Below are 51,987 nucleotides of genomic sequence, written 5' to 3'. Positions count from 1 at the left end.
CTGAAACAGCTTGATCCCGATACGCACAACGGAGCCATGTTCTTAGGATTAAATGGCGTTGTGGTGAAAAGCCACGGCAACGCAAAGGTAGAAGCGTTTGTGCATGCAATTGAGCTTGCGGATCGCGAAGCACGCTCTAATCTACCTGAAAAAATTAACAAAGCACTAGAGTTCATCGCGTTCGACTAACTTGCGGTGATATAAGGAGGTTTTATGTCGTTGGTATTTATGTTCCCCGGTCAAGGATCGCAAAGTGTGGGCATGATGGCTGATTTGTTAGCATCATCAGAGAAGGCAAATCAGGTGTTTGCTGAAGCTTCTGACGCGATTGGTATCGATTTAAGAAAATTGGCGCTAGAAGGTCCTGAAGAGAGAATTAATCAAACAGAGATTACGCAGCCATTGATTCTCACCGCTAGTATCGCAGTATGGGAAGAGTGGTGTGCTCAAACAACGATTCGACCGGACTTTATGTGTGGCCATAGCCTCGGTGAGTACACCGCGCTTGTTGCCTCTGGCGCTATTTCATTGTCTGATGCCGTTAAACTTGTTCATTTGCGTGGCCAGCTTATGCAGCAGGCAGTTCCTCTGGGCCAAGGTGCGATGGCAGCTTTGCTTGGTTTGGATGATGAGACTGTTATTAAAGTATGTGAAGAGGCATCTAGTGTAGGTGTTGTATCAGCAGCTAATTTTAACTCGCCGGGTCAGGTAGTGATCGCGGGTGCGAATGATGCGCTTGAAAAAGCGATTGAGTTGGCTAGAGAAGCAGGTGCGCGCCGCGCAGCAATGCTGACTGTGAGCGTGCCTTGTCATTGCGCTTTACTTGAGCCTGCGGGTGAAAAACTTGCAGAAGCCATCAATGCAATTTCGCTTGGCGAGCCGCAGGTTCCGATTGTTCAAAATTATACTGCGACCGTAGCAGACTCTATTGAAGACTTGAAAGCGAATCTATTGCCTCACTTGTCTAAAGCTGTGCAGTGGACTAAATCAGTATGTTACTTGGCTGATCAGGGTGCAACTCAGTTTGTTGAATGTGGGCCAGGCAAAGTCCTTGCAGGTTTGACGCGTCGCGTCGACAAGTCACTAGAAAATTTCGCAATTTCAGATGGGCAGGGCATCACCTCAACGATTGCATCGCTCAGTGAGGAAGCGTAAATGAGTTTAAAGAAATTAAATGAGCGAAAGGTAGCTTTAGTGACTGGTGCCAGTCGCGGCATTGGTCAGGCGATCGCCAAGGCTTTAGCTTCTGATGAGAATATAACTGTTATTGGAACGGCTACCTCTGAAGCGGGAGCGTCTTCTATCTCTCATTACTTTGCCAAGTGGGGCTTGGATGGCGATGGGGTTGTCATGGATGTGAGCGACCCTGACTCGGTGAGTGATGGCATTGCAATGGTAACTTCAGCTTATGGAGCTCCCTCTATCCTGGTAAACAATGCCGGCATTACCAAAGACGGCCTCATGCTTCGTATGAAAGAAGATGACTGGCAGTCAGTGATTCAAACAAATTTGAGCTCTGTGTACCGCACATCGAAAGCAGTATTGAAGGGAATGACGAAGGCTCGCTGGGGGCGCATCATTAACGTGAGCTCTGTTGTTGCACAAATGGGTAACCCGGGGCAAGCAAATTACTGTGCTTCTAAAGCTGGAATTGAAGGGTTTACACGTTCGCTCGCGTCTGAAATCGGTAGTCGTGGAATCACGGTAAATTCAGTTGCTCCAGGTTATATTCAGACCGACATGACCGACGATTTGAGTGAAGAAAACAAGGACTTAATGTTGTCGAAAATTCCTATGAATCGTCTTGGTAGTCCTGCTGAAGTTGCTTCAGCAGTAGCTTTTTTAGCTTCACCGAATGCATCGTATATCACAGGCCAAACCTTGCATGTGAATGGCGGAATGTATATGTCTTAAAGGCCTGATTGGAACTTGTTTCAGGGCATTGATTCAACTAGACTAGCACGCAACATTACCTGACACGTACAACTAGGGCGTAAGCAGGGAGCGTGCAGACCAGCATCAATCAAAACATAAAGCTGGTTAGCACTCCGATATAATGAAGAGAGGAAACTATGAGCACTGTAGAAGAGCGTGTAAAAAAGATTGTTTGTGAACAACTAGGTGTTAAAGAGTCTGAAGTACAAAATACTTCGTCTTTTGTTGATGACCTTGGTGCAGACTCTCTTGATACCGTAGAGTTAGTAATGGCGCTTGAAGAAGAGTTCGAAACTGAAATTCCTGATGAGGAAGCAGAAAAGCTTTCTACAGTTCAAGAAGCAATCGACTACATTATTGCTAATCAATAAGACTCGATTTGCTCTAGCAAACCGTCCATGGCGATAATGCTTTGGGCGGTTTTTTGGTTATTAAGTAAGTGTTTTTGTTATAGCTGCTGTTGGTCTTAATACTGAGCTATAAAATCATAGGATGGAGATACCCATGTCAAAACGTCGCGTTGCTGTCACAGGTTTAGGTGCGTTAACCCCGCTCGGGAATACGGTTGCCGAAACTTGGGACAAACTAATAGCGGGAGAAAGTGGCATCGGTTTGATTGAGCGCTTTGACACGACAGATTTACCTGTAAAAATCGGTGGTGAAATCAAAGATTTCGATTTGTCAGAATACATTGATCGAAAAGAAGCGCGACGTATGGACGCGTTTATGCACTATGGCATGGTTGCTTGTATGCAGGCTGTGCAGGATGCAGAGCTCGAGTCCTTATCTGAAGAACAACTAAAACGGACAGGCGTTGCGGTAGGGTCTGGCATTGGCGGTATCGAAACGATCGAATGTACACGAGATACCTTCCATAAGTCTGGCTCTCGACGCGTATCACCATTCTTTGTGCCTAGTGCAATCATCAATATGATCTCTGGCAACGTCGCCATTAAGTATGGTTTTAAAGGTCCTAACATTGCGGTTGTGACGGCTTGTACGACAGGTACGCACAATATTGGTTACGCTGCGCGAACCATCGCTTATGGCGATGCAGACGTGATGTTAGCAGGCGGAGCGGAGATGGCTACAACGCCAGTTGCAATCTCGGGCTTCGCTAATGCAAAAGCGCTTTCATCGCGTAACGACGAACCAACAAAAGCATCACGACCTTGGGATAAAGGACGAGATGGCTTTGTGTTATCAGATGGTGCGGCTTGTGTTGTGCTTGAAGAATATGAACACGCGAAAGCACGTGGTGCGAAGATTTATGCTGAAGTGATTGGCTTCGGTATGAGCGATGACGCATTTCATATGACAGCGCCTTCTGAAGATGGCGAAGGTGCATTGACCTCAATGCAAAATGCCTTGAATGATGCAGGCATACCAGCCAGTGAACTTGATTACATCAATGCGCATGGTACTTCGACTCCCCTGGGTGATTTAGCGGAAGCGCAGGCAATTCAGAAATTAGTCGGCGATACCAATGAGAAGCTCTTAGTAAGCTCTACAAAGTCATCGACTGGCCATCTACTCGGTGCAGCTGGTGCGATTGAAGCGATCTTCAGTGTGCTTGCGATTCGTGACAATATTGCACCACCAACTATTAACGTTGAAGATAAAGAAGAAGCTGTCACGTTAGATATTGTGCCTAATCAAGCCCGTGAAGCAGAAATTAATACTGTGTTGAGTAACTCATTTGGTTTTGGTGGCACGAACGGCACCTTGATCTTTAAAGCTGTATAAGCGTTTATCTTTAGAAAACAACAATAAATTCAGAGGTTCTCAATGGGGGCGCTCCTGTATTCCTCGCTTGAGGAAGAATCTACATCTCCGCTTAGTTTGAGTAACCGGGGTCTCGCGTATGGCGATGGTATCTTCGAAACCATTCGTGTTGTTCAAGCTAAAGTGCCCTTACTAGATTACCATCGCGCCCGATTTCTCCGTGGTGTTGAGGTACTCTCTCTTGGTTCTAGTCTGGAGCTACTAGAAACTTTTGATGATCAGCTAGAGAACGCCGTTCGTCAGCTACAATTGCACGGTCATGAGAACGGTCTGGTTAAACTCATCGCTACACGCAAAGAAGGTGGGCGTGGCTATGCGCCTATAGAGCCGAGTTCCGTTGATCTATTTATCCAAGTATTTGAATTACCTCACTACCAAGAATCTTATTATTCATCGGGGATTGAGCTTGCCTTGTGTTCGCATCGCTTGAGTGAGCAACCTATGTTGGCAGGTATCAAGCATCTGAATCGACTCGATCAGGTCATGGGGGCTCGCGAGTTAAACGGCGCGCCGGAAGGTGTCATGCTTGATCAAAAGAATCACGTTATTGAAGGCACCAAATCAAACTTAATCGCTTTGATTGATGGAACGTTTTACACGCCAGAACTGAGTGTTTGTGGAATTCGCGGTACCTTATTAAGTGCTTTGCTAGCAGGCGAGCTTGAGGAGTTCGATGGCTCGTTCGCGATACAGGAGCGACAAATGACATTGGATGATCTGCATCAGGCAGATGCCTTACTCATGATCAACAGTGTATTTGGTGTATGGCCTGTTAGTCAGTTTCAGCAATCAAAGTATGCGCCTTCTACACAAGTAAATAAGATGATGTCAGCAGTAAAACAGCGCTTTGGTTTTGATTATGAAGTGGCTTAAATTTTTTCTCGGCTCAGTTGTTCTGTTCGCATTTCTTGGTGCTCTAGCTGTCCTTTCTTATCTGCGTTATCTCGAAAAGCCCTTACTAATCACAGAGCCTTTTGTATACGAACTTAAAAAAGGAAGCTCGTCCAACCGAGTGATTAATGATTTCCATAAATTGGGAATTATTGAATATGAAGAAGTGGCCAAGATATACGTTCGCCATAAAAATCTTAGTCCGAAACTCAAAGCCGGCGAGTTTGAAATTCAACGCAATATGACGCTGGTTGAGCTGTTTGCCTTGCTTACATCAAATCAGCATGTCAGCTATAAAGTCGCTTTAATTGAAGGATCTACATTCAAAGAAGCGCGTGCAGAGCTTGAATCAGATTCTCGCTTGCAACATGTGCTGGTAGGTTTGAGTGACAAAGAGGTACTGCAAAAACTCACAGGAAATAAATCAAGCGATCTTCCGCAAAAAGGCGATTTTGTTTTCACGCATCCCGAAGGGGCGATTTATCCGGATACTTACTTTTTCCACAAAGGTGAAAGCGATCTTTCCATTTTAAAGCGCGCGCATCAGCGCTTACTCAAAGTGCTAGACGAAGAATGGTCGAAGCGACAATCTAAACTGCCATTAGCAACGCCATATGAAGCTTTGATTCTCGCTTCAATAGTTGAAAAAGAAACCGGTAAGCCTAGCGAGCGTGAAGAAATTGCTGGTGTGTTCGTACGTCGGTTGAATAAAAAAATGAGACTGCAAACAGACCCTACGGTGATCTATGGTCTGGGGGATCGTTACAAGGGCAATATTACCCGCAAACATCTAAAAGAGCTGACACCTTACAATACTTATCGGATTAATGATTTGCCTCCGACGCCTATTGCCTTAGCTGGTCGCGAAGCGATTCACGCTGCGTTAAATCCAAAGGCTGGAAAGACTTTGTATTTTGTTGCCAAGGGGGACGGTTCGCACGTGTTTTCCGAAACGCTTGCACAGCATAATAAAGCGGTACGAGAATACCAATTACGTCGACGAAGCGATTATAAGTCGATTTACAATTAGCTATGAGTAATAGGGGCAGTCATAAGCAGATTGGTCCCGACGAGAGAAAACGAGAATGCGTGGAAAGTTTATTACCGTCGAAGGCGGTGAGGGTGTTGGCAAATCCAGCAATATTGAATTTATAGCGAATACATTGCGAGAAAAGGGTATCGATTGCATTGTTACCAGAGAACCAGGTGGAACGCCGCTAGCAGAAGAAATTCGTGAAGTCCTGATTGCACGCCGTGACGAGAAAGTTTGCCCAGATACCGAATTATTGTTGATGTTTGCTGCGCGTGCGCAACATCTTAACGAGAAGATCCTTCCTGCATTAGACGCGGGTACATGGGTTGTGTGTGATCGCTTCACCGATGCAACCTATGCCTACCAAAGTGGTGGGCGTGAATTACCGAGTGAAAAAGTCGCCAACCTCGAAAACTTTGTGCAAGGTGATCTGCGTCCAGATGTCACGCTATTGCTTGATGCGCCGATTGAAGTTGGTATGGCACGGGCAAGCAAACGTGCCGCGCTAGATCGTTTTGAAGAGGAAGAAATCGACTTCTTTAATCGTGTGCGTAATAACTATCTTGAACGTGCGAGCGAAGATCCTGAACGATTCGTTATTCTTGATGCAAGCCAAACACTTGAAGAAGTACAATCTGATTTGGCACTTAAATTGAGTGAGTTGATGGAATGAATTTTGGCAGTGATAACCAAAGTGGAGCCTCAGAGCAGGTATTAAATGCCATTATTGCTGCAAATGCTGGTTCCAGCTCAAGCTATGGCACAGATGAGTGGACACACAAAGCCGAGCTGCTATTAGCCGAGATCTTTGAAACCGATCTTAAAGCCTACTTTGTTACCTCTGGAACGGCCGCCAACTGCCTTGCGCTATCCTGCCTCGTTCAGCCGTGGGATCAAATTGTCTGTCATGATCACGCACATATCTTGAATGATGAACTCACCGCCCCTGAAATGTATACCGGTGGCGCGCGTTTAACAGGTCTTGATATTGATCGTCCAAAACTAAGTCAGCAGGCATTGTTTGAGTACTTAACAACGTTTGAAGGGCATGAGCCTCATACTCCACAACCTCGCGCATTAAGTATCACGCAACTCAGCGAGAGCGGATGTGCCTACAGTTTGGAAGAAATTCAAGCGCTCACATCACTCGCTAAAAAGCATGATATGAATGTACACATGGATGGCGCTCGTTTTGCCAACGCGCTTATCTCATTGAACTGCTCGCCTGCTGACATGACTTGGAAAGCCGGCGTCGATGTTTTGTGTTTGGGAGCAAGTAAAAACGGCGCGTTAGCGGCCGAAGCGGTTATCTTCTTCAATAAAGAACTTGCTAAAGACTTTGAATATCGACGGAAGCGAGCAGGGCACTTGCTTTCTAAAGGACGATTATTGGGGGCACAGTTTTGCGGCTGGCTTGAACAAAATCATTGGCTCGATTTAGCGATACAGAGCAATGCGCAAGCGCACAAACTTGCTCAATCTATCCAGAGCAGTTGCTACTCTGAACTTGCTTGGCCAGAGCAGAAAGCAAACTTCGGGAACGAAGTTTTTGCGTTTATCGACAACGCTAAAATCAAGGAATTGCGAAACGCTGGCGCTGTGTTTTATGAATGGCCTAAGCGGTTTTTGCCAACTAAAGATCGTTCTGATGCAACGCTTGTGCGTCTTGTTGTCTCGTTTAATACCTCTGATAGTGAGCTCACTCAATTTGAGAATGTTCTTCATTCCTCTAAATAGAGAAAAAACCACAGCGGGTTCATAAGGTTTGAACCGGCGCTAGGTCTCTGACGTATCACTAACCTCACTATTACTATGTAAAGGGGTTGAAGCTTTGAGTCAGACACAACAAAATCAAACACCATCAAAGTCGCAAAATAATCAAAGCGTTAACGAAGCGAAGCGTTTGCCTTGCAGAGGTTGCACACCTTCTTGCTCAAATTATTCTAAATGCGATGGTAGACCATGGCGCATGGAACCAAGCGTTTAAATCTTGATAACTCGTCTTTCTTGAGAGAGCAGTCATTGTGTCAGGAAGCATCTTGAGCGAGTTGGCGTTACAATATGCTTTTGCATACAACGTTGCTTGCTTGAGAGCTAATTTTGAACTCACTCGAAGTCCTGTCTGAATGGGATAGTCTTCCCTCCAAATCTTTTACTAGAGAAAGCCATGTCGATGAGTTGGCGATTAGCTGTGACTGCTCAGGCTTGTTTAATCTTCTGTTGTCTCATCTTTCTATTACGCTTCCGTATCGACTTTCACGGCCCAAAGCAGTGCATTACTTTAATCTTCTGCAAGAGATTGGTTCAAACAAAATAAGTACGCTAAAGTCTGGACATTTGCTCGCATGGCGAAAAGATGTGTTGCCAAGTTCTGGAGATACTGGCCATGTGTTGATGCTGGAGAGCGAGCCAGTCCTATTGAGAGATAAGGTTTATTCAGTAAGTGTGTATGACGCGACTAAACGTTGTGATGGCGTATCGAAGCGAAGCATTGAACTGCACACGAATGAGCAAGGCGTGTTAATCGGAGCGAAGCTTCATCAAGATGAAAGCAAGGTAAAACGTATGCCTATCTATCACGCCAAGATCGAAGGCAGTCGTTACTGTTTTGGTTGCGCTTTGCCGCATAAGATGTGTATGTGTGGACACGTCGAAGCTAGCAAAGATCAAACCTCTGTCGTTATTTTTAGGCACCCAGAAGAGCGTAAAAAAACGATCTCTACGGTATCGTTAATCAAGCAGCGTTTTCCAAGCGTTTTAGTGAAAGATTCTGAGGTGTTTCCGGAGCCTCGTGCTAAAGAGCGTGAACAACAGGTGCTAATATTTCCTGGGGGCGACATTGTCGAGGCAGGCTTTGCTCAGTTAAATATGCAGGCAGAGGCTAAGAGTCTTGAACGTCAGTATATTCTCATTGATGCAACATGGCGTAAGGCGAAAAAGATACTACACCTCAATCCTTGGTTAGCAGAATTGCCAAGGGCCAGTTTGTCACTTGATAAATTGTCGAATTATTTGGTGAGAAAAGTACCATCGGAAGACGCGCTTTCAACGGTCGAGACATTTGCATCAGCGGTCGGGGATAGTGCCTTAACGACTTTGTTTGATCTGTTCATGCAAAAACAGATACAGATGATAGGTGCGGATTGTTATCGTCAGAATTACGCAGGTCATATCAATTACAGTGACGATTAAGCTGCATTGAATAACTTAGGCCTTTGTATGCCGGATATTCAGCAAACAGGCTTGAGCCGTGGATGATCTCCGTTATTATCTCGAGCTTGTGAATATTAATAATTAAAAGTTTTGGGCAGAAGAACATGGTGTTTGGCTTAGTTAGCCTGTGTCTTATTAGCGTGCTGGCCACATGGTTGGTCGATCAACTTAGTATTCCCATTCCGGGTGCGATTATTGGTTTGTTGATTGTGTTTGCTATATGTGTATTTCGTGGCAAGCCCGGCAAGTACCTAGAACGCTCTAGCCAAACCCTTACCCTGTATATCCCGCTGCTTATTCTGCCGTCTTGTATTGGCATCATGGATCACTGGCATTTAATCCAAAAAGAATGGCTGGCTATTCTGGTTGCCATCTGCGTCAGTGTACTGTTTACCTTGATTACAATGCCATGGCTATTCGCAAAGCTCGTTTCGAAAGATGAAAGAGAGCAGTCACTGTGATGGACTTTCTCTCAAATCTTGATGCTACTTCCTTACTAACAGATCTGGGGCTGATCTTGGCGACGCTGGCCACTTATTGGCTAGTGCGCAAAGCCTACGTGAAGTCGGGCTTACATCCGCTTTTACAACCCGTGTTAGCGGGTTCTGCTGTGATGATTTTGCTCTTAGTAGTGTTACAGATTTCCTATAAAGACTACTTTGCTTCGGTACAGATTATTCATTGGTTTTTAGCGCCCTCGATTGTGGCCTTGGCAGTGCCCTTGTTTTACGAAGCCAAGCATATGCGAAAGATTCTCGCCAAAATCAGCTTACTGGTGTTTGTGGGAGGGGTCGCCACTGTTGCCCTAGCTGTGGCAATTTTACTGCTCTTTTCAGCAAGCGATGAATCTGTTCTGGCAATGCTGACAAAATCCGTGACCACTGCTGTTGCGGTTTTAGTTTCAGAAGAAACAGGCGCGATTGCTTCCCTCGCTGCTGGGTTTGTGATGATTACTGGTGTCTTCGGCGCAGTCGTTGCACCCTATATATTTCAGAAGTTCTCTATCAAACGAGATGAAGAAAAAGGCCTCGCACTTGGTTTAAGTGCGCATGCGATTGGTACTGTCAAAGCCTTTGAAATTAGTCCGAAGTGTGGCGCGTATTCGATTCTCGCAATGATCGTCAATGCCATCTTCACCGCGATATTGCTGCCGATTTGTTTTTGGTTGTTTTGACAAGAGCGCTACTGATTAGTGGAAGCGGGGCCACAGACCTTACTGATCTTCTGGTAGTCTGAGTAGTCGTTCGCTGCGCCATACTCTCACTATCTTTATTGCTGTTTCATCACGCATATATACAACGCGAAATGGCGCGTGAATCAGCTCTCGAATCGCTTCATCGTTAAACTCAGGTACAACACGTCCGATCTCAGGATGGGATGATAGTGTTTTAATATGCTCAACGATGGATGATACGAAGTTTTGGCCAATATCAGGTACGCCTTGCTCGATGTAATATTCTTTTATGTTTTTTAGATCGTCGATGGCGGATTTTGAAAATGAAATGTCCAAGGCTAGAGGCCTAGCTGCTTTTTCACATCACTAATATCTGAAGTCTCACCTTCTTTTATATCCATCAAACCTTGCGCAATAGCTTTAACAAACTCCAGTTCTTCTTTTGTATTTTCGTAATCATCAAGGCCTTGAACCACCGCAACACCGCGCCCACGGCTCGTCACAAGAACGGGTCTATGCGTATCTTTTGCGTGATTGACGACTTTGCCCGGATTCACTTTCAAATCTGATAGTGGAATTACATCTTCAGAGAATTTAGTTTGCATAATAAAGCCCTCTTTATGAGATTTTTTATAGCACCTGTTTATCGGTGCTGTCAAAGTCATGGGTGGGTGTTATGAGTTGAATTGAAGCCTTTGAAATTAGCCCTAAGTGTGGCGCCTATTCCATACTCGCGATGATCGTCAACGCCATCTTTTCCTAGGTATTATTGTCGATTTGTTTTTGGTTATTTTAACGCCGCCAGCATGGGCCGAAACTCAGCGGCGAAGCCGCGGGGAGTGAAGGTCCAGCCCGCAGGGCGCCTTTGATGTGTTTGCTAAGGCTTTGTGGCACATTTTTTCGAAACTACCTCGTAGATGGAACAGATAACGAAAACCACTAATGCACTTACAGCGGCTGCCTTAGAGTAAATAAGCAAAGAATCTGCGATACCCTCGAACTCTATAAATCCTGCCAAGCCTCCAGGGCCGACTATTTCTTTGCCAGCTTCATCATAGCTTCGTATCGGACCCACGGTTATAAGAAGGAAGTATGGCCACGGAAAAAGTGAACCTAGAAGAATACTTGTGATTAATTTTGGCTTCATTCCCTGATTTCCATGTGAGCCTTAACGCCAAGCTAAGGGGCAGGCGCTGTGCAGCAGTGGCTGTGCTAGCCCAAACTTGTTTGGGCGTCACTTGAGCGCCTGGTTATGACTATTTATTTAGTCGTTTTTTCATGTGATATAACAAGGTACCAATAGGACGATCTTCTAGAGCTCCGTATACCTCGTAACCTAATTTAGTATAAAAAGCTTTGGCATCCATTGTTTTTAAGAACGCGATTACCGCACCATTACTAATACCAAAAGCTTCTGCTTTACTTACCAGCTCTGAACCTAAACCGTTACCTCGTTCTTTGCCCGAAACCCAGACAGTATCTATTTCGAGGCCATCCCAGTAACAGTTTGCGAGAATACCACCAATTAATTCTCCTGACTGTGAGCGTGCACTTACCATGAATATTTTGTCTTCTGATTCTGGCGGTAAGTTTGGAAGCTTACTTTTTGAATATGCGAAAAAGTTACTAGTTAGCTCTTTTACTAATTCAGGTGATGGCGAATTAATTAGTTCATAGTTCATATCCTTTTGAGCCATAACAGTTAATTCTGTGTCTCGCGACGCGCTTGTTTACGACGCATATACATTTTGATGGCTGTTCCTCGCTTAATTGGCTGGCCCAATCATGCCTGAGTTTTATATCCTAAACACAAAGTTGTTCTGAGAAAAGTACGTCTTGCGACGTATATTTCTGTTTTTATTCTTCTTTGAAAATGCAAATAAATTCAAATATTTGGGTGATTTTAAAGAGTGTTTGTCTTTATATGCGTCTTGCGACGCACTAATCTGAAAATAGCTTTTCACCTAAGACGAACAACTGTAATGCGATACGCCGCCAGCGTGGAAGTACTCGCGTGGCCTGAGTTGATAATACTTGTCTTCAATCTCTTTTGATTGTTCGTCGTAAGGGTTAGACAGTATCTCCTGTAGCTCGTGAATCAGCGAGTAATCACCAGCTTCTGCTTGTTGATAGGCCGGAACAATGAGCCATTCACGCCAGATGTATTTCGGGTTCACCTGTTTCATTTCTTGAGCAATTTGAGATGGCTCTTTTGCCGATGCGCTCAGCGCGGCTTTCCATTGATCAAACCAAAGATTCCATTCATCCATCAAACTGTTTGCTGGCTCGCTGTAAAAACTCTTGTGCAGTGCTGAGCTGTCTTCGGGGATGTTCGAGAGCTCACGGAAGAATAGGGTGTAGTCGACAGGCGTGAGTTCCATTAGGCGAATAAGTTGCTTCACTAATGAAGGCTCGACACTTTCTAAACCTAGCTTGGATGCCCACACCTGATTGAGCTCTGCGCGCATTTTATCGAAGAACTCGGTACGTAGTTGTTCTATTACTGTATTCGCTGGTGAATCTGCATCTAAAAGCGGAGACAGTGCAGAGCAGAAGCTTTCGAAATTGACTTGCACGGCATTGGGCTGATTGAAGAACGAGAAGTGTTCTCCTCCGCCAGTCCAAGGCTGAAAGCGTTGCTCAAAGCGTTCGCAGAATCCGAATGGGCCGTAATCAAGCGTGAAACCGCCTGCCGCACAGTTGTCGCTATTGAAGTTGCCTTGGCAGTAACCAACACGCAACCAGTTGCAGACAAGTGAAATGAGGCGGTCACGAAAGGCCTCGACTAGTAAGGCTAATTGCTCATCAAAGGGCAGGGTGGTGTCGATTTCTGCAATGTATTCACGACGGATTAAATGCTCGACGATTTGTTTTAGCTCTTTATGTGCATTGGGATGTGCATCGCTGCGTGCACGGCGTGCGAAGAGCTCGATTTGCCCAACACGTAAAAACGAGGGTGCAACGCGTGTTGAAATCGCAACCGGATTATCCACGAGTATTTCAGGATCGATAGAATCAGATTCCGGTAAATACCAAGGGCGCTCGACGACTTCTGTTTCTGATACAAATAAGCTCAGTGACCTAGAGGTCGCTACGCCAAGTGCGTGCATATGTTCTTGTGCCAAGAATTCGCGCACGCTTGAGCGCAATACAGCCCGACCATCAGCGCCACGGCTATAAGGTGTGCGACCACTGCCTTTTAATTGAAACTCCCAACGTTTGCCATTTAGTTCGGCTTCAACCACCGACAATGCGCGACCATCACCGTAGCCATTTCCCGTTCTGAATGGGCATTGCTGTGTGTATTCAGTTCCGTAAATAGAAAGGGCGTAGCCTGTGGCCCAACCATAGGACTTCATTGGCGCAGGAAGATGTGAGGCATCTCCAGAGAACAATCGGTGAAAGTCTTCTGTGTGTGCAAAAGACTCGTCAAAGCCAAGCTCTTCAAAAAAACTTGGGCTATGCGTAATGTATTTTGGCGTTGCAATCGGAGTTGGTGTGACGCGAACATAATGCCCCGAGAATACTTGGCGTGGGCGGTGATCTTGCCCATCTTCGTTGGATTGTGGATCCGGACTTAACTCGTTTAGCAATGAGTAGTCTGTATGTTCTGCGAGTTCAGAAAGCGATGTAATGCGCGTAGCGATGAGAATGCTCCAGGGTCATAGTAAAAACAGGGCTGACGAATTGGACAAATCATAACACTTCATAAATGGTGTTCGTCTGTCATCGAGGAAATATTTAAATGTGTGTACTGATTATTTGCTGGGCTTGGATTACTAAACGTAATGATAATCTATTTGATATGTTATAACGTAACATTTTATAGTCACGGATAGTCTGTTTTTATTGCCTATGGGATTAGTATGAGTAAATCAAAAAAAGCCTCGGAGCAGTACACAATCGAAACGATTAAATTAGCCTCTGAAGACGAGTATATGAACGATGCGCAACTGGCGTTCTTCAAAGCATTGCTAATTGAGTTGCATGACTCTACACGAGAGAGAATTCAAGAGGCTAAAGATCAAATGTCGAGCCCTGTTGATTCGGCTGACGAAGGAGATCGTGCCTCGTGGGAAGAGCAATGTGCGATTTCTATGCGCATTGTTGACCGAGAGCAAAAGCTACTCCCTAAGATTCAGCAGTCCTTAGAGCGGATTCGGCTGGGCGAGTATGGCTACTGTATTGAATCTGGAGATCCAATCGGTATTCCGCGATTACTTTTAAGACCAACAGCTGAGTACTGCGCAGACGTCAAACAAGCACGTGAAATGCAGGAGCACGTGTTCAGAGATTAGTTAAGCTTGAGAGTAAACGAATGATGGCGCCTCGATGCTTAATCAAAGCATTGGAAGCATTAACTTCCAATGCTTTGATTAAGCAACCACGCAATCACAAACACTTGCGGTAGGGTTAACAGCGGTAAATAGAGTGCTGTTTTCCATGACTTGGTGGTGTCTTTGATGACCATAATTTCGGTGTAATCGGTGGCGACGCCGCCCATCAAAAAACCAAAACTATTACCGGGTGCATTGGCACGAGTCATCAAGTCGGCCGCGATAGGTGTCGAGCCTTCTGAGCAGACCTCAATGATGGTCGCAGCGACTAAGGTCGCAAATAAACCAAGCAAAGTAGGACCGAAGTAATCTTGGAAAAGCTCTAGGCTCACAAAGGCGCGAATAGCAGAAGCGAGCAACACGCCAAACAATATCCATTTGATGATAATGCGTGAGCCATTAATGCCTCCTTGAACAAAGCGTTTAAGAAGCGCTGAATCCCATGACACACCCTTTAGTTGGCGCTTAGCTTCGGGCCAGAATTTGAAATCGGGATCGTAAGGCAGTACGTTCGGGTTGCTTGGGAGTGTTCCGTTTTTTTCAAGTCGATCAAACATCCATCCGGCCGCAATTCCAATGAGCATTGAGAGCAGAATAAAGATGATCGTCCACTCTAAGCCGATTAATGCAATCATGATGATCGTGAGTGAAAGCGAGTTCCATGGGCTAGCGATCAAAAACGCCATGGTTTGCCCAAGGCTTGCGCCTTTTTTACGAAGCTCCATGCCAACCATAAGAATACCGTGACTACACAGATCGAGCAGGACGCCTGCGAAGGTTGCGCGTAATAGGCCTGTAAAGGTTCCGCCTTTACCAAGCATCGATTGCACGAAGCTCTGTGGCACTTGGCTGAGCACTCCGACCATAATCATGCCGAGTACTAAGCCCCACCACATCACATGCATTAAATCGCGTACGCTATGACTGAATGCGCCCAGCCAATGTTCGTGTGAGAGATCTAAAAAACTTGCGCCGTAAAACGCGACCACACCAAGAATAGAACCCCAAAGTAACCAATCTGTTTTATTTGGTTCAGGTGCGCAACAGTTGCTTTGTTCTTCGTCAGCTGGTGGTTTAGAGCCACAGCAAGAACTTGTCGTTTGTTGTGTGTTAGCTTCAGGTTTGGCTGCAGACTTTTCTGCGTTGCCACAGCATGAACTTTTAGTTGTTGGTTCTGATGCTTGATTAGAAGCCGAACCGCAACAGCTTGTTTTCGAATCACTCATTATTCTCCTCCTTACTGCAGAGGGTGTTACTGCTTAGCCCTTCAATAATTGCACACTGGCTGTCGTCGTTGTCATTGCAGCGTGAAGATAGCTGTTCGAGCGATTGCTTCATTTTGCTTAGCGCGGCGATTTGGGAATCTAGTTTCATGAGTTTGTCGGTCACGAAAGCTTTGACATCGCGGCTGTGACGATTCGTATCTCGCAACAAGGCAAGCAGTGCCTTGCATTCATCTAGGGTGAATCCAGTTTGGCGTGCAGACGCCAGAAAATGGAGTTCATCAATCTGTTTGTCGGTGTAAAGACGATAGCCATTCGAAGAGCGCTTGGCACTTACAAGGCCGATGCTCTCATAGTATCTGAGTGTTTTATCGCTTAAGCCTGTTAGCTTAGCCGCTTCACCAATATTCATATTTACACCTATCTCAGTAGTGAGCGTCGGTAAGAATAAAGCTTATAGCTACTGGAAGGTCAAGCGATCTTAGAACGCTTTCTTTTTAATCGAGCGCTAGCCAGAATTTGGCATCTAGTTGCTCGGTTTCGGGCGATAAATCTGGGTTGTGCAGATCAAACTTGATACTGTTTTGGTATTTTTCCAACGGAAACGCTGCTGATGTAACAGGGTGGTTGGTCAGAAAGTCTTGCAGTGCTCCGCTACTTAAGAGAAATTGAAGCCCTTCTTCAACGCGCTTTGCCATTTGGTGCATTTTTGCAGCACCTTCGCTTTGCGCATAAAAGTCCATTGCTTCAAAGCTATGGCAAGAACGGCATGTTTCTGAAGCTTGACTCTCCATCTTATGCCACACCATTTCAGCTAGCTCTTGGCGATGTTCTTCAAACTTTTCTCCAGTATCGATTTTGCCGGTAATGAAATGATGGTAGAGGTCTTTGCCGGCCATGATCTTGGCCCAGAGCATACGGGTAGGGCTTTGTGGTATGTGGCAGTCGGCGCAGCCAGCGCGGATGCCCTCTCGGTTAATAAAGTGATGGGAGGATTGATATTCCTCAAATGGAATATCCCTTTCATGGCAGCTGACGCAAAACTCGGTGGTCGAGGTTGCTTTAATGGCATAAATGCTTGTGCCAGCGAAGATCAGTAATGACAATGCCAACACCTATCAGCCCAAAAATGACGCTTTTCTTGTGTGTCATGATCCCTCTCTTTTCATACCGGTAAAGATTGGAAGCTCAGACTAGTAGATAAAATTTCTTGTATTCGGTTTTTTATTAACGAATTGTTGCTAGAACCTGTTTTTAGAGTGTATTGAACTTTAAGCGTTTTTTTTAATTATTTAGGTAATAAAAAGCCCGAGTACGTCTCCATGCTCGGGCTTTCAAACGCTTTAGGCCTTGGCATTTCAAGGCCTAATTTTTCTAGTCAATGACTAGCCAACAATCTTAAGTGGCACTGCCAAATCTTCAGAAGGTGGTGCGAAAGAAGTTAGGTTAATACCGTCAACCGCTTCTTTGTACTCTTCCAAAGTTGGGAAACGACCAAGAATCGTTGAAAGAACAACCATTGGCGTTGAGCCTAGTAGTGATTCACCTTTCTTCTCAGCAGAGTCTTCTACTACACGGCCTTGGAATAGACGCGTAGAAGTTGCTAGCACAGTATCACCTGCTTCTGCTTTCTCTTGGTTACCCATACATAAGTTACATCCAGGACGCTCAAGGTAAAGGATGTTTTCGTACTTAGTACGTGCTGCTTCTTTTGGATTGTCGTCGTCAAACGTGAAACCAGCGTACTTAGCTAGGATGTCCCAGTCGCCTTCTGCTTTTAGTTCATCAACGATGTTGTACGTTGGTGGCGCAACAACAAGTGGTGCGTTAAACGTAATAGGACCTTTCTTCTCAAGGTTACGAAGCATTGCTGCGATGATTTGCATGTCACCTTTGTGAACCATACAAGAACCAATGAAGCCAAGGTCAACCTGGCGGCCATCGTAGTAAGAAGTAGGACGGATAACATCATGCGTGTAACGCTTAGAGATGTCTTCGTTGTTTACGTCTGGGTCAGCAATCATTGGCTCTTCGATTGCATCTAGGTCAACAACAAGCTCTGCGTAGTACTTCGCGTTGTCGTCTGGAGCAAGTGCTGGAGCTTCGCCAGATTTCACTTCAGCGATACGCTTGTCAGCAAGTGCGATCAAGCCTTTAAGCATCTGTGCTTCGTTGTCCATGCCTTTGTCGATCATGATCTGGATACGTGACTTAGCAAGCTCTAGTGAGCCGATCAAAGTTTCGTTAGTAGAGATACAGATAGACGCTTTCGCCTTCATCTCTGCAGTCCAGTCAGTGAAGGTAAACGCTTGGTCAGCAAGTAGCGTACCGATTTGTACTTCGATAACACGACCTTGGAAAACGTTTTCGCCAGCGAACTTCTTAAGCATTTGTGCTTGAGTCGCGTGTACGATGTCACGGAAGTCCATGTGTGGCTTCATAGAACCTTTAAAGGTTACTTTTACTGACTCTGGGATTGGCATTGCTGCTTCACCAGTTGCCAATGCAATTGCAACTGTACCTGAGTCTGCACCGAACGCTACACCTTTAGACATACGTGTGTGTGAGTCACCACCGATGATAATTGCGCGATCATCTACAGTGATGTCGTTCAATACTTTGTGGATTACGTCAGTCATTGAGTGGTAAACGCCTTTCGGGTCACGTGCAGTGATTACGCCGAATGCGTTCATGAATGCCATCAACTTAGGCGTGTTCGCTTTCGCTTTGTTGTCCCATACAGAAGCAGTGTGACAACCTGATTGGAAAGCACCATCAACATCTGGAGAGATAGTAGAAGCAGCCATTGCTTCTAGTTCTTGGCAAGTCATTGGACCAGTAGTGTCCTGAGAACCAACGATGTTCACTTTAACGCGAACGTCTGAACCAGTATGTAGAGGAGTTTTAGACGTTACGCCAACTGCATTGCGGTTGAAGATTTTTTCAACAGCAGTTAGGCCTTGGCCTTCGTTTGAGATCTCTTTAGATGCTGCGTAAACAACAGGCGCTTCAACACCCAATGTTTCAGCTGCGAATGTTTGAAGCTTCTTACCGAAAGTAACCGCGTAAGAACCGCCAGCCTTCATGAACTCAACTTTCTGAGGCGTGAATGCGTCAGAAACGTCAGAAAGCTCTTCGCTACCGTTGTAAAGCTTCTTCGCTTTTGTATCGATAGTAAGAACAGTACCTGTCGCAACAGAGTATGCTTCTTCTAATACTGGATCGCCGTTTTCATCACGAACAACTTCGCCATTTGCGTCAGTTTTCTTAACCCAGTTTTTAAGGTCAAGACCGATACCACCTGTTACGCCAACAGTCGTCAAGAAGATTGGCGCGATACCGTTAGTACCTGCTACAACTGGACGGTTGTTGATGAATGGAATGTATGGAGAAGTCTTTTCACCAGCCCAAAGTGCAACGTTGTTAACACCAGACATACGTGAAGAACCAACACCCATCGTACCTTTTTCAGCGATAAGCATAACTTTCGCGTTCGGGTGCTTCTTACCAAGCTCAACGATTTCTTGTTGTGCTTCAGGCGTGATCATGCACTGGCCGTGAAGTTCGCGGTCAGCTCGTGAGTGTGATTGGTTACCCGGAGAAAGAAGGTCAGTAGAGATGTCGCCTTCTGCTGCGATGTAAGTAACAACGTCGATTTTTTCTGGGATATCGTCAAGCTTCGTGAAGAACTCTGCTTTTGCATAGCTTTCAAGAATATCTTTTGCGATTGCGTTGCCTGCTTTGAACGCGTCTGCAAGACGTGTTGTGTCTGCATCGTACAAGAATACTTGTGACTTCAATACTTCAGCCGCTGCCGCTGCTTGCGCGTCGTCAGAAAGGGCGATGTCTAGAAGTGCTTCAACAGAAGGGCCGCCTTTCATGTGAGAAAGTTGCTCTAGCGCGAATTCTGGAGAAATTTCTGCAACTGTTTCGTTGCTAAGAGCGATTTCTTTTAAGAAAGCTGCTTTTACGCCTGCCGCTGGAGTAGTACCAGGAAGCGTATTGTAGATGAAGAAGTTTAGAGACGCTTCGCGTTCTGCATTGCCAGTGTCTTTGATTTGGGCAATGATCTCAGATAGCAATTCTGCGCTATCGATTGGTTTTGGGTGTAGACCAAGTTCGTTTTTACGAACTTCGATCTCTGCTAAATAATCTGAATACAAGCTCATTTGAATCTCTCTTCCAAAGTTGAAATTCCAAGGTGTGGACTGAATTTTGGTAAATGTAGTCCACACAAAATTCTTCGAGCGCGATTCTACTGATTTTTAAATTTGTTGTTAAGAATAAACGGTTTGAATACATACAATGTTCGCTATACATTCAGCAAATAGAGATGAACTTGACGACTTTTTACAAACCCAGTGTTTACAAGGGTTTAACTGTAATAAGAATCATTTTTATTTGAGTTTTTTGGGCGGTTTGCACATGGCGATAATGATACAAACTTTGTGCGATATGAGTGACCAACTATGCCTTGCTCGCTATAATCCCTGCGCTTTATTTTGTATGTAGTTTTTAGCATTTGGATGAATAAGTATGACCACTGACGCTTTAGCCGAAATTCATGAATTTCTTGGGTGTGAAACACCGGATCTATGGATTACAAACGCATTGGCCAATCAGGATATCATGCTGATTGATCACGCCCATTGTGAAAAGAAAGCGGCAATGACGGCCTTGAACAACATTCATCGTTACCCTGATGACAACGAACTGCTGAATAAGATGTCGCGATTAGCGCGCGAAGAACTTCGTCATTTTGAACAAGTGCTAAAGATTATTAAAAAGCGCGGCCTGATCTACGGCAAGCTATCTGCTTCGCGTTATGCAAACGGCTTACGTGATCATATGCGTAAGACGGAAACGGAAAAGCTAGTAGATGTTCTTATTATTGGCGCATTCATCGAAGCCCGTTCATGTGAGCGTTTTGCCAAACTTGCGCCGTTCTTAGATGAAGAGCTTAAAGATTTCTATGAGTCTCTATTGAAGTCTGAGGCCCGTCACTACCAAGACTATTTAAAACTTGCGACCAAGTATGCAGGTGAAGATATTTCAGAACGCGTGGCAGAATTCAAAGTCATCGAGGCGGCGTTGATAGAAGAGCCTGATACGGAGTTTCGTTTTCATAGCGGGCCAGTGCACTAAACAATACACCTAATATTCCTCCTAGAAACCTTCTTTTAGTCCTCTTGACCGGTGCTGCCTCTTGCTCTATAAATTCCTTTCTGGAAATTAGATTTTTATATTCTTTCCTTTAAGGAATATTTGTTAGTCCTTTTTATCATTATTTTTCTCGGTATCGCGTCCTTACACTGAGCTCAAGTTGTTAAGAAACGCAGACTTCAGTGGAGAAAAATATGAATGAAACAACACTCGTAAGTAAGAATCTTTTTGGGTTGGCTATGCTCTCTTTGGCGGCATCAAATGTTTATGCCGTCGGCCTACAGGTAACACCTGGGACAGCTGCTTTTGGTACGGCAGGAGTAGGACAAGCGGCTCACGCTTGAGACGCGATGGCTTCTTGGTCAAACTCGGCGAATATGACACAACTAGAAGGTAATCAGGGTGCTGTTGGTGTTGTCGCAGCTGAAACTGATATTAACTTTGAAGCAGAACAACCTAAGGTCGGCCCCGCAAAGAAGGACGGTGGGGATGCCGGCGGGGTTGTTCACATACCATGAGCAGCGTACGTGCATAGTTTGTCTGATGACCTCAAAGTAGGGGTGTCTTTGATGGTGCATTACGGAAACAGTATTGATTATGCCGATGATTGGGCTGGTGCGAATGTCGCGAAGTCTGCCAGCATAGAGAAAATTCAGGTGCAGCCATCCGTTGCCTATCGTGTAACAGATAGTTTGTCATTGGGCGCAGGTATTAACGCAAACTATATCAAGGCTGAGCAAGAGCTAACGGTAATGGGGCAAGATCTTGGCTTAGATGCTGATGATGTCGCGTATGGCTGGACAGCCGGCGCAACGTGGGATCTTAATCAGTCGAATCGTCTTGGATTGGTATATCGCTCAGAGGTCAATGCAGATCTAGAAGGAGATGACAGCCTCAACGGTACAAGCGACTATGCCTCTTTGAACTGGGATAACCCGGCGACAGTCATGTTGAGTGGTTATCACCAAGTCAGTGATAACTCAGCATTTGTATGGGATGTGGGTCGTGTGCTCTACAGCTCTTTTGAAACTACCACTATTTACTCTGAGCTTTTAGGTATGGAGCTAGATATAGATCGTCATTGGCAAGACGCCAATCGATATGCAGTTGGTTGGGAATATGCCTTGAATTCCGATTGGACCTTAAAAACAGGATTTTCTTTAGATGATAGCCCTGTTGATGACCAGTACCGTTCTGCTGATATGCCGCTTGATGAAATCAAACGCTATACCGTTGGTGCGCTCTATAGAGCAACTCCAGAGGTGGATGTGGCATTCGGTTTAGAGTATGCCGATTTGTGAACGCCGAGCGTTGCGCATGAGTCAGGCTTTTTGGCGAGCCCTGCAGGCGAGTACAACAATTCAGCAGTCGCTGGAGCGGTGTCAATAAATTATGAGTTTTAAGCATAAATATGACCGAGGGGTGTTATGAAGTTAGAGAATCTAGCTCGTTGCGATATTAAGTTGTTGGTTGCCTTACAAGTTTTACTTGAAGAGGAGAGCGTGTCTCGCGCCGCTGAGCGCTTGCACGTTACACAATCTGCAATGAGTAAGATGCTCACCCGTTTGTCGGACTTATTTGGCGAAGAACTGTTTTTTCGTGGTACGCAGGGAATTCGCGCAACCGAAAGGGCGCTTGAACTGCAAACACCTTTAAGCGAACTGCTAGAGCAACTAGGCCGACTTGTATCACCACCGGAGTTTGTAGTGAGTGATTGCGATCGAACCTTCAGGATATCTTTGTTAGATAATGTCGCGGCACGCTTATGCCCGCCCTTGTTGGCGCGCTTAGCAGATGAAGCACCCAAAGTGAACATTGAAATGAAGCCTTGGGGGAAAACAAGTTTTGATGATATGGCTAATGGGCAGCTTGATCTTGCACTTAATGTGGTTGAGATCGATAAGGCGAATTTTTATCAACAAGTCCTTAAAGAAATTGATCTCTGTGTTTTGATGAATGTTCGCCACCCTTTGGCAAATAAAAAGCGTTTGTCACTCGATGAATATGTATCTTACCCCTATATCAAAATCATCGTGCCAGAATTCAACGAGAACCATGTGAAGGATGCGCCTATTTTATTTAAACATGGTTTGTCGCGCCGTGTGGCTTTTGAAACAAGCAATATGCACACGGCAATGTCATGCCTAACTAACACAGATTATCTGATGCTTGGTGGGTCTGCAATGAGCGCACAAGCGTTAGCTGAACAAGGTTTAACGAGCGCTTTGTTGCCAGAAGAAATAGAGTTTCCACCTTTTAATTACAAGATGATTTGGCATCAACGGCAAAACAAGCCTGCAGAACACCAATGGTTTCGCTCTTTGGTATTGCGTGAGTTGATGGCGCTGGCACAAAAATAAATATAGAAGTGAGTAAGGAATACTATGAATAAATTTGGCGCAGTACTGTCGTTTTTTATGTTGATGACAGGTGTTGTATACGCAGATTCAAGCACATCTAAACCGTCTATTAACGTCGGCGCTCAAACCCTTCAGCTGCAAGGCAGCGGCATGCGAACTCGTATGTTCATAGATTTATATGTAGGAAGCTTGTATCTCTCTAGTAGCTCTGAGCAGGCGAGTAATATTGTTGAAGACAATGCTCCTATGGCAATTTGTTTAGAAATTGAATCAAGCTTAATTAGTAGTGACAAGCTTCAAGAAGCGACCCGTGAAGGCTTTGAGCAAGCAATTGGTGATATCTCTGCAATGGAGCCAAGAATTGAACAACTTCTCTCAGCCTTTGATGAGCCTATTGATGTTAGCGATACCTTCTTATTGTCTTGGGACCCTGCAAAGTCAGTCATTCAGGTACATCGTAATAACTTTGTTATTTCAGAGGTGCCGGGTTTAGATTTTAAACAAGCATTATTTGGTATTTGGTTGGGCGATTCGCCCGTTCAAGATTCGTTGAAAAATGAGATGCTTGGCTTGTCATCTTAATTCCTCTCGTTTTATCTCGGCACGGCACTAGGTTTTGAGTCTTCCTAGTGGCCAGTGCCTTTTTCTTTCTGGCACACTAGTCTCTCGTGTAAATTGATTGTTGGGTGAGAGCATTATGTGGCTTCAACGTACGATTCGGCTAAAAGCGCAAAAAAGAGGCTTTTATCTCGTTACGGATGAGATTGTTCAGCAAGTACCTGAGATAGCAAACTTCGAAGTCGGGCTTGCACACTTATTCATCAAACATTCTTCTGCGTCTTTATGCATTAATGAAAATGCAGATCCGAGTGTGCGCAGAGACATGGAACGTTACTTCTTAAAGCTTGTTCCCGACGTGGGGCAGGGGAGTTTTGTTTATGAGCACGACTACGAAGGTGCTGACGATATGCCAGCACATATTAAGTCGGTCATGCTTGGATCTTCTCTGACGATTCCGATCACTAATGGGCGTCTTGCTCTAGGCACATGGCAAGGTATTTATCTTGGTGAACACCGTATTTCAGGCGGACCGAGAACGCTCATCACGACCCTGCAAGGTGACTCTTAATCGCCAATAAATCCGCCAGATTGACGTTGCCATAACTGAGCATAAATGCCATTTTTGGCAATCAGCTCTAGGTGCGATCCTTCTTCAACAATACGCCCTTCATCTAGCACGATTAAGCGATCCATCGCGGCGATTGTTGATAAACGATGCGCGATCGCAATAACGGTTTTACCTTCCATTAATTTATAGAGGCTTTCTTGAATCGCAGCTTCGACTTCAGAGTCGAGTGCAGATGTCGCCTCGTCTAAGACAAGAATCGGTGCATCTTTTAATAAGACGCGCGCGATCGCAATACGCTGACGCTGACCACCACTCAGTTTTACACCACGCTCGCCCACGTGGGCTTCGTAACCGGCGCGGCCTTTGACATCACTAAGGTTTTGAATGAACTGATGCGCTTCGGCTTGCTCTGCCGCCGCAATCACCTGTTCTAGAGTCGCCTCGGGTTGGCCGTAGGCAATGTTGTCGCGCACAGAGCGATGCATGAGCGAGGTATCTTGTGTTACCACACCTATTTGCGCCCTAAGGCTTTCTTGTTGAACCGCACTAACGTTTTGCCCATCGACAAGAATTTCGCCTTTCTGAATATCGTGAAAACGCAGCAGAAGATTGATGAGTGTTGATTTACCAGCACCAGAACGGCCAACGAGTCCGATTTTCTCTCCCGCTTTAATTCGCAGAGATAAATCTTTAAGCACTGATTCACCGGCATTGTATTCAAAACTGACCTGATTAAAGTCAATTTGGCCCTTAGCCATCGCAAGCGCGTTTGCATTGTTTTTGTCTTGAATTAGTTTGGGCTGTGAGATGGTATTGATGCCGTCTTGCACCGATCCGATATTCTCAAACAATGCCGACACTTCCCACATAATCCACTGTGACATGCCGTTCAAACGCAAGGCTAAACCAATGGCCACTGCAATCGCACCTGTGCTCACAGAATCAACGGACCAAAGATAAATGGATAAGGTCGCCACCGAAAACAGCAGCAGTGAATTCAGGAACCATACGCTGACATTTAGCTTGGTGACTAAACGCATCTGTGGGTAAACTGTTTGAAGAAAACCATCCATCGATTCGCGTGCATAGTCAGCCTCGCGGTTTGAATGGCTGAATAGCTTAACCGTTGAAATATTAGTGTAGGTATCAACGATGCTGCCGGTCATGGCAGAGCGAGCATCAGCCTGTAAGGTAGAAATTTGTCTTAGTTGCGGAATAAACAGACAAAGTACTCCAACGTATGAAGCAAACCAAAGTAAAAGAGGGATGCTTAGCGTCGGGTCATTCATGGCGAGCACACTGACCATGCCAATAAAATAAACGCTTACATAGAGCAAGACATCGAGCATCTTCATCACAGCTTCCCGCACGGATAACGCTGTCTGCATGACTTTTGTGGCAATTCGTCCAGCAAACTCATCTTGGAAAAAGCCAAGGCTTTGTCCAAGCAAATAGCGGTGTGCATTCCAACGAATGCGCATAGGATAGTTGCCAAGCAAGGCTTGATGAATCACGCTAGAGTGAAGAAGAACGGTGATCGGTAAAACCAAAAGAACAATGACGCCATATCCCGTTAGGGTAGAAGAGTGTTCTTCCCAGAGAGTAGCCGGTGTGCTTGCCGTTAGTAGGTCGACGAGCTCGCCCAAGAAACGAAACAGACTGACTTCCATTACCGCAATGCATGCCGTTAGACATGCCATTATTAAAAGATGCGGAATGACACCACGTGTATAGTGAATGCAAAACGCAACAAGACCTTTGGGTGGTGTTGTTGGTGTGTCAACAGGGAAGGGCTTAACGAGCTGTTCAAAAAAACGAAACATCAAAAATAATTCAATTACGTAAGTTATTATTGGCGTTGGCTAGTATAGTCTTTTGTTCAACTATACTCACTTAAAGATCTTTGGAGACGTAGTATTTGTTACCTTTTATTTCTGAAAAACAGGCACTTATATACGATTGGTTGATGCGTCCGGTAAGTTCAGACAAAAGCTCAATTGAACGATTAGGGCATCGTACGGCTCGTGTATGCTTTGCGATTGTACGAGACATAATGCAAGGCAATGTCTCTTTGCACGCAATGAGCTTGGTGTTTACCAGTATTTTATCCGTTGTGCCGCTCTTAGCGCTGAGCTTTTCATTGCTGCGATATTTCAACGTACAAAATCACTTCCTGCCTGCGATCGAGCATTTTCTCTTACCGATGGGAGAAAAAGGCCAAGAAATTCTGAACTCGATCCTTCAGTTTGTCGACAACGTGAAAGTCGGCGTTCTGGGTGCAGTTGGTCTGGTCTTATTGCTGTACACAGTGGTTTCCCTAGTACAGAAGGTTGAACACGCATTTAATCAAATTTGGTATGTCGCAAGTACGCGCTCAGTTAGTCGTCGTTTGAGCAATTACATGAGCATGATCTTTGTAGGGCCCATTCTGCTGGTGGCTGGTATCTCTCTCGCAAGTGGAGTTTTAGATAGCGCTATTGTGACAAAGCTTCGTCTTGTGGAACCGCTTGGCTTTGTTTTTTCGCTTGTTACCGCGGTTATGCCAGTTGTGGTGTTGATTGCAGCCTTTACTTTTTTTTATACGCTCGTACCGAATACGCGGGTCAAAACTTCTAGCGCCTTAATCGGTGCCATTGTTGCAGGCATTGCGTGGCAAATAGCGGGCAAAGCCTTTACGGCATTTGTGGTGAGTTCGGCGCGCTATGACATGATTTATTCAGGCTTTGCTGTCGGTATCGTTGCTTTGTTGTGGTTGTATGCAAGTTGGTTAATTTTATTACTAGGCTCTGTTATAGCGTTTTATGTTCAGAATGATAATTACATTACACGCTCGCTTGATATGCGCGGGTCACCCATCGCATTAGAGAAAATTGCCTTGCAGGTCATGGTCTCAATTACTCAGGCTCAAGAAAAAAACGGTAAACCGATTAAACAAGCAGAGCTTGAAACAACGCCAAATATTCCGGGCTTATTAATTCGCCAAGTTGTCGAAACACTGCTTAAGAAAAAGCTGATTATAGATGCGGGCTCAGAGGGCGATCGTTTTGTCTTAGCACGCTCTAGTGATTTGATTAGCGTGGCAGATATTTTATCTGCGATTCGAAAATCTCCGCCTATTTATCGCGCTTTTCCACAATCAGGAGCTCAGAAGAATATCGCTGATGTGAGCCAAGTATTAGATGGTTTCATCAAGGAAAAGTTTGCTCAAGTCAGTCTACGAGAACTCGCCGAAGGCAAGGTCGTCCATTAAGTTTCTGCCAATCTAAGAACTCACCGAGCGTTTTCATTCTTTCAATCTATACTCAAATTATCGCGCCTAGAAGAGGCGAAATATTAACGATTGAAAGGATGAATCATGCCATACATTAAAAAGAGTGCCTTGTTTGTTTCAGGCAGCTTTTTCTTTGCAGCACAAGCATTTGCAGGTGCACCAAATTTTATTGATAGTCGCGCGATGGCGATGGGTGGTGTAGGCGTTGCGTCTGCACGTCCTGCTGCGGCAGGCTTTTTTAATCCGGCTTTACTGGCAGTAAAACAGCCTGAAAAACGCGATGGATTTGGCATGTTACTTCCATCAGTAAACGCAATAGCAAGTGATGAAGCTGAGCTTCGCGATGTCGTGGATGACTTCGATGATGATTTCATCAAACCATTTGAAGGTGCGATTACTGACGTTGAAAACAATATTGCGGGCGGTGGTGCAGGCTTAGCCGCTGCTCAAACAGAATTAGCGAATAGAACGCGTGCACTGAACAACGAGCTTCAAAAAATTGATCAAGAACAAGCGCGTGTCGATCTCGGCATGGGTGTGTCAGCGTTGATACCTAGCCAGCGTTTCGGCGCAGGTTTGTTTGTCTCTGGTTCTGCTCGTATTGCAGCAAAAATCAATTACAACGATCAAACCACGCTTGATCAACTAGAAGACCTAGCGCGTAACACCGTGATTACAGACATCGATGATGTTAACGCTCTGTATGACACAGCGAATGACGCGGATCAGTTACAGTCAACCGTGCGCGCCGTTGGTTCAGCATACTCGCAAGTTGGTTTGTCGATGTCGCATAACTTTACGTTTTTTGGTCACGACTATGCGCTAGGCGTGTCACCTAAAATGGTCGATCTACGTGCTTATGACTTTGTAACGAGCGTTGATGAGTTTGAATCTGACGATCTTGAAGATACCAAAGTGAGTGAATCGAAATTCAACCTTGATCTAGGCGTGGCGAGTTTCTTAGATGACGACGAGCAATTATTGGTTGGCCTCTCAGTGATTAACGTTGTGCCAATGGAGATCACCACCAAACCGGGTCGAGACAACACTAACTTGGGTCCGGGTTTTGCACCGCAGGGAATCGATATTGAGCTAAAACCAAAAGTATTGGCTGGTATTTCTTACCAAGGAGCATCTTACGAGTTAGCCGCTGATCTTGAGTTAACCAAAACAGAAGAAGTATTCGGTGAGGGTGATACGCAATACTTGGGTGTTGGCGCAGAATATGATTTGGCAGAGATTTTTCAACTTCGCGCAGGCGCTCGATATAACATTGCTGAAAGTGAAGATGTGCTGCTAACAGCTGGCTTTGGCTTGCGTGCAGCGGGCGTTACGCTAGAACTTGCTGCCTTAGGCAGTACAGATGCAAATACAGTCGGTGCAGGCTTGCAGTTTGGTGTGACTTTCTAAGCCTCAGTTAGCTAAAAGATAAGTCAGAATTTTTATTGTAAGAAACCGCTATTGGGAGACCAATAGCGGTTTTTTTGTACTGAGCATTTGTCGCATTGCCAAGAAAACGAGACCATGTCAGTCTGACACTAGTACTCATAAATCACTCCACTTACAGGAGATGTTGCTCATTCTTATGACCTGTGAGTGAACTTTGTCTTGCCCTGAACCGTAATCATTGCATGCGCCAGAATTGTTTTAGAAAGACACCTTAGCGCGCACGTTCTTGAGGATAAGTGAGCGAGGCGATATGCAAAACGAAGTAAGTTACTCACAGACAATGCCAAACGAACTAAAAATGGAATTGCGTAGCAGCCATGCTGGTGAGATGGGGGCCGTATTTATTTACATCGGCATATTGAGCGCAAGTTGCGATCCGCATGTTCGCGCCTTTGCTCGAGAACACCTTCGCACTGAATACCATCATCTATGTTTATTTGAGGAGCTTATCCATTTGTATCGAGGAAGCTTGGTGCTGCCTCTTTGGGTGATTGCCGGATTCCTGACCGGTTTCCTCCCAGCATTGCTTGGGAGAGATTGGGTGTTTCGTACTATCGAGACAGTGGAGACCTTCGTAGAAGCACACTATCAGTCACAAATTAATCGCTTTGAGGATTTCCCGAATTGGACGCACTTAATTACAATGCTGTCACAATGCCGAGAAGATGAGATGGCTCATCGAGATGATGCGGGCGCGAGAGTGCGCGAACCGGCGAGTCGCCTATGTCAAATTTGGCTCGCTATGGTAGCGCGGGGTTCAGCAGTGGCTGTGTCTATCGCAAAACGAATTTAGGGGCATTTTATCGATGAAAAATTCAGATAGATCTGGTGGTTGTATGCTCTGCGATCGTGTCGTTCCACTAACTTTTCATCACCTTATTCCGAAGAAAGTACATCGCAGAAAACACTATCGTAAACATTTCTTGAAGGAACAATTACAAAGCGGAATTTTCATATGCCGAGCTTGTCATAAGGCTATTCATACACTGTATGACGAGATGACGCTAGCAAAACAACTGAGTTCGCTAGAAGCACTGCAAGCAGATCGTGCATTGATTAAACATGTCCACTGGGTGCGTAAACAGAAAGCATGAGTGAGATAAAGGACACAGAGATATTGCCTCTGATCGACAAGGTATTCGACTTTAACTCTATCTCTCTTGTCGAACTACTAAATTTGCGTGTGCTGCTGCATGATCAAGATCCAATGGTTGATCTTGAGCGGGATTTGAAGGAGCTGTCTCTATATCCCGAGCGCTTAACAGGAAGCTATCAATACGAATGGCTCACCTACTGCAGACGTGCTTTATTTAGTAAGTGCAAAGAGCAAAAATTCTCATCTATTGAAACGCTGAATACTTTTCTGCTCGATTACAAGCATACGTTGGTAAGGTTAGAGCATGTCACCTCGGACACCGAAGTTAAAATTACCCAAACCTTGAGGCTGCTGAATACAGAGAACATACGTTTATTTGAGTCAGCTGCGAGTCGACGAATTCGCGAATTTATCCAATCTTGAGAAGCACGTGTTTCCACCAGCCATAACCTCCGCTGTACTAGTTTTGTACAAGTTGAACTGCGAAATTTGAGCCTCTAATACAAATCCATTTGATACTCATACAGAGTACTTTATCGTCGAGTTTATAAACTCACTGACTCCATAACTAAGAAGATGATGATGAAGACGATGATAGAAAAACATCGCGTCGCTCAGCGGTGCTTTTCGATAGGCCCTGTGTCTGCGGCTTATGAACTCATGGTGGACGCGGGGGAGGTGCGACGAGATGACGCGCAAGTTGCTCTAGCAGCAAAATTAGATGACTTGCATGAGTCTCTTGCCTCGCTCCCGCCAGTACCCTTGCTTACCGACGAGCAGATAGAGAGCAGCCGTTCAAGCAGCAGACCACTGTTACTGGCACGATCTATGGCATCCGCCCAGTCTTTTCTTCGAAAGAAGTTTCATTTATGGTCCTTTGGTCTACCACCTCGGGGGATTTACATTCATGGACCGGTCGGGGTCGGCAAGAGTTTTCTAATGGATCTCTTTTACGCGTCGGTTAATGTTTTTGATGATTCGCGCTGCAATAATGACAGATTCAAACACGCAAAAATTACCAAACGCCGCGTCCACTTTCATGAATTCATGCTAGACGTCCATCATCGAATCTTTGTCTACAAACAGAAGCACCCACGAGGTGATGCGATTCCCATCATTGCGCAGCAATTAGCACAAGAAGCCCAGCTCCTGTGTTTCGATGAATTTCAGGTGACAGACGTTGCCGATGCCATGATTTTGAAAAGACTGTTTTTATTATTATTGGATTGCAATGTCGTAGTCGTGGCCACCTCGAATCGCTCCCCTGATGCCTTATATGAGGGAGGCATTAACCGATCCCTCTTTTTGCCATTCATAGATATGTTGAAACATACGTTCGACATTATTTCGATGGAGGGCTCCACCAAGGATTATCGACTCGAAAATCGAGCGGATGGTCAATCCTATTTTTGGTCAAACAAGGATGTTCAGGGCGATAATAGTAGTAATAACGATATGCAGGCGCAGTTGGAAGAAATATTTGGTGGCACTGCATCCGGAGCTGAGTCTGAGATCATTAAAGTTCGCTTCGGTCGCACCGTCCAGGTCGCCCGATTGAATGACCGGTGCGCCTGGTTTGACTTTTCCGAGTTGTGCTATCAACCGCTCGGTGCAGCCGATTATCTTTCTCTCTGCGACCGATTTCCGGTCCTCATCATGGACAACGTCCCCCAACTGGATGCCAACCATCTCAACGAAGCGCGACGCTTCGTGAACCTCATTGATGCGTGTTATGAATCTCGCACCCGCTTGGTGCTAGCGGCACAAGTCCCACTCGACGAATTATTTGTCGATTTTGAAGCGCAAGTCGAAAGCAGTGATGGGGATGAAGAATTGTTTGTCAGTGATAAGGGGGGAAACTCGAGTTCCTTTGCGACGACCATGATTCGCACCAAAGATGGGGAACATATGGAGTGGTCGGCGACGGGTCTAATTGGCGTGTCACTGGCACAATTTTCGTCCGCCAATGATCTCGCCTTTTCTTTTCGACGAGCCGCGTCTCGATTAGTAGAAATGGGTGGAAAGGAATGGGGGCGCGAATGACGGATCCGAATGTAGCTTAAATCCCGTCGAGCACGCAAGCGATCCGAGTCGTCTTTATATAAAGCTCGCTGCGTTTAGTTCTTCCTCTACATGAAACTAAAAACCGACCAAGCAGATTTGCTATGCGCTGCGCCAATAATAAATACATAACAGCTTAGCCCTGCGAGCAGGCCGACAAGGCGGTTGCGGGTTGTGTTGCCCCAACGCAGCGTCATCAAGCCAAATCCGATATACAACAATAACGCAATGATCTTCGCGGCTAGCCAAGGCTGTTCGCTCGGCCAAAATGCCCACGTTACCATCATGATTAAACCTGACAGTAGTAAAAATGTGTCGATGAGGTGAGGGAGTATTCGGGTGAGCTTATGCTCGAGCAGTGCGCTTTGCTTTAATGAGAGAATGCCTCTTAGTAGAAAGCCTAATCCTGTGAGGTAGGCACAACTTACGTGAAATCGCGGTTGCTTAAATAGTACCGCAGAAATGCAAAAGTACGCTGGCGTTGCGCTGGGTGTAGATAACAGCGGGAAGACAATCTGGATTCATTAGTGCTGGAAATGAGCCAAGTTTATACGGCAAACATTGGTGGAGAGGGTAGAAAAGTCAGTGCATGCATCTGACTGGATAGGTTCACACTAAATCAACAGCGGACCAAAGGTTTATTACAAAACGTAGCATTGCGAGCTTAGGCGTTCAAATGGATATGGATTATTTATCGTTATTGGAAAACGAGAACCCCATAAAACTAGTCAAAATTACGGAAGTTCTTGCAAGCGAAAAACTTACCATTACTTGCTTAAAAATGGTTAGCAAATGATTCAGGACGTGAAGCTGATTTTGAATAAGCTTTTTGATTAATCACCGGCTCTGAGAGAGTTGAGGTTATGTTGCTCTGTTGGAGCCTCAAAACAATCGACTTGGCCTAACAATAATACATCCGAATTATGCGCTCAAAAACGTGTATTAATTAACATTTGTAATGAAATTACAAAGAATCGGATTTACAACTCCTCACGAAACCTGTGAGATAAGATGCGTCTTTCTTAGGCCTCCGTCTGATATTGTTTAAAAAATTGCTTGAAAGTTTGGTATTGAGTTTTAACGGCCCCTTGTCAATCCTAATCACTCTTTCTCGCAAAGAATATCTTGATTATTGGAGAGGGGCTAATGTTTTAGTGTCTGATTTATTAAAATAAAAATTATTTTTTATAATTCGTAGCGATGCAATATTGTCTGCAGTTTATACGGAATTATGTAAGATTTTTTGTTATGCGTAAGAATATGGAAGAGAAAGCCATATTTATATTTTCAGGGCCATGTCTAAGAGTATTCCCAAGGATAGTTATATACAACTTTCTCCATACAAATGATGTGTCATCAATGTTAGAGAAGTTTGAATTACGCTATCTAGCTGAAACAAATGTAAATCTTATTTATGCAAAAGGTAGAAGAGGGAGGATCCACAGATATCGTTGAACACTTTAAATCCCTGATTGAAACCAATTTCTAAGCTTTACCGATAACGTTAAAGTGTGATTAAGGTACTTTTAATAAAGTTAAACAGTATTGGAACAAAGAGTGTAAAAGAGAGCGCTTACCAGAATTAAATTCAATTTTTGAAAAATCCTAGCACGCATAAGCTGCGCAAGTAGCAAGCTACCTCCGATTGTTGGACAAAGTTAAAGCAATGTCATTAATGTGGGCGTTAGTCAAACTCAGGAAAACTATTACGTGTCATATAAGATAGGTTGGATTAAAAACGGAGTTTTAGTCGAGTTTGTAGGTGAGACTTCGATAGAAGATATAGATGAGGCGAATCAAAAGCTTTACGAAGACGAGCGCTTGTATTCTTGTTTGTTTGTTGTTTTTAACTTTGATTCAGCAGACCTCTCAAAAGTCACATTAGAACAAGTAAGGATTACGGTCGAAAGTGATAGAAATATCTCTTTAGAGTTCCCTGATCCAATACTTGTTATTACCTCCAATCATCCAATTACAGATGCCCTGATCTTCTACTATCAGTTAACCGCAGAGTCGTTTGATGTAAAATGGGATATAAAAAGATTTGGTAGTGTAAAAGATGCATTGCGATGGTGTTATGAATTGGCCTAACAAGGTCAGCTAGCATGCCATCTTTCCGTTTTCTTGGTATTTATATTGATAGGTCATTGTAGTTATTTGATCTTACATATGACCCTACGCTAGGTGTTAAGGATGTATTCTTGCAACTTGTTGGTAAGTTTTTTGATGCTAACTTAATCCAAACAATTCAATTATCGAAAAACTAGAAGTAACATAAACTCATTCTTTGAATGGATAAGCGTCTATAATTTTGATCGCTTTATTTCGCACTGGACGTTTGTACTAGGCAATGACTATATTCTTGTAGAGTTAAAACCCTTGAACTCTGTAATTCGGGTTATATAAACCATGATGACACTAATTTTTTTTATTTTGTTTGCTGCAATATTAGCTATATTCTTCGATAAGAAAGCACTGGGATATGGGCTTTTTGGAGTTGCCTTAATAATCAGTTTATATTGGTTAAATTACCACGCTACAGACCCGCTTTCGATTCTGTTGTGAGGAATCAATTACAATGAACCGCAATCACATTATTGTTTTAAATATATTTGCTTTATTGGGCCTGAATATTGTCTTAATAGTGGGATTGGCGCTTCAGATATTGCTTAATGAGTTGCCTTGCCCTTTATGCTTACTTCAACGTATTGGCTTTGTAATGGTTATGTTTGGATTTATGCTAAATGTAAGGCACGGGATTGAGCAACGTCATTACGGTGTCATTCTTTTGGGAGCTATATTTGGTGCGGCGGCGGCACTTCGACAGATGGCCTTACATGTTATTCCTGACACTCCCGCTTATGGCAGTCCTATCTTTGGCATGCATTATTATACTTGGGCTTTTGTTTTGTTTAGCGCGACCGTACTCGGAGTCGCTATATTGCTAATTTTATGGAAAGAGGAATGGCAGTCAAAAACATATGAAATTACGATCTGTGGTCGTTGGGTATGTTTGCTCACTATTGCAACTGTGGGCGTGAATCTCCTATCAACTTTTGTAGAGTGTGGTCCATTTGAATGTCCGGCAAATCCCGTACGCTATTGGTTATTCAATTAGTCTCCAATCCAACGATTTAATTCTCTGTGGCATATGATTTATCCACACTAACTGAATGTCGAAAAAATCGTAATTTATTCAATATATTTGCTGACTGTTATATTCGAAGATTATCATTTTAATTGCAATCCATTGCATTGCGACAGCAAATAGGAAAATAGAGATTTTCAATGGGTACTGCATTCGGTTTCTCATGCCCTGTCGTGCATTTTATTTCACTTATGCCGTTATCACCAAATCTAAGCGAGAAATATGAATAATGATTCAAAAGGGATGTTATACGGTCTGATTGGTATTCTCTCATTTGGTTTGACATTGCCTGTCACGCGCTACGTAATAGAGTATTTTTCTCCGATGTTCATAGGCCTCGGTAGAGCTACCGTGGCTGGTATTTTTGCGGCAGTATTACTCATCATAACGAGGCAATCTGTCCCTTCAAAAGAACAGCTATACAAATTAATTATTGTTGCACTGGGCGTAGTCGTCGGTTTTCCTGTTCTTTCATCCGTTGCAATGCAAACTGTTCCTGCGTCACATGGAGGGGTTGTACTAGCAATACTACCTTTAGCAACTGCTATTGTTGGAGTCGTGATATCCAATGAAAAACCATCATTTGGATTTTGGGTTACAAGTGTTTTAGGAAGCATGCTAGTCGTTATTTATTCAGTACTTAATGGCGCTAATGCTCTTCATTGGGGTGATATTGCGCTATTTTTCGCCGTATTGAGTGCAGCTATTGGCTATTCTGTCGGAGGGTTATTGTCGAAAGAAATCGGTGGCTGGAGAGTTATATGCTGGGCACTTGTCATATCTACACCGTTCATTTCTATATTTGCACTTTATCATTTCCCGCCAGAATGGAGCTCGGTACCAATAAATATTTGGCTGGGCTTTCTTTATCTTGCACTAGTTAGCCAGTTAATTGGTTTTTTCTTTTGGAACAGAGGATTAGCCATTGGAGGAGTTGTGAGAGTTAGTCAAATACAATTATTACAGCCCTTTGTCACCATTATTGCATCTGCTTTACTTCTTGATGAAATTCTTAAGCTTGAAACTGTAATATTTGCATTGTTAATAGTGATCCTCGTGGCGATCGGAAAGAAACAACCGATATCTGTAGTAAACTAGCTAATTAGTTAAGCTGATTTGGGAGTAAGAATGATCTCCCATGTGTAGGAAAAGTTATGATGCGTAATTATCTCCGTTATTTTTGGAAAGGTCCTAGGAAAACGGGGTGATTATACTTCACGTGTAATTTGACTATGTGTTCTGGATATTAGAAAGAGACCATATTTTTGTCGTAAATCATCAGTATTGTACGGATGCACCCAAGGATTTCGAAGTGACTAATACTTATCAGACTTTTAATTGACGGACTTTGTTTAGAGATATCAATCAATGACTCAAATAGATAGAAAAGATTTCGCGAAGAAAACACTTCTTGGTGGGGTGGTTATTCTATTACCAGTTGCTCTTTTGGTGATGGGCTTTAGATGGTTGTTCCAATTAGTAACGGATCTTATTAAGCCGCTCGCGAATCTAATCATCAATGTAGTAGGTATGCCAGAAATTTTTGCAGATATTCTAGTCTTAACAGGCATGGCTGGTTTGTGCTTTGTAACTGGGTGGCTGGTGACAACAGCTGGCGGTTCATGGTTCCATACGAAATTTGATACCCATTTAGCTCGCTACGCTCCAGGTTATCGTATCATGAAAGATATCGTAGGCCAGTTTTTTGGTGATGTCAGTAAATCCCCATTTGCTAAAGGAGAGGTTGCATTGGTCAAGCTTTTTGGAGACTGCACTACCGAAGTGACGGCACTTGTCACAAGTAAGCATGATGATGGACGATATACTATCTTTATGCCGACCGGTCCGAACCCTACTTCGGGAAATATCTATCATGTTAAGCAGGAACAGGTAACGCTTTATCCTGAGATTTCCGTGAGTGATGCAATGAGGACTATTATCGCGTGTGGTGCAGGCTCGGGAGAGTTATTAGCAAATACGAGTGCTGTTGGATCCAATGTAAGAACGTCGACGAAAAAGGAAACCTCAAAAGGTGATAGTTCCTACGATGATTTGGGGGATTTAATTCAAGATACGCTTTTAGATAAGCGCATTAAACTCTGCTTGCTTAAACACGGTATTGAAACTTTGAATGACTTGCGCCAACTAAGTGAGGATGAGCTGAAAAATATAAAAGGCCTAGGGCCAAAGCGTTTGGAACTAGTGAAGACTTATTTGAATGCAGTGTCTACAGAAACAAAACGTAAAAACTTTAATAAAAATGTCTGAGGTTCTCGGGGACCCTATTAATAATGTTAATGCTTGTTAGCTGACATGCAGGCCTCTCTGGTAAATGTGATCTGCTTTTAGCTTATTAAACAAAGTAAACGTGAACCATTAATTTTTGGTGTAGTCAGGATACTTAGCCTATTAATCGAGTTAGTATTTTGAATCGTCAATAATTCCATAGTTTCTTTTTAGTTCGATAAACTAGCAAATGAGATGTATTTACGATGCGATATCGTCGCGTGCGAATGCGTGTGATTGTATGATTTTGAATATGCGCCTTCACTTTCTCAAAACTAAAAAATGACCAACTTACAGCAGCCCCAAACCATTTAGCATAACAAGGGCAATGCAAACTGGCGCTATGAAGCGAATTGCTAGGAACCATGATTTGAACCAAAATGTTGATTTCAATGCGAGTACTTCTTCGATTTCGTTTCTATGCATTCTCCAACCGATCAATACTGCGACAAGTAGTCCACCAAGAGGCAGCATATAGTTTGCTGTTGCGACATCTAAGAAGTTGAATACGTCGCCAGAAGCTGCAGAAGCTGCAGAAGCGGCCGCACCAATCCACGCAATCGCACATAGACCTGTCACAGAAACAACACGCTTCACGCCTTTGCGCTCAAACCATGCTGCAGAAGGTTCGATCAATGAAATTGAAGAACTTAGTGCTGCGAGAGTTAGCAATACGAAGAACATAAGCCCGATGAACTGACCACCAAACATTTGGCTAAATGCATTGGGTAGTGTCACGAATACAAGGCCTGGACCTGCGCTTGGCTCTAGACCATGCGCGAACACAAGTGGGAAAATCATCATGCCAGCAATAAGCGCCACTAGTGTGTCGACTAAACCGATTGTTAATGCGGTCTTGCCGATGTTGACGTCTGTGCCCATGTACGCGCCATACGCCATGATGCTACCCATACCGAGAGATAGCGTGAAGAAAGCTTGACCCATCGCGGCTAGTACAACGTCCATGGTGATTTTAGGAAAATCTACCTTCCACATGAACTTCATACCACGCGCGACATCACCGGCGAATAAGACGTAACTAAGCAAGATTAGAAGGATAATAAACAGGGCAGGCATCATCACTTCAACCGCTTTACCAATTGACTTTGCGCTACCGACAACCAACAAACCTGTTAAAACAATAAAGATAGTGAGGTATATAAGCTGTAAGCCAAAGTTAGAGGTGAGTTCGCAAAAGTGACCGCTGATAGCCTCTGCAGGTGCATTCATGTAGCTGCGGCTCAGCGAAGCAATGATGTAATCTAAGGGCCAACCAGCGACCACGCTGTAGAACATCAAGATCATAATGCCTGCGCATAAGCCCATTGCCGGTAGTAAGAACCAGTTTTTCGATAAACCATTACGTGCTGCATGATGCTCGACTGCATCAATCGGGTTTGCTTTAGCACTTCGGCCTATAGCGATCTCTGCCATCATGATCGGCAGACCCAACAATAAAATAAACGCGAGATAGATCAGTACGAACGCGCCACCGCCGTATTCCCCAGTCATGTAAGGGAATTTCTAAATATTACCTAAACCGACGGCAAAACCTGTTGCTGCAAAAATGAACGTGAGTTTTGAGGGCTACGTAACGGTAGGGCTAGCAAACATAATCGTCCTTCTTTCGAGGTCTTTTAAACGCGAAAATAATAGTCTTGCTTGAGCGAAATTAAAGCCCGCATTGGTAAATATTAGAAAAAGCTTATTTTTTATCAGATGCGTTATAAGCGCCTGAGCTCGTTAGGCTTTTTTTACATATTGTGCGGTCACCATCATTTCACCGGCGCCATCTACACGGCAGTCTAACTGATGGTCTTTTCCATCTTTGATACGCCAAATGAGGGCCTTGGTTCCTACTTTTAATACTTGAGAGCTGCCTTTCACTTTTAGATCTTTAACCAAAGTCACTTTGTCGCCTTCGGCTAATAGCGTTCCATTAGCGTCTTTCACTTTTAGCATGTCTTCTTCGGCTTGCTCGGCAGGGTTCCACTCGTATCCACACTCCGGGCAAATGAGTAGGTCTCGGTCTTGATAGACATATTCAGAGTTGCAACTAGGACAGGGCAGCAGTGACATGATTACTTAAATCTTCGATTGGGCGATAGGGTTGGGAGAATAGCGCAATCTATCGGGGCTTCCTAATATTAAGCGGATTCATAGTTTTCAGTAATAAAGCGAGGTGTGCAGATTGCCATAAAGATTAAGTCTTCTTCGCCAATGTTTGTGATGCGTTGTCGATCCATAGGGGGGATGCTGGCAGTATGACCTTGGCTGACTTCTCTTGGTCGGTTGTCACCAATCTCGACCAAACCAGTTCCTGAAACAATTACATAGCGCTCAGTTGTATCTTTCAAACGATGCCATGTGGTAGCAACGCCTGCCTAAACGCGAGCCTGAGTAATAGACACAACTGGGTCTTCAGGATTATTTGATAATTTTGTGATGTAACAGCATTCGGCTTCGAACAGGGGTTCTTGGGGTATATAGGGAGCTTATTGGTTTTTGTTCTGATTAAAGCATTGCACCAATCGCTACCCCAATAAATAGGGTCGCAGAGACGAAATCTAATCGGCGCTGGTTTTTAGGATTCGTGAATAACCCCGATACAGATTTCGCCGCTAGGCCATAGCTTAATTTGCATAAGCAATCAGCTATAAACCACGATCCGACGATCACGGTAAGTTGAACGAGCAAGCTTTTTTGAGGATCAACAAACTGAGGCAGTAGGGCGATAAAAAACAAGATGTCTTTCGGATTACTAATCCCCATTAAAAATGCTTGATGAAACAGTGGCATTTTTTTATCCGGATGACTTATTTGATGAGAAGTTTGATGGGATGCTTGATTTGTTTCTGTTGTTGGCTCGCTTATTTCGCTGGAAGGTTGAATCAGTTGAATTCCTAAGTACAGCAAATAGGCTGCACCGGCGTAACGGATGATATTGAACAATAACTCTGAGCTGACAACGATCGCACCTAGGCCTGATGCTGAAATAATTAGCAATACGCTTGAGGCCAAGCTGCCACCGAAGAGCACTGGTGCAGAAGCACGAATGCCTTGTTTAAGCGTGCTGTTTACCATTAATAACGATAAAGGGCCCGGTATCGCGATGACGATGATGATCGCGGTGAAGTAGAGGAGCCAAGTTTCAATTTGCATTCGATATCCGTTTTCTGTTGGTGTCATGCCGGACGTGATCCGGTATCTTTCAGCCTTACAGGCTGGTTTAATTTAGTACTACTTATCTTGTTTTTATGTTCTTTCTTGCTCGCACAAGAAAGAACCAAAGAAGTGCATACCTGCTCTTCGGCCCTTCGGGTTCATTCGTAACTTGGTTAAAAATGGCGCTGCGGAACTTATCCGCTTCGCGGATTTCGGACAGTCTTCGCTGTATCCATTTTTAACTTGCAGTTACTCATCCTTCGAGAAGGCAATTTTGCTTCGATAAAGTTGGTGATTACACCAATTTCCTTTCGCGACTCACCTAGTCAGAAAGGGTAGTGTAGGCTTCGATTAAGCTTTACGAATACTCCTAGCTTTATCGGAGTAGCCTCTTTCCCCATCTCGAAGGGCGAAAACTCGCTAGTTCAAATCGGATTAAGCGAGGACTGTTTGAGCGTAGCGAGTTCCGCAGCGCCGATTTGAACAAGAGTTTAAGCGTAGCCGAAGACCCTGAGAGTTTGGGTCGCCTTTAGATTCCAAAGACCTTTGGCGATGCAAAGGTCTTTGGGCGCGGTCGGCCGCCGCCGGCAGGATAAATGGAAATAAATCTGTCATGCCGCGAGCCAACGCATAGCCCTTAACTCGACCTTTAGGTCGAAACCTGAAATCGCATCCTGTGGCAAAGCCACAAAAACAAAAAAAGGGGCCAAAGGCCCCTAAAAATTATCAAGCTCAGGAGTTGTGCTTAATAAGGAGTCGTTAATAGCAAATGCTATTTAGAAGCCATCCAATCGATGATTTGCTGACGTTCTTCGTCAGTCATCTGAGTCATGTTGCCAAGAGGCATATAACCCGTTTGGGTAACTTCAATAAGTTTCTGTTTCATTGCAACAACCGTGTCGATGCTTTCTAGCTCAACGCCTGCTGGTGCGCCCGCTGCTTCAAAACCTGGTTGTGTTGGTTGCGCTGCGTGGCAGGTTGCACAACGTGCCGCCATGATATTCATTGCTTGCTCGTCGCTGATCACAGTTGCGTTCTCTGATGGAGCAACCACTTTTTGTGTGTGCGCCATAACGCCAGCAAGTGCTACAAGCATGACCGCTGCAATTACTAGGATCACAGGCTTGAACTCGCCACGGTGACGCAAGTTAAAGAAGTGACGTGCGAAACCAGTGATAAAGATTATTGCTGCCAATACTGCCCAGCCGTACTCGTGCGAGTAAGTCATTGGGTAGTGGTTGCTGATCATGATGAAGATCAACGGTAGCGTTAAGTAGTTGTTGTGCGTGGAACGCAACTTCGCAAATGCACCGTACTTAGGATCAGGCGCTTCACCACGTTGTACCGCTTCAACAAGCGCACGCTGTGAAGGCATTATGCCGAAGAATACGTTACCCGCCATGATAGAACCGATCAGCGCACCTACGTGGATGTATGCACCACGATCTGAGAATAGTTGGTCTGCAACCCAAGCCGAGAAAGCTAGGAAGGCAAATAGTACAAGACCAAACGCACCGTCTTTATGACGAAGAGGCGTTTTAACAAGAATCTCGTAAACTGCAAAACCGATAGCGATGAAGCCCATACCAAGGCCAATTGCTTCCCACTGGCTAAGTTCAAGCTTGCTGTTGTCGATTAAGAAGCTCTCTGCGCCAACGTAGTATACAATCCATAGCATCACCATACCGGTTAACCATGTTGTGTAGGCTTCCCACTTGAACCAGTGAAGGTTCTTAGGCATCGCTTCTGGCCCAAGCTTGTACTTGGCAACTTCATAGAAACCACCACCGTGGATTGCCCAAAGGTCACCACCGATGCCTTTGTCTTTTTTCCACTGCGGCGGATTTTCAAGGCTGTTATCAAGCCATATGAAATAGAACGACGCGCCAATCCACGCGACACCCGCGATGACATGGAACCATCGGAAGAATAGGTTTAACCACTCTAGGAAATAAGCTTCCATTGTAAATATCCCTTATTGTTTCTCGTGGGCAAGTTCGCCCGCGACATAAGTTGCTTTAACTGAGCGGTCGTCGCCCAAAATGATCATTGCGAACAGCTTCTCGAAGAGTGTTTTACACTTCGACTGCTTCAAACTCATCAATGGTGTTGAATCGTAATCAAGTACCGCAAAGTCAGCTTCGCGATCTGCCTGGAATGAACCAATTTTGTCGTCTAGTTGAAGTGATTTTGCGTTGCCTAAGGTCGCCAAGTACAAGCTCTTAAGTGGGCTTAATTTTTGACCTTGTAGCTGACAGATTTTGTAAGCTTCGTTCAAAGTTTGAAGCATAGAGAAGCTTGTGCCACCGCCAACATCTGTTGCAACGGAGTAGCTCACTTTCTCTTTTTCAAGCTTTTCTACATCTAGCAAGCCACTACCTAGGAATAGGTTAGAAGTGGGGCAGAAGCTCACGCTTGCGCCTGTCTCGCGAAGACGTTCGTGCTCGCGAGGCTCAAGGTGAATACCATGAGCAAACACTGAGCGAGGGCCTAGCAAACCGTACTGGTCGTAAACGTCTAAATAGTCTTTGGTTTCAGGGAAAAGCTCACGAACGAAAGCGACTTCGTCTTTGTTTTCACTGATGTGTGTTTGCATGAACGTGGTTGGGTGCTCTGCCATTAACTGGCCAGCTTTTTCCAATTGCTCATGCGTAGAGGTGATCGCAAAACGCGGTGTGATCGCGTAAAGCTGACGGCCTTTCTCGTGCCATGCTTCGATCAACTCTTTGCTGTCTTGGTAAGAGCTTTCTGGTGTGTCGATGAGGAACTCTGGCGCGTTGCGATCCATCATTACCTTACCGCAGATCATACGCGTATTTCGTTGCTCTGATGCTTCAAAGAAAGCTTCAACACTTTGCTTGTGCATCGTACCGAATACAAGCGCTGTTGTAGTACCGCACTTCAATAGCTCGTCTAAGAAGAAGTTAGCGATTTTAGATGCATATTCTTTGTCTTCAAATTGACGCTCAGCAGGGAAGGTGTAGTTATTCAACCAGTCTAATAGCTGTTCGCCATACGATGCGATCACTTCAACCTGAGGGAAGTGAATGTGTGTGTCGATCATACCTGGAATAATAAGTTTGCCAGAATAATCAACGACATCCGCATTGTCGTATTTGCCAGTAAGTGCTGAAGCTTCGCCAGTTTCTAGCACTTTACCGTCTTGAATTACGAGTGCGCCGTCTTCAAAGTACTCATAAGCTTTCTCGCCGTCGACATCAGGGTCTGACAAGAAATGGAGAATAGATGCGCGATAAAGTTTGATACTCATAGTTTAATCTTTACAGCTATAGTGAAATTTCGATTTTGACGTCGTCGTCAAGGTAGATTTCTTCACAGTTGTGGCCGTCACCAGAACGGTCTACAACAAGAAAATCACAGACTTTGTATAGGCCAAGCACAGGGTGATGCCAAGTGTTCTTTCTGTAGTTCACACCTTGGTCTTTGGTTGCTAAGAACAGGTGTAAATTTTCCGGCTTCAAGTCTTCAACCGGATCTCCTACCAATACCAAGTAGTCTTCCCCAGAAAGTGGCTGAAATGATTGAGATCCAAATGGGTGGCGCTCCATCATCTTGATTGGCATTGGCAGCGCACGTGGTTGTGCACGGAAAATATTAATGATCACTTTGTCATCAGCAGGGTTCTCAACTTCAGTCGTAACCAAGTTATGAAAACGCTCTGTGTTGCCATCATTGATCATGATTGGCTTGTTGCCATCGCACTGAACCACTTCACCGAAAGGCGCAAATGCCTCAGCTGTAAGTGGCTTAGGTGTGAGTTTGTAAGTCGCCATGCGCTTAGCTGCCTCGGTACGTAGAGATGCCGTAAGCAGAAACTAGAAGTGGCACGTGGTAGTGCTCTTCAGGCTTCTCGATACGGAAGTCAAAGTTTACGCTTGGGTAGAAACAGGTTTTGCCTTGCTTCTCGAAGTAGCTATCCGTATCGAAAACAATGCGGTAGATGCCTTTTTCACGGTCTTGGCCTTCGAGCCAATCAGTGATGCGGCCATCGCTGTTAGTCACGCCAGAAGCGATCTTTGTCCACTCGCCGTCTACTTGCTTGAAAAGCTCAACTGCGATGTCTGCTGCTGGGCCGCCTAGGTTAGTATCTAGTACATGCGTTGTAATAGGACTTGCCATGGTAAGTTTTCCTACTTTCGTAAATTCTCGTTTGCTTTATAGAAGGCACCATATGCTTTGTTAAAACTGTGCTCGCTCGGTCACGTACTTGCGTGTACGCTCCCTTTCTGCGCGCAGTTTTGCCTTGCCTATGGCGCTCCTATTTCAGCACCGTAACCTTGGGTGACAGTGCTTCTTTCAACTTGTTTAATGCTTTCTATCGCAGCACCGAAACTATCTCAGGACAGTGCTTAATTCCTTCGTCGTTCCCGCGCAGGCGAGAACATATCTGTCTAACTTTCGAACTATGCGCTTGGAAGCAACTTATCAATACGAATTGCGGTGATTAGTGCTTGCTGACCCGCTGCATTCTGAAGCTCAGTCTCACGGTCGTTCGGTAGACGTTGCTGAAGAAGTTCGTTCATTTCAGCGGCGCTTTTACCGGTTGCACAGACGATGAAGATAAAGCCAAACTTTTCTTCATAGTCAGTGTTACCTTGCGCAAGCGCTTCAATCGTCGCGTCATCCGCTTCGTTTACTGAAGACTGTTCACCTGAAGCAAGCTTCTTGGTGTGCGCGTACTTTTCACGAAGACTAGTTACGTCACCGATTTTTGGATGTCCTTCGAAGGCTTCCAAAAAGTCTGCTTCGCCCATGTTTGCCCAAACGTCTTTCGCTGCTTGATGGCACGCTTCGATCGATGCGAAAGGAAGTGCTTCAACCATGCCTGCTACCCAGCGTGAGCTGGTGCAGCAGTTTGTGAATGCGAAAGTTGCGTCTTCTGCGTTCAACGCGTTTAGTGCGTCGATTGTGTAAGTTAAATCTGCCATGTTCGTATCAGTCCCTTACTTCGCTTCTGGGTAGCCCCAGAGACGTAAGCGACTGATGCCACCATCTGGGTACATTTTGATGCGAATGTGCGTGAAGTTTGTTTCAGTGTTTTGAACTTCTGCAGTGAAGGTGTGCTCACGGTCTGCGTGAAGCACTGTGCGCGGCATGATTTCAGTCCACTCAATTTGGCTCGCTTCTTTACGACCAGCCGTCAATGCGTCTTGATGTGCATCTTGCTCAAGCATGTCAACGTCAGCAGATTGTTCTGCAGTCAGTACAGCGCCTTCTAGTGAGAAACCGTTAGGGTAGTTGCCTTTAAAGTGGCAAGTGTCTACCAAGATCTTGTTGATGCTGCCTTTTGTCGCAAGCTGAAGAACCAACCAGTCATTGTTGCGATCAACAGTCTTATCGCCAACATTACGACGACGCTTAGTTTCCCAACCGTCACCCATGTTTACGCCACGCTCTGGCATCACAAGGTTTTGCATGTGGCTGAAGAACATGTCTGAACATACAAGAGGGCGTGCGCCATTTTTGATGTATGCAAGGTCTACTGGCTCGTTTGGTAGGAAGTGTGCAGGGTCAACAACGACGTCACCATATACACGCAAACGTGCAACACCACCGTCTGGATACATGTTGAAGCGAACGTGTGTCCAAACTTGCTCTGAAGATTGGTCAGCCACTTCGATAAGGTTTTCGCTACCTGGCTCAACCGCAGTTTTTGGGATGATTTCAACCCATTCAGTGCTGTCGGTAGGCTCGCCAACGATGTTTGCAGCTTCAAGAGAAACGTGTTGTGGCGCGTTACCTAAAAAGTGGTTTGTGTCAGCGTTGATCGCTTTGATCACGCCTTGTGCACCTAGCTTGATGATACACCAGTCGTACATCAAGCCATCGTCTGATGATCCATCAGGAAGGAAACGACGACGGCGAGATTCCCAGCCGTCCATCCACTTACCACGATCTGTAAATTTGTCGTCGATAAATACGCCACGGCCTGGCTTAAGCAGGTTTTCCATTTCTGCGAAAAAGTCGTTACTGCAAGATAGCGTTTGACCGCCAAGACGACGCGAAGCAAGGTCGGTGTAACGTAATTCGAAACGGTTCATTTGCGTATGTGGAAGCATGTTCGTTGTTTCTCTCTATAAATAGGTGCTAGTCAATGTTTGTTAAAGTTGATTCGTCTGAACTTGGCGCGTTGTTCTCAGTAGGCAGAGAATCAAGCTTCAAGCGATAACCTTGTTCTTGGTTATCTACCTCACCACCAAGCTCTTGCTTGATGTCTTTCCATGCGAGGCCGCGTCTTACTTCAGTTTGTTTGTCGCTGTTTTGGATGGCGATCAGCTCACCCGCAATCGAAACCGCGACTTCCATTGGCAACTTGCCTGGTACTTCTGCAAGCCCAACAGGGGATTTAATGGTCGCGATTTGCTCTTCGCTATAACCGCGATGCGCTAAGCGTTTTACAAAACGCTCAGCTTTTGTGTCTGAACCAATTAAACCAATATGGCGAAGTTGGCCGTGATCAAGCGCTGCCATACTTAGTTCGAAATCTAAAGCGTGGTTATGCGTCAAAATCAGAATGTCGGAGCCTGCTGGCAAGCTCGCGATTTCATATTGAGGTTCTTCGCTGACAATTTTGGTGACATTGGCAGGCATGGTTTCTGGAAATAGTTCTGGACGAGGGTCAATCCAAGAAACACGACAAGGCAGGGCGCCAAGAATTTTAATCAACTCTTTTGCGACATGACCTGCGCCAAATAAACCAATATGAAAACGGCATGCGCCAAAGGTCTCAATGAGCACTGTTGCGCTACCACCGCAGCACTGGCCTAAAGAAGCTCCAAGCGGAAAGTGGTGAATTTGTTGACTGTCTTCATTGGCTGTTAACAGTTCACGCGCTTTGTTGGTCACCACAAATTCTAAGTGGCCGCCACCAATGGTGTCGTAGGTACTGTCAGCTGTAATCACCATCTTGCTGCTGTTATCACGTGGCGTAGAGCCCGTGCAGCCAAGAATAGTCACCAAAGCATAAGCGCTGCCAGAATCCTGACATCGCTTTGCTGCATCGAACCATGTTTGTGAGCGCATTTGAGTTACCTAAAGTTCCTTTGTCCTAATGTCGTATTAGGAGTTCGCTATGTGCTTGCGAGTTTCGTTCACCGCATTCAATACACACTCAGGCGTTGCTGGTGCGTTCATTGGCGGGCTGAACTTGTATTCCGCCATGCTTGAAACGGCGTCGCGTAGTGCTGACCACGCTGAAATACCCAACATGAACGGAGGCTCACCCACAGCTTTCGAGCGGTAGATAGTCTCTTCTTTATTTGGAAGTTGTTCCATAAGCTTCACGCGGAAGTCGATTGGTGTATCGCCAACTGCTGGAATCTTGTAGGTCGCTGGGCCGTTTGAAAGTAGGCGGCCGTTGTCGCTCCATACGAGATCTTCTGTGGTCAACCAACCCATGCCTTGAATGTAAGCACCTTCGATCTGACCGATGTCGATCGCAGGGTTAAGTGACGCACCAACGTCTTGTAGGATATCTACGCGTGTGACTTTGTATTCGCCGGTTAGGGTGTCCACAATCACTTCTGACACAGATGCGCCGTTTGCGAAGTAGTAGAACGGACGACCTTTACCTGTGTTGCGATCGTAGTGGATCTTAGGCGTTTGGTAGTGACCGCTTGAGAACAATGGTACACGCGCCGTGTAAGCGTTTTGCGTGAATTCCGCAAATGGCGTCCACACTTCTTCGCCATCTGCTTTCACTGCAACAACGTGGTTGCTTTCAAAGCGAATCTTGTCTTCGCTTGTACCGTTAAGTTCAGCTGCGTACTTGATCATGCCGGCTTTGATGCGCAAACAAGCGTCGCGTGCTGCCATGCCGTTCAAGTCAGAACCTGAAGATGCAGCCGTTGGAGACGTGTTAGAGACTTTGTCAGTACGTGTTGCTGTGACCTGAATAGTGTCTAGGTCGACTTGGAATTCGTTGGCAACAACTTGTGCAACTTTCACGTATAAACCTTGGCCCATTTCCGTCCCGCCGTGGTTTACTTGGATCGAACCGTCTGTGTAGACGTGAACCAAGGCACCGGCTTGGTTAAGGAACTGAACAGTAAATGAAATACCGAATTTAACAGGAGTCAGCGCCAAGCCTTTTTTCAAGAACGCAGAGTTTGCGTTGAATTGCTTGATCTCTTCGCGGCGCTTCCAGTACTCAGAGCTTTCCTCAAGCTGAGAGATCAATTCTGGAAGTACTTCTTGCTCAACCGTTTGGCCGTAGTGTGTTTCGTTACGTGGGTCGATGCTGCCATCTTCCAAGCGCATTGAATCGTGCTTCACGCCGTAAAGGTTGCGCTTACGAATGGTAAGCGGGTCTTCGCCAAGATGACGCGCAATGTCGTCCATCATTAGCTCAGCCGTGATCACACCCTGTGGGCCACCGAAACCACGGTAAGCGGTCGCAGATACAGTGTGTGTTTTACAACGGTAACCAGTAATGGTTGCATTGTTTAAGTAGTAGGCGTTGTCGCTGTGGAACATCGCTCGGTCAACGATCGCGTCTGACAAATCAGGCGAGTTACCACATTGGCCTGCCACATTAATAACGGCACCTTGAATAAGGCCTTGTTCGTTGAAACCAACTTTATAATCGTTTTGGAAAGCGTGACGCTTACCCGTCATGATCATGTCATCGCCACGAGACATACGGTATTTCACCGGACGCTTAGTGTGGTGCGCTAGCAATGATGCGATACATGCAAGTGGTGCTGCTTGGGTTTCTTTACCACCGAAGCCACCACCCATGCGGCGTACTTCAACGTTTACTTTGTTGATGCTGATATCAAGCACTTCTGCAACGAGCTTTTGTACTTCAGTCGGGTGCTGGCTAGATGTAAAGACATCCATACCGCCGTCTTCTGTCGGTACAACTGTTGAGATCTGACCTTCTAAGTAGAAGTGCTCTTGGCCTTTTACGTAGAAGTCGGCAGAAATAACATGCTCTGATTCAGAAAGTGCTTTGTCTGCATCACCACGTTGGTGTGAGTGCGTAGGGCGAACGAAGAACTGATCCTTCATTGCTTTATCAACAGTAAGTGTTGGCTCAAGTTCTTTGTATTGAATCTGAGCCAAACCAACAGCCGCTTTCGCTTGTTCGTGTGTTTCAGCCGCAATCGCAAAAATAGGTTGGCCGATGTATTCACACTCGCTTTCAACTAATACTGGATCGCCCGGGAAAACTGGGCCAATGTCTGTATGACCCGGAACATCTTTCACTGTAATAACTTTTACAACACCGGGTGCTTTTTCAACAGCGCTTAAATCCATTGATTTGATAAACGCGTGTGCGTATTGGCTACCACCGACCGCTACGTGCAGCGTGTTTGGCAGTTCTGGCATATCGTCAACATATACTGCAGTACCGGCAACTTGTTTCGCCGCACTTTCGTGCTTCATACTTTCGCCAGTTTTACCCTTTGCAGGACGCATGCGTTTGTTATCTTCTACATCAATCAACTTACGCATTGTTGTTCTCCTGCGGGTCGTACGTGTTTACTACATCTTTCGCAGAAAGTGTGGTGGTAAAGATTTGCTCTACACGGCTAACGCTTTCTGGGTTAAGAATCTCTAATGCTGCTTTCTCAAGAAGACCTTGTGTTACCTGAATACGGTAACCTGCCGTTGCACGTACATCGCTGAATGGCTGGAAGTCTTCAGAGGCTTTTTCTCCTGCTTTGCGGAAGGTTTCAACCGTCATTGGTTGGTTGATCAATGCTGCTTCAATTGCTGCACCCGCTTTAGGGATGGCAGCCATGCCACCAAAGCCTGTGCGTACAGCCGTAATTTTGCCACCTTGTACTTTTACTTTGATCGCAAGAAGCACTGCTGAAATATCGTCTTCGATACGCTTAGAGATTTTGTACACTTTCAAGTGCTCACACGCTTCGCGGCGTGGAATACGGATCGCGCGGATGTATTCGCCAGTCTGAAGAAGTGTTTTCTTGTAGTCCAAGTAGAAAGTGTCTAAAGGAATCCAGCGGTTGCAATTTGCACCCGCGATTTCGATATCTGCATTTAATGCAATTAATACTGGTGGCGCGTCACCAATTGGTGATGCGTTTGCGATGTTGCCGCCCATGGTTCCGTTGTTACGAACTTGGCGTGCTGCGAAACGCTCTAGTAGCTGAGCGAACTCAGGGAAGTGCGCTTCTAATACTTTTTCGCAATCAGTCAGTGATGCTGCACCACCGATGGTGATGTAGTTAGCGTCTTCACTAATTGTTTTCAAGCTATCGATTTGATTGATCGCAACAAGCTTATTAATGCGACGATTCATTTGCGTCACTTCAAGTGCTAGATCGGTTGCACCGGCAACGATTCGTGCATCAGGATGGTGCGCAATAATCTCTTTAAGCTCTGATTCGGTGCGAACGCTCCAAGATTGACCTTCTTCATTGGAGGTTTCACCTTTGTTTGAAGGTGATGTGCTAGAAGGTGTCCAAATTTCTGCTTTCACTTTGCCTGGGTATGATTTCATTGACTTCGCTGCGTCAATAATTGGCTTGTAGCCAGTGCAGCGGCAAAGGTTGCCAGAAAGTGCGTCGTAAATTTCGTGAAGTGTAAAAGTCTTATCTGAAGGTGTGTTTTCAAATAAAGCGGTTAAAGACATGATGATGCCAGGAGTACAGAAGCCGCATTGTGATCCCTGCTTATCTACCATTGCTTGCTGAGCAGGGTGAAGCTCTGAACCATTAGCTAATGCTTCAACAGTAATAAGGCTTTTTCCGTCAATCTGTGCGAGGAAAGTGATGCATGAGTTGATCGCACGGTAATGCCATTCACCATTGTGCATTTCACCCGCTAGTACTGAACATGCCCCACAGTCACCAGAGCCGCAGCCCTCTTTAGTGCCAGTTAAGGATTGGCGTGTTCTCAGATAGCGAAGAACGGTCATATCAGGCTGGATGTTATGTTCGCTAACTTCCTGACCATTTAAGAAAAAAGTAATCACGTCTTTACCTCAAGTTGCTGTAATGCGAGTAAGACTCGCGCAGCAATAGTTTTAGTTCGTTTGACGCCGTTCGCAAATAATACATATTTGTGAAATCAATAAAGGCGTTTTATGCATAAGTTTCACGAGTGTACATTAAAAAACTGACCGAATGGTAAGTGAAATTTGTAAATTCGTTATTTTTTTTGGCTAAATCCCGAACTAATCAACACTTTGAAGCTGTGATATGGATCAATCAAGTCTCAAAATTGAATCTATATAATTACAAATATAACCAAATGGTCAGCTAATTTTATGAATTT

General features: G+C 45.0%; 53 protein-coding genes and 2 pseudogenes. 31 read left to right on the top strand and 24 right to left on the bottom strand.

Translation table 11 applies throughout. The features are described 5' to 3' along the window. The 12 genes and pseudogenes from A3762_RS01955 to A3762_RS01900 all read left to right on the top strand — a co-directional run. A pseudogene (locus A3762_RS01955) lies at positions 1-189 on the top strand (phosphate acyltransferase); the annotation flags it as partial. A gap of 24 nt (positions 190-213) precedes the next feature. After that, positions 214-1,155 carry an ACP S-malonyltransferase gene (fabD, locus tag A3762_RS01950; RefSeq protein WP_068753862.1) on the top strand — a complete coding sequence of 314 codons (942 nt, stop codon included), beginning with the start codon at positions 214-216 and terminating at the stop codon, positions 1,153-1,155. Next, positions 1,156-1,914 carry a 3-oxoacyl-ACP reductase FabG gene (gene fabG, locus A3762_RS01945; protein WP_068753860.1) on the top strand — a complete coding sequence of 253 codons (759 nt, stop codon included), beginning with the start codon at positions 1,156-1,158 and terminating at the stop codon, positions 1,912-1,914. It abuts the gene before it with no gap. Positions 1,915-2,072: 158 nt separating this feature from the next. Beyond that, the gene (acpP, locus tag A3762_RS01940; RefSeq protein WP_068479307.1) at positions 2,073-2,306 is read left to right on the top strand and encodes an acyl carrier protein; all 234 of its coding nucleotides are present in this window, start codon (positions 2,073-2,075) and stop codon (positions 2,304-2,306) included. A gap of 133 nt (positions 2,307-2,439) precedes the next feature. Next, positions 2,440-3,681: a beta-ketoacyl-ACP synthase II gene (gene fabF, locus A3762_RS01935; RefSeq protein ID WP_068479310.1), complete on the top strand. Its 1,242-nt coding sequence runs from the start codon at positions 2,440-2,442 to the stop codon at positions 3,679-3,681. A gap of 42 nt (positions 3,682-3,723) precedes the next feature. Then, complete coding sequence (gene pabC / locus A3762_RS01930) at positions 3,724-4,593, top strand: aminodeoxychorismate lyase (protein ID WP_068753858.1); 870 nt, start codon at positions 3,724-3,726, stop codon at positions 4,591-4,593. Beyond that, positions 4,580-5,641, top strand: coding sequence for an endolytic transglycosylase MltG (mltG, locus tag A3762_RS01925; RefSeq protein ID WP_082868880.1), 1,062 nt, complete (start codon positions 4,580-4,582; stop codon positions 5,639-5,641). Before pabC ends, mltG begins: the two co-directional genes overlap by 14 nt. A 55-nt stretch (positions 5,642-5,696) precedes the next feature. Then, positions 5,697-6,317 (top strand): dTMP kinase, encoded by a 621-nt coding sequence (gene tmk / locus A3762_RS01920; RefSeq protein ID WP_068753856.1) that lies wholly within the window; start codon positions 5,697-5,699, stop codon positions 6,315-6,317. After that, positions 6,314-7,381: a low specificity L-threonine aldolase gene (locus tag A3762_RS01915; protein WP_068753854.1), complete on the top strand. Its 1,068-nt coding sequence runs from the start codon at positions 6,314-6,316 to the stop codon at positions 7,379-7,381. The genes tmk and A3762_RS01915 overlap by 4 nt, the downstream gene beginning before the upstream one ends. 363 nt (positions 7,382-7,744) lie before the next feature. Then, complete coding sequence (locus A3762_RS01910) at positions 7,745-8,836, top strand: tRNA-uridine aminocarboxypropyltransferase (RefSeq protein ID WP_156493134.1); 1,092 nt, start codon at positions 7,745-7,747, stop codon at positions 8,834-8,836. Positions 8,837-8,961: 125 nt separating this feature from the next. Further along, positions 8,962-9,318 carry a CidA/LrgA family protein gene (locus A3762_RS01905; RefSeq protein WP_068477609.1) on the top strand — a complete coding sequence of 119 codons (357 nt, stop codon included), beginning with the start codon at positions 8,962-8,964 and terminating at the stop codon, positions 9,316-9,318. Continuing rightward, positions 9,318-10,031: an LrgB family protein gene (locus tag A3762_RS01900; RefSeq protein ID WP_068753850.1), complete on the top strand. Its 714-nt coding sequence runs from the start codon at positions 9,318-9,320 to the stop codon at positions 10,029-10,031. Before A3762_RS01905 ends, A3762_RS01900 begins: the two co-directional genes overlap by 1 nt. Positions 10,032-10,070: 39 nt before the next feature. Here the strand turns inward: A3762_RS01900 and A3762_RS01895 are convergent, their stop codons facing one another. The 5 genes from A3762_RS01895 to A3762_RS01875 form a co-directional block, all read right to left on the bottom strand. Continuing rightward, the gene (locus A3762_RS01895; protein ID WP_068753848.1) at positions 10,071-10,367 is read right to left on the bottom strand and encodes a type II toxin-antitoxin system RelE/ParE family toxin; all 297 of its coding nucleotides are present in this window, start codon (positions 10,365-10,367) and stop codon (positions 10,071-10,073) included. Between the two features lie 2 nt (positions 10,368-10,369). Further along, positions 10,370-10,636 carry a type II toxin-antitoxin system Phd/YefM family antitoxin gene (locus tag A3762_RS01890; RefSeq protein WP_068753846.1) on the bottom strand — a complete coding sequence of 89 codons (267 nt, stop codon included), beginning with the start codon at positions 10,634-10,636 and terminating at the stop codon, positions 10,370-10,372. 272 nt (positions 10,637-10,908) lie between these two features. Further along, on the bottom strand, positions 10,909-11,178 hold the full coding sequence (locus A3762_RS01885; RefSeq protein ID WP_068753844.1) for a hypothetical protein: 270 nt from the start codon (positions 11,176-11,178) through the stop codon (positions 10,909-10,911). Positions 11,179-11,287: 109 nt separating this feature from the next. Then, a complete protein-coding gene (locus A3762_RS01880; RefSeq protein ID WP_068753865.1) occupies positions 11,288-11,713 on the bottom strand; it encodes a GNAT family N-acetyltransferase in 426 nt (141 codons plus the stop codon). A gap of 282 nt (positions 11,714-11,995) precedes the next feature. Beyond that, positions 11,996-13,624, bottom strand: coding sequence for a YdiU family protein (locus A3762_RS01875; protein ID WP_231878697.1), 1,629 nt, complete (start codon positions 13,622-13,624; stop codon positions 11,996-11,998). A gap of 273 nt (positions 13,625-13,897) precedes the next feature. Here A3762_RS01875 and A3762_RS01870 point away from each other — a divergent pair, with 273 nt between their 5' ends. After that, complete coding sequence (locus tag A3762_RS01870; protein WP_068481514.1) at positions 13,898-14,329, top strand: TraR/DksA C4-type zinc finger protein; 432 nt, start codon at positions 13,898-13,900, stop codon at positions 14,327-14,329. A 59-nt stretch (positions 14,330-14,388) separates the two neighbouring features. Here A3762_RS01870 and A3762_RS01865 read toward each other — a convergent pair whose 3' ends face one another. From A3762_RS01865 to A3762_RS01850, 4 genes are all read right to left on the bottom strand, one after another. Next, on the bottom strand, positions 14,389-15,594 hold the full coding sequence (locus A3762_RS01865) for a permease (RefSeq protein WP_068753841.1): 1,206 nt from the start codon (positions 15,592-15,594) through the stop codon (positions 14,389-14,391). Beyond that, a complete protein-coding gene (locus A3762_RS01860) occupies positions 15,587-16,003 on the bottom strand; it encodes a MerR family transcriptional regulator (RefSeq protein ID WP_068753839.1) in 417 nt (138 codons plus the stop codon). The genes A3762_RS01865 and A3762_RS01860 overlap by 8 nt, the downstream gene beginning before the upstream one ends. Before the next feature lie 85 nt (positions 16,004-16,088). Continuing rightward, on the bottom strand, positions 16,089-16,706 hold the full coding sequence (locus A3762_RS01855) for a NapC/NirT family cytochrome c (RefSeq protein ID WP_231878696.1): 618 nt from the start codon (positions 16,704-16,706) through the stop codon (positions 16,089-16,091). A gap of 270 nt (positions 16,707-16,976) precedes the next feature. Beyond that, a complete protein-coding gene (locus A3762_RS01850; protein ID WP_068753835.1) occupies positions 16,977-19,760 on the bottom strand; it encodes a bifunctional aconitate hydratase 2/2-methylisocitrate dehydratase in 2,784 nt (927 codons plus the stop codon). A 367-nt stretch (positions 19,761-20,127) separates the two neighbouring features. On the opposite strand from A3762_RS01850, the gene A3762_RS01845 reads away from it, so the two are divergent. The 7 genes from A3762_RS01845 (at position 20,128) to A3762_RS01825 (ending at position 24,243) form a co-directional block, all read left to right on the top strand. Next, positions 20,128-20,736: a tRNA-(ms[2]io[6]A)-hydroxylase gene (locus tag A3762_RS01845; RefSeq protein WP_068753832.1), complete on the top strand. Its 609-nt coding sequence runs from the start codon at positions 20,128-20,130 to the stop codon at positions 20,734-20,736. Between the two features lie 212 nt (positions 20,737-20,948). Further along, the gene (locus A3762_RS26280; RefSeq protein WP_156493131.1) at positions 20,949-21,098 is read left to right on the top strand and encodes a hypothetical protein; all 150 of its coding nucleotides are present in this window, start codon (positions 20,949-20,951) and stop codon (positions 21,096-21,098) included. A 6-nt stretch (positions 21,099-21,104) separates the two neighbouring features. After that, entirely contained in the window at positions 21,105-21,272 is a 168-nt protein-coding gene (locus tag A3762_RS26275; protein WP_156493130.1) for a hypothetical protein, read from the top strand. 18 nt (positions 21,273-21,290) lie between these two features. Beyond that, entirely contained in the window at positions 21,291-22,055 is a 765-nt protein-coding gene (locus A3762_RS01840) for an outer membrane protein transport protein (protein ID WP_156493129.1), read from the top strand. A gap of 126 nt (positions 22,056-22,181) precedes the next feature. Then, the gene (locus A3762_RS01835) at positions 22,182-23,114 is read left to right on the top strand and encodes a LysR family transcriptional regulator (RefSeq protein WP_068753828.1); all 933 of its coding nucleotides are present in this window, start codon (positions 22,182-22,184) and stop codon (positions 23,112-23,114) included. Positions 23,115-23,138: 24 nt separating this feature from the next. Beyond that, positions 23,139-23,696 carry a chalcone isomerase family protein gene (locus A3762_RS01830; RefSeq protein WP_068753826.1) on the top strand — a complete coding sequence of 186 codons (558 nt, stop codon included), beginning with the start codon at positions 23,139-23,141 and terminating at the stop codon, positions 23,694-23,696. A gap of 115 nt (positions 23,697-23,811) precedes the next feature. After that, complete coding sequence (locus A3762_RS01825; protein ID WP_068753823.1) at positions 23,812-24,243, top strand: secondary thiamine-phosphate synthase enzyme YjbQ; 432 nt, start codon at positions 23,812-23,814, stop codon at positions 24,241-24,243. Here A3762_RS01825 and A3762_RS01820 read toward each other — a convergent pair. Next, on the bottom strand, positions 24,240-26,066 hold the full coding sequence (locus A3762_RS01820) for an ABC transporter ATP-binding protein (protein ID WP_068753821.1): 1,827 nt from the start codon (positions 26,064-26,066) through the stop codon (positions 24,240-24,242). The two genes, A3762_RS01825 and A3762_RS01820, sit on opposite strands and share 4 nt — an antisense overlap. A 95-nt stretch (positions 26,067-26,161) precedes the next feature. Between A3762_RS01820 and A3762_RS01815 the strand changes: the two genes are divergently transcribed. The 6 genes from A3762_RS01815 (at position 26,162) to zapE (ending at position 32,102) form a co-directional block, all read left to right on the top strand. Beyond that, the gene (locus A3762_RS01815; protein WP_068753819.1) at positions 26,162-27,493 is read left to right on the top strand and encodes a YihY/virulence factor BrkB family protein; all 1,332 of its coding nucleotides are present in this window, start codon (positions 26,162-26,164) and stop codon (positions 27,491-27,493) included. A 105-nt stretch (positions 27,494-27,598) separates the two neighbouring features. After that, positions 27,599-28,924, top strand: coding sequence for a conjugal transfer protein TraF (traF, locus tag A3762_RS01810; RefSeq protein ID WP_068753817.1), 1,326 nt, complete (start codon positions 27,599-27,601; stop codon positions 28,922-28,924). A gap of 289 nt (positions 28,925-29,213) precedes the next feature. Beyond that, entirely contained in the window at positions 29,214-29,756 is a 543-nt protein-coding gene (locus tag A3762_RS01805; protein ID WP_068753815.1) for a demethoxyubiquinone hydroxylase family protein, read from the top strand. A 13-nt stretch (positions 29,757-29,769) separates the two neighbouring features. Beyond that, positions 29,770-30,057, top strand: coding sequence for a hypothetical protein (locus A3762_RS01800; protein ID WP_068753813.1), 288 nt, complete (start codon positions 29,770-29,772; stop codon positions 30,055-30,057). Next, entirely contained in the window at positions 30,054-30,482 is a 429-nt protein-coding gene (locus tag A3762_RS01795) for a hypothetical protein (RefSeq protein WP_068478155.1), read from the top strand. Before A3762_RS01800 ends, A3762_RS01795 begins: the two co-directional genes overlap by 4 nt. Before the next feature lie 159 nt (positions 30,483-30,641). Beyond that, positions 30,642-32,102: a cell division protein ZapE gene (zapE, locus tag A3762_RS01790; protein WP_197468939.1), complete on the top strand. Its 1,461-nt coding sequence runs from the start codon at positions 30,642-30,644 to the stop codon at positions 32,100-32,102. 86 nt (positions 32,103-32,188) lie between these two features. Here zapE and A3762_RS01785 read toward each other — a convergent pair whose 3' ends face one another. Further along, the gene (locus tag A3762_RS01785) at positions 32,189-32,584 is read right to left on the bottom strand and encodes a SirB2 family protein (protein WP_068753811.1); all 396 of its coding nucleotides are present in this window, start codon (positions 32,582-32,584) and stop codon (positions 32,189-32,191) included. Positions 32,585-33,830: 1,246 nt separating this feature from the next. Here A3762_RS01785 and A3762_RS01780 point away from each other — a divergent pair. The 5 genes from A3762_RS01780 to A3762_RS01765 all read left to right on the top strand — a co-directional run bounded on the left by A3762_RS01780 (position 33,831) and on the right by A3762_RS01765 (position 37,536). After that, positions 33,831-34,211, top strand: a complete 381-nt coding sequence (locus A3762_RS01780; protein WP_156493128.1) for a hypothetical protein — start codon at positions 33,831-33,833, stop codon at positions 34,209-34,211. A 318-nt stretch (positions 34,212-34,529) separates the two neighbouring features. Continuing rightward, complete coding sequence (locus A3762_RS28745) at positions 34,530-34,685, top strand: DUF5993 family protein (RefSeq protein WP_369820653.1); 156 nt, start codon at positions 34,530-34,532, stop codon at positions 34,683-34,685. Positions 34,686-34,698: 13 nt separating this feature from the next. Beyond that, on the top strand, positions 34,699-35,238 hold the full coding sequence (locus tag A3762_RS01775) for a disulfide bond formation protein B (protein WP_068478163.1): 540 nt from the start codon (positions 34,699-34,701) through the stop codon (positions 35,236-35,238). Positions 35,239-35,490: 252 nt separating this feature from the next. Next, positions 35,491-36,366 (top strand): DMT family transporter, encoded by an 876-nt coding sequence (locus A3762_RS01770; RefSeq protein WP_068753808.1) that lies wholly within the window; start codon positions 35,491-35,493, stop codon positions 36,364-36,366. Positions 36,367-36,636: 270 nt separating this feature from the next. Next, entirely contained in the window at positions 36,637-37,536 is a 900-nt protein-coding gene (locus tag A3762_RS01765; protein ID WP_068753806.1) for a DUF502 domain-containing protein, read from the top strand. Positions 37,537-37,845: 309 nt separating this feature from the next. On the opposite strand, the gene A3762_RS01760 is transcribed toward A3762_RS01765, so the two are convergent. From A3762_RS01760 to xdhA, 13 genes and pseudogenes are all read right to left on the bottom strand, one after another. Then, a complete protein-coding gene (locus A3762_RS01760) occupies positions 37,846-39,066 on the bottom strand; it encodes a sodium-dependent transporter (protein WP_082868878.1) in 1,221 nt (406 codons plus the stop codon). 231 nt (positions 39,067-39,297) lie between these two features. Continuing rightward, on the bottom strand, positions 39,298-39,633 hold the full coding sequence (locus A3762_RS01755) for a zinc ribbon domain-containing protein YjdM (RefSeq protein ID WP_068753804.1): 336 nt from the start codon (positions 39,631-39,633) through the stop codon (positions 39,298-39,300). A gap of 68 nt (positions 39,634-39,701) precedes the next feature. After that, positions 39,702-39,917, bottom strand: a pseudogene (locus tag A3762_RS26855) (cupin domain-containing protein); the annotation flags it as partial. A 151-nt stretch (positions 39,918-40,068) separates the two neighbouring features. After that, complete coding sequence (locus A3762_RS01745) at positions 40,069-40,716, bottom strand: LysE family translocator (protein WP_068753802.1); 648 nt, start codon at positions 40,714-40,716, stop codon at positions 40,069-40,071. Between the two features lie 775 nt (positions 40,717-41,491). Then, a complete protein-coding gene (locus A3762_RS01740; RefSeq protein WP_068753800.1) occupies positions 41,492-42,682 on the bottom strand; it encodes a urate hydroxylase PuuD in 1,191 nt (396 codons plus the stop codon). A 12-nt stretch (positions 42,683-42,694) separates the two neighbouring features. Continuing rightward, positions 42,695-43,990, bottom strand: coding sequence for a guanine deaminase (guaD, locus tag A3762_RS01735; protein ID WP_068753798.1), 1,296 nt, complete (start codon positions 43,988-43,990; stop codon positions 42,695-42,697). Between the two features lie 16 nt (positions 43,991-44,006). Continuing rightward, entirely contained in the window at positions 44,007-44,513 is a 507-nt protein-coding gene (locus A3762_RS01730; RefSeq protein ID WP_068478172.1) for an ureidoglycolate lyase, read from the bottom strand. 4 nt (positions 44,514-44,517) lie between these two features. Beyond that, a complete protein-coding gene (gene uraH, locus A3762_RS01725; RefSeq protein WP_068478173.1) occupies positions 44,518-44,859 on the bottom strand; it encodes a hydroxyisourate hydrolase in 342 nt (113 codons plus the stop codon). Positions 44,860-45,143: 284 nt separating this feature from the next. Continuing rightward, the gene (gene uraD, locus A3762_RS01720; protein WP_068753796.1) at positions 45,144-45,668 is read right to left on the bottom strand and encodes a 2-oxo-4-hydroxy-4-carboxy-5-ureidoimidazoline decarboxylase; all 525 of its coding nucleotides are present in this window, start codon (positions 45,666-45,668) and stop codon (positions 45,144-45,146) included. Between the two features lie 15 nt (positions 45,669-45,683). Then, positions 45,684-46,799 (bottom strand): allantoicase, encoded by a 1,116-nt coding sequence (gene alc, locus A3762_RS01715; RefSeq protein ID WP_068753794.1) that lies wholly within the window; start codon positions 46,797-46,799, stop codon positions 45,684-45,686. A gap of 28 nt (positions 46,800-46,827) precedes the next feature. Continuing rightward, a complete protein-coding gene (gene xdhC, locus A3762_RS01710; protein ID WP_068753792.1) occupies positions 46,828-47,763 on the bottom strand; it encodes a xanthine dehydrogenase accessory protein XdhC in 936 nt (311 codons plus the stop codon). Between the two features lie 36 nt (positions 47,764-47,799). Next, a complete protein-coding gene (gene xdhB, locus A3762_RS01705) occupies positions 47,800-50,199 on the bottom strand; it encodes a xanthine dehydrogenase molybdopterin binding subunit (protein WP_068753790.1) in 2,400 nt (799 codons plus the stop codon). Continuing rightward, the gene (gene xdhA / locus A3762_RS01700) at positions 50,192-51,685 is read right to left on the bottom strand and encodes a xanthine dehydrogenase small subunit (RefSeq protein WP_068753789.1); all 1,494 of its coding nucleotides are present in this window, start codon (positions 51,683-51,685) and stop codon (positions 50,192-50,194) included. The genes xdhB and xdhA overlap by 8 nt, the downstream gene beginning before the upstream one ends. Positions 51,686-51,987: the final 302 nt, after the last annotated feature.

The sequence above is a fragment of the Oleiphilus sp. HI0125 genome (assembly GCF_001635355.1).
This window is presented reverse-complemented; position numbering and strand designations above follow the sequence as displayed.

What these genes read in the sequence shown, in the direction of transcription:
- fabD (WP_068753862.1), top strand. Translation starts at nt 214, where the DNA reads ATGTCGTTGGTATTTATGTTCCCCGGTCAAGGATCGCAAAGTGTGGGC.
- fabG (WP_068753860.1), top strand. Translation starts at nt 1,156, where the DNA reads ATGAGTTTAAAGAAATTAAATGAGCGAAAGGTAGCTTTAGTGACTGGT.
- acpP (WP_068479307.1), top strand. Translation starts at nt 2,073, where the DNA reads ATGAGCACTGTAGAAGAGCGTGTAAAAAAGATTGTTTGTGAACAACTA.
- fabF (WP_068479310.1), top strand. Translation starts at nt 2,440, where the DNA reads ATGTCAAAACGTCGCGTTGCTGTCACAGGTTTAGGTGCGTTAACCCCG.
- pabC (WP_068753858.1), top strand. Translation starts at nt 3,724, where the DNA reads ATGGGGGCGCTCCTGTATTCCTCGCTTGAGGAAGAATCTACATCTCCG.
- mltG (WP_082868880.1), top strand. Translation starts at nt 4,580, where the DNA reads ATGAAGTGGCTTAAATTTTTTCTCGGCTCAGTTGTTCTGTTCGCATTT.
- tmk (WP_068753856.1), top strand. Translation starts at nt 5,697, where the DNA reads ATGCGTGGAAAGTTTATTACCGTCGAAGGCGGTGAGGGTGTTGGCAAA.
- A3762_RS01915 (WP_068753854.1), top strand. Translation starts at nt 6,314, where the DNA reads ATGAATTTTGGCAGTGATAACCAAAGTGGAGCCTCAGAGCAGGTATTA.
- A3762_RS01905 (WP_068477609.1), top strand. Translation starts at nt 8,962, where the DNA reads ATGGTGTTTGGCTTAGTTAGCCTGTGTCTTATTAGCGTGCTGGCCACA.
- A3762_RS01900 (WP_068753850.1), top strand. Translation starts at nt 9,318, where the DNA reads ATGGACTTTCTCTCAAATCTTGATGCTACTTCCTTACTAACAGATCTG.
- A3762_RS01890 (WP_068753846.1), bottom strand. Translation starts at nt 10,636, where the DNA reads ATGCAAACTAAATTCTCTGAAGATGTAATTCCACTATCAGATTTGAAA.
- A3762_RS01885 (WP_068753844.1), bottom strand. Translation starts at nt 11,178, where the DNA reads ATGAAGCCAAAATTAATCACAAGTATTCTTCTAGGTTCACTTTTTCCG.
- A3762_RS01880 (WP_068753865.1), bottom strand. Translation starts at nt 11,713, where the DNA reads ATGAACTATGAACTAATTAATTCGCCATCACCTGAATTAGTAAAAGAG.
- A3762_RS01870 (WP_068481514.1), top strand. Translation starts at nt 13,898, where the DNA reads ATGAGTAAATCAAAAAAAGCCTCGGAGCAGTACACAATCGAAACGATT.
- A3762_RS01865 (WP_068753841.1), bottom strand. Translation starts at nt 15,594, where the DNA reads ATGAGTGATTCGAAAACAAGCTGTTGCGGTTCGGCTTCTAATCAAGCA.
- A3762_RS01860 (WP_068753839.1), bottom strand. Translation starts at nt 16,003, where the DNA reads ATGAATATTGGTGAAGCGGCTAAGCTAACAGGCTTAAGCGATAAAACA.
- A3762_RS01850 (WP_068753835.1), bottom strand. Translation starts at nt 19,760, where the DNA reads ATGAGCTTGTATTCAGATTATTTAGCAGAGATCGAAGTTCGTAAAAAC.
- A3762_RS01845 (WP_068753832.1), top strand. Translation starts at nt 20,128, where the DNA reads ATGACCACTGACGCTTTAGCCGAAATTCATGAATTTCTTGGGTGTGAA.
- A3762_RS26280 (WP_156493131.1), top strand. Translation starts at nt 20,949, where the DNA reads ATGAATGAAACAACACTCGTAAGTAAGAATCTTTTTGGGTTGGCTATG.
- A3762_RS26275 (WP_156493130.1), top strand. Translation starts at nt 21,105, where the DNA reads ATGGCTTCTTGGTCAAACTCGGCGAATATGACACAACTAGAAGGTAAT.
- A3762_RS01835 (WP_068753828.1), top strand. Translation starts at nt 22,182, where the DNA reads ATGAAGTTAGAGAATCTAGCTCGTTGCGATATTAAGTTGTTGGTTGCC.
- A3762_RS01830 (WP_068753826.1), top strand. Translation starts at nt 23,139, where the DNA reads ATGAATAAATTTGGCGCAGTACTGTCGTTTTTTATGTTGATGACAGGT.
- A3762_RS01825 (WP_068753823.1), top strand. Translation starts at nt 23,812, where the DNA reads ATGTGGCTTCAACGTACGATTCGGCTAAAAGCGCAAAAAAGAGGCTTT.
- A3762_RS01820 (WP_068753821.1), bottom strand. Translation starts at nt 26,066, where the DNA reads ATGTTTCGTTTTTTTGAACAGCTCGTTAAGCCCTTCCCTGTTGACACA.
- traF (WP_068753817.1), top strand. Translation starts at nt 27,599, where the DNA reads ATGCCATACATTAAAAAGAGTGCCTTGTTTGTTTCAGGCAGCTTTTTC.
- A3762_RS01805 (WP_068753815.1), top strand. Translation starts at nt 29,214, where the DNA reads ATGCAAAACGAAGTAAGTTACTCACAGACAATGCCAAACGAACTAAAA.
- A3762_RS01800 (WP_068753813.1), top strand. Translation starts at nt 29,770, where the DNA reads ATGAAAAATTCAGATAGATCTGGTGGTTGTATGCTCTGCGATCGTGTC.
- A3762_RS01795 (WP_068478155.1), top strand. Translation starts at nt 30,054, where the DNA reads ATGAGTGAGATAAAGGACACAGAGATATTGCCTCTGATCGACAAGGTA.
- zapE (WP_197468939.1), top strand. Translation starts at nt 30,642, where the DNA reads ATGAAGACGATGATAGAAAAACATCGCGTCGCTCAGCGGTGCTTTTCG.
- A3762_RS28745 (WP_369820653.1), top strand. Translation starts at nt 34,530, where the DNA reads ATGATGACACTAATTTTTTTTATTTTGTTTGCTGCAATATTAGCTATA.
- A3762_RS01775 (WP_068478163.1), top strand. Translation starts at nt 34,699, where the DNA reads ATGAACCGCAATCACATTATTGTTTTAAATATATTTGCTTTATTGGGC.
- A3762_RS01770 (WP_068753808.1), top strand. Translation starts at nt 35,491, where the DNA reads ATGAATAATGATTCAAAAGGGATGTTATACGGTCTGATTGGTATTCTC.
- A3762_RS01765 (WP_068753806.1), top strand. Translation starts at nt 36,637, where the DNA reads ATGACTCAAATAGATAGAAAAGATTTCGCGAAGAAAACACTTCTTGGT.
- A3762_RS01760 (WP_082868878.1), bottom strand. Translation starts at nt 39,066, where the DNA reads ATGACTGGGGAATACGGCGGTGGCGCGTTCGTACTGATCTATCTCGCG.
- A3762_RS01755 (WP_068753804.1), bottom strand. Translation starts at nt 39,633, where the DNA reads ATGTCACTGCTGCCCTGTCCTAGTTGCAACTCTGAATATGTCTATCAA.
- A3762_RS01745 (WP_068753802.1), bottom strand. Translation starts at nt 40,716, where the DNA reads ATGCAAATTGAAACTTGGCTCCTCTACTTCACCGCGATCATCATCGTC.
- A3762_RS01740 (WP_068753800.1), bottom strand. Translation starts at nt 42,682, where the DNA reads ATGGAAGCTTATTTCCTAGAGTGGTTAAACCTATTCTTCCGATGGTTC.
- guaD (WP_068753798.1), bottom strand. Translation starts at nt 43,990, where the DNA reads ATGAGTATCAAACTTTATCGCGCATCTATTCTCCATTTCTTGTCAGAC.
- A3762_RS01730 (WP_068478172.1), bottom strand. Translation starts at nt 44,513, where the DNA reads ATGGCGACTTACAAACTCACACCTAAGCCACTTACAGCTGAGGCATTT.
- uraH (WP_068478173.1), bottom strand. Translation starts at nt 44,859, where the DNA reads ATGGCAAGTCCTATTACAACGCATGTACTAGATACTAACCTAGGCGGC.
- uraD (WP_068753796.1), bottom strand. Translation starts at nt 45,668, where the DNA reads ATGGCAGATTTAACTTACACAATCGACGCACTAAACGCGTTGAACGCA.
- alc (WP_068753794.1), bottom strand. Translation starts at nt 46,799, where the DNA reads ATGCTTCCACATACGCAAATGAACCGTTTCGAATTACGTTACACCGAC.
- xdhC (WP_068753792.1), bottom strand. Translation starts at nt 47,763, where the DNA reads ATGCGCTCACAAACATGGTTCGATGCAGCAAAGCGATGTCAGGATTCT.
- xdhB (WP_068753790.1), bottom strand. Translation starts at nt 50,199, where the DNA reads ATGCGTAAGTTGATTGATGTAGAAGATAACAAACGCATGCGTCCTGCA.